This window comes from Sinomicrobium oceani (assembly GCF_900119185.1).
GTDB classification, from domain to species: Bacteria; Bacteroidota; Bacteroidia; order Flavobacteriales; family Flavobacteriaceae; genus Sinomicrobium; species Sinomicrobium oceani.
The window spans coordinates 57,672-111,634 of sequence record NZ_FPJE01000016.1 but is presented as its reverse complement, the minus strand read 5'-3'; the positions used below and the strand labels follow the sequence as shown (position 1 = coordinate 111,634).

At 45.1% G+C, this 53,963-nt stretch carries 48 protein-coding genes and 2 tRNA genes (1 of these 50 only partly in view); 32 read left to right on the top strand and 18 right to left on the bottom strand.

Annotated features, from left to right (window positions below; translation table 11 throughout):
• The 3 genes from BT112_RS21505 to mce all read right to left on the bottom strand — a co-directional run.
• Nucleotides 1-267: transposase (locus BT112_RS21505; RefSeq protein ID WP_139276232.1), on the bottom strand; the 267-nt coding region annotated here is incomplete at its 3' end.
• A gap of 75 nt (nt 268-342) precedes the next feature.
• Nucleotides 343-416 (bottom strand) — tRNA-Ile (locus tag BT112_RS14915).
• 60 nt (nt 417-476) lie between these two features.
• Nucleotides 477-920, bottom strand: a complete 444-nt coding sequence (gene mce / locus BT112_RS14910; protein ID WP_072318185.1) for a methylmalonyl-CoA epimerase — start codon at nt 918-920, stop codon at nt 477-479.
• A gap of 108 nt (nt 921-1,028) precedes the next feature.
• Between mce and rbfA the strand changes: the two genes are divergently transcribed.
• Both rbfA and BT112_RS14900 read left to right on the top strand, forming a co-directional pair.
• Nucleotides 1,029-1,421, top strand: a complete 393-nt coding sequence (rbfA, locus tag BT112_RS14905; RefSeq protein WP_072318184.1) for a 30S ribosome-binding factor RbfA — start codon at nt 1,029-1,031, stop codon at nt 1,419-1,421.
• Nucleotides 1,422-1,495: 74 nt separating this feature from the next.
• The gene (locus tag BT112_RS14900; protein ID WP_072318183.1) at nt 1,496-2,704 is read left to right on the top strand and encodes an ABC transporter permease; all 1,209 of its coding nucleotides are present in this window, start codon (nt 1,496-1,498) and stop codon (nt 2,702-2,704) included.
• An 82-nt stretch (nt 2,705-2,786) separates the two neighbouring features.
• Here the strand turns inward: BT112_RS14900 and dusB are convergent, their stop codons facing one another.
• The gene (gene dusB, locus BT112_RS14895; RefSeq protein WP_072318182.1) at nt 2,787-3,779 is read right to left on the bottom strand and encodes a tRNA dihydrouridine synthase DusB; all 993 of its coding nucleotides are present in this window, start codon (nt 3,777-3,779) and stop codon (nt 2,787-2,789) included.
• A gap of 100 nt (nt 3,780-3,879) precedes the next feature.
• Between dusB and BT112_RS14890 the strand changes: the two genes are divergently transcribed.
• The 8 genes from BT112_RS14890 to mtgA all read left to right on the top strand — a co-directional run bounded on the left by BT112_RS14890 (nt 3,880) and on the right by mtgA (nt 12,361).
• Nucleotides 3,880-4,644, top strand: a complete 765-nt coding sequence (locus BT112_RS14890) for a prolipoprotein diacylglyceryl transferase family protein (RefSeq protein WP_245777049.1) — start codon at nt 3,880-3,882, stop codon at nt 4,642-4,644.
• Nucleotides 4,616-6,001, top strand: coding sequence for a radical SAM protein (locus BT112_RS14885; protein ID WP_072318181.1), 1,386 nt, complete (start codon nt 4,616-4,618; stop codon nt 5,999-6,001). The genes BT112_RS14890 and BT112_RS14885 overlap by 29 nt, the downstream gene beginning before the upstream one ends.
• A gap of 26 nt (nt 6,002-6,027) precedes the next feature.
• The gene (locus BT112_RS14880; protein WP_072318180.1) at nt 6,028-6,231 is read left to right on the top strand and encodes a hypothetical protein; all 204 of its coding nucleotides are present in this window, start codon (nt 6,028-6,030) and stop codon (nt 6,229-6,231) included.
• A gap of 142 nt (nt 6,232-6,373) precedes the next feature.
• Nucleotides 6,374-7,807 (top strand): sulfatase family protein, encoded by a 1,434-nt coding sequence (locus BT112_RS14875; protein ID WP_072318179.1) that lies wholly within the window; start codon nt 6,374-6,376, stop codon nt 7,805-7,807.
• Nucleotides 7,808-8,343: 536 nt separating this feature from the next.
• Nucleotides 8,344-10,140, top strand: a complete 1,797-nt coding sequence (gene lepA / locus BT112_RS14870; RefSeq protein ID WP_072318178.1) for a translation elongation factor 4 — start codon at nt 8,344-8,346, stop codon at nt 10,138-10,140.
• Nucleotides 10,141-10,212: 72 nt separating this feature from the next.
• The gene (locus tag BT112_RS14865) at nt 10,213-10,392 is read left to right on the top strand and encodes a hypothetical protein (protein WP_072318177.1); all 180 of its coding nucleotides are present in this window, start codon (nt 10,213-10,215) and stop codon (nt 10,390-10,392) included.
• Between the two features lie 165 nt (nt 10,393-10,557).
• Nucleotides 10,558-11,676 carry an NAD(P)/FAD-dependent oxidoreductase gene (locus BT112_RS14860; protein ID WP_072318176.1) on the top strand — a complete coding sequence of 373 codons (1,119 nt, stop codon included), beginning with the start codon at nt 10,558-10,560 and terminating at the stop codon, nt 11,674-11,676.
• Nucleotide 11,677: 1 nt separating this feature from the next.
• Nucleotides 11,678-12,361 (top strand): monofunctional biosynthetic peptidoglycan transglycosylase, encoded by a 684-nt coding sequence (gene mtgA, locus BT112_RS14855; protein ID WP_072318175.1) that lies wholly within the window; start codon nt 11,678-11,680, stop codon nt 12,359-12,361.
• 24 nt (nt 12,362-12,385) lie between these two features.
• Here mtgA and BT112_RS14850 read toward each other — a convergent pair whose 3' ends face one another.
• The 4 genes from BT112_RS14850 to BT112_RS21885 form a co-directional block, all read right to left on the bottom strand.
• Nucleotides 12,386-12,829 carry a GNAT family N-acetyltransferase gene (locus BT112_RS14850; protein ID WP_072318174.1) on the bottom strand — a complete coding sequence of 148 codons (444 nt, stop codon included), beginning with the start codon at nt 12,827-12,829 and terminating at the stop codon, nt 12,386-12,388.
• Nucleotides 12,830-12,914: 85 nt separating this feature from the next.
• Nucleotides 12,915-13,349 (bottom strand): ribose 5-phosphate isomerase B, encoded by a 435-nt coding sequence (rpiB, locus tag BT112_RS14845; protein ID WP_072318173.1) that lies wholly within the window; start codon nt 13,347-13,349, stop codon nt 12,915-12,917.
• 786 nt (nt 13,350-14,135) lie between these two features.
• The gene (locus BT112_RS14840; RefSeq protein ID WP_072318172.1) at nt 14,136-14,378 is read right to left on the bottom strand and encodes a putative signal transducing protein; all 243 of its coding nucleotides are present in this window, start codon (nt 14,376-14,378) and stop codon (nt 14,136-14,138) included.
• 90 nt (nt 14,379-14,468) lie between these two features.
• Nucleotides 14,469-14,630, bottom strand: a complete 162-nt coding sequence (locus BT112_RS21885; protein ID WP_175545801.1) for a hypothetical protein — start codon at nt 14,628-14,630, stop codon at nt 14,469-14,471.
• Nucleotides 14,631-14,769: 139 nt separating this feature from the next.
• Here BT112_RS21885 and rnr point away from each other — a divergent pair, with 139 nt between their 5' ends.
• From rnr to BT112_RS14825, 3 genes are all read left to right on the top strand, one after another.
• On the top strand, nt 14,770-16,965 hold the full coding sequence (gene rnr, locus BT112_RS14835; protein ID WP_072318171.1) for a ribonuclease R: 2,196 nt from the start codon (nt 14,770-14,772) through the stop codon (nt 16,963-16,965).
• Nucleotides 16,966-17,034: 69 nt separating this feature from the next.
• Entirely contained in the window at nt 17,035-17,709 is a 675-nt protein-coding gene (locus BT112_RS14830; protein WP_072318170.1) for a head GIN domain-containing protein, read from the top strand.
• Between the two features lie 7 nt (nt 17,710-17,716).
• Nucleotides 17,717-18,400 (top strand): LysE family translocator, encoded by a 684-nt coding sequence (locus BT112_RS14825; protein ID WP_072318169.1) that lies wholly within the window; start codon nt 17,717-17,719, stop codon nt 18,398-18,400.
• A gap of 258 nt (nt 18,401-18,658) precedes the next feature.
• Here the strand turns inward: BT112_RS14825 and BT112_RS14820 are convergent.
• Together BT112_RS14820 and folB are read right to left on the bottom strand one after the other, a co-directional pair.
• A tRNA-Cys gene (locus tag BT112_RS14820) sits at nt 18,659-18,729 on the bottom strand.
• A 77-nt stretch (nt 18,730-18,806) separates the two neighbouring features.
• Nucleotides 18,807-19,190 (bottom strand): dihydroneopterin aldolase, encoded by a 384-nt coding sequence (gene folB, locus BT112_RS14815; RefSeq protein ID WP_072318168.1) that lies wholly within the window; start codon nt 19,188-19,190, stop codon nt 18,807-18,809.
• 142 nt (nt 19,191-19,332) lie between these two features.
• On the opposite strand from folB, the gene BT112_RS14810 reads away from it, so the two are divergent.
• Nucleotides 19,333-21,018, top strand: a complete 1,686-nt coding sequence (locus tag BT112_RS14810; RefSeq protein WP_072318167.1) for a glutamine--tRNA ligase/YqeY domain fusion protein — start codon at nt 19,333-19,335, stop codon at nt 21,016-21,018.
• A gap of 24 nt (nt 21,019-21,042) precedes the next feature.
• Here BT112_RS14810 and BT112_RS14805 read toward each other — a convergent pair whose 3' ends face one another.
• From BT112_RS14805 to gltX, 3 genes are all read right to left on the bottom strand, one after another.
• Nucleotides 21,043-21,501, bottom strand: a complete 459-nt coding sequence (locus BT112_RS14805) for a GNAT family N-acetyltransferase (protein WP_072318166.1) — start codon at nt 21,499-21,501, stop codon at nt 21,043-21,045.
• Between the two features lie 180 nt (nt 21,502-21,681).
• Complete coding sequence (locus tag BT112_RS14800) at nt 21,682-22,626, bottom strand: SPFH domain-containing protein (protein ID WP_072318165.1); 945 nt, start codon at nt 22,624-22,626, stop codon at nt 21,682-21,684.
• 106 nt (nt 22,627-22,732) lie between these two features.
• A complete protein-coding gene (gltX, locus tag BT112_RS14795) occupies nt 22,733-24,247 on the bottom strand; it encodes a glutamate--tRNA ligase (RefSeq protein ID WP_072318164.1) in 1,515 nt (504 codons plus the stop codon).
• Between the two features lie 148 nt (nt 24,248-24,395).
• Here gltX and BT112_RS14790 point away from each other — a divergent pair, with 148 nt between their 5' ends.
• From BT112_RS14790 to BT112_RS14760, 7 genes are all read left to right on the top strand, one after another.
• The gene (locus BT112_RS14790) at nt 24,396-27,716 is read left to right on the top strand and encodes a DUF4175 family protein (RefSeq protein ID WP_072318163.1); all 3,321 of its coding nucleotides are present in this window, start codon (nt 24,396-24,398) and stop codon (nt 27,714-27,716) included.
• Entirely contained in the window at nt 27,709-28,128 is a 420-nt protein-coding gene (gene ybeY / locus BT112_RS14785) for an rRNA maturation RNase YbeY (protein ID WP_072318162.1), read from the top strand. Before BT112_RS14790 ends, ybeY begins: the two co-directional genes overlap by 8 nt.
• A 96-nt stretch (nt 28,129-28,224) precedes the next feature.
• Nucleotides 28,225-30,096, top strand: coding sequence for a tRNA uridine-5-carboxymethylaminomethyl(34) synthesis enzyme MnmG (gene mnmG, locus BT112_RS14780; protein ID WP_072318161.1), 1,872 nt, complete (start codon nt 28,225-28,227; stop codon nt 30,094-30,096).
• Between the two features lie 113 nt (nt 30,097-30,209).
• The gene (locus BT112_RS14775; RefSeq protein WP_139276230.1) at nt 30,210-30,548 is read left to right on the top strand and encodes a hypothetical protein; all 339 of its coding nucleotides are present in this window, start codon (nt 30,210-30,212) and stop codon (nt 30,546-30,548) included.
• The gene (locus tag BT112_RS14770) at nt 30,548-31,414 is read left to right on the top strand and encodes a class I SAM-dependent methyltransferase (protein WP_072318159.1); all 867 of its coding nucleotides are present in this window, start codon (nt 30,548-30,550) and stop codon (nt 31,412-31,414) included. Before BT112_RS14775 ends, BT112_RS14770 begins: the two co-directional genes overlap by 1 nt.
• 271 nt (nt 31,415-31,685) lie before the next feature.
• Complete coding sequence (locus BT112_RS14765; RefSeq protein WP_072318158.1) at nt 31,686-32,201, top strand: OmpH/Skp family outer membrane protein; 516 nt, start codon at nt 31,686-31,688, stop codon at nt 32,199-32,201.
• A 378-nt stretch (nt 32,202-32,579) separates the two neighbouring features.
• Nucleotides 32,580-34,496 carry a S9 family peptidase gene (locus BT112_RS14760; RefSeq protein ID WP_072318157.1) on the top strand — a complete coding sequence of 639 codons (1,917 nt, stop codon included), beginning with the start codon at nt 32,580-32,582 and terminating at the stop codon, nt 34,494-34,496.
• A gap of 12 nt (nt 34,497-34,508) precedes the next feature.
• On the opposite strand, the gene BT112_RS14755 is transcribed toward BT112_RS14760, so the two are convergent.
• Both BT112_RS14755 and BT112_RS14750 read right to left on the bottom strand, forming a co-directional pair.
• Nucleotides 34,509-34,904 (bottom strand): DoxX family protein, encoded by a 396-nt coding sequence (locus BT112_RS14755; protein WP_072318156.1) that lies wholly within the window; start codon nt 34,902-34,904, stop codon nt 34,509-34,511.
• 21 nt (nt 34,905-34,925) lie between these two features.
• Nucleotides 34,926-36,071, bottom strand: a complete 1,146-nt coding sequence (locus BT112_RS14750) for a DNA polymerase III subunit (protein ID WP_072318190.1) — start codon at nt 36,069-36,071, stop codon at nt 34,926-34,928.
• 202 nt (nt 36,072-36,273) lie between these two features.
• Here BT112_RS14750 and BT112_RS14745 point away from each other — a divergent pair, with 202 nt between their 5' ends.
• From BT112_RS14745 to BT112_RS14730, 4 genes are all read left to right on the top strand, one after another.
• A complete protein-coding gene (locus tag BT112_RS14745) occupies nt 36,274-37,464 on the top strand; it encodes a phosphoglycerate kinase (RefSeq protein WP_072318155.1) in 1,191 nt (396 codons plus the stop codon).
• 156 nt (nt 37,465-37,620) lie between these two features.
• A complete protein-coding gene (locus BT112_RS14740) occupies nt 37,621-39,174 on the top strand; it encodes a LysM peptidoglycan-binding domain-containing protein (protein WP_072318154.1) in 1,554 nt (517 codons plus the stop codon).
• A gap of 26 nt (nt 39,175-39,200) precedes the next feature.
• A complete protein-coding gene (locus BT112_RS14735) occupies nt 39,201-40,304 on the top strand; it encodes a DUF4837 family protein (protein ID WP_245777048.1) in 1,104 nt (367 codons plus the stop codon).
• A gap of 84 nt (nt 40,305-40,388) precedes the next feature.
• Nucleotides 40,389-42,518: a Tex family protein gene (locus BT112_RS14730; protein WP_072318153.1), complete on the top strand. Its 2,130-nt coding sequence runs from the start codon at nt 40,389-40,391 to the stop codon at nt 42,516-42,518.
• Nucleotides 42,519-42,612: 94 nt separating this feature from the next.
• Here BT112_RS14730 and BT112_RS14725 read toward each other — a convergent pair whose 3' ends face one another.
• Nucleotides 42,613-42,810 (bottom strand): twin-arginine translocase TatA/TatE family subunit, encoded by a 198-nt coding sequence (locus BT112_RS14725; protein WP_072318152.1) that lies wholly within the window; start codon nt 42,808-42,810, stop codon nt 42,613-42,615.
• Nucleotides 42,811-42,920: 110 nt separating this feature from the next.
• Here BT112_RS14725 and BT112_RS14720 point away from each other — a divergent pair, with 110 nt between their 5' ends.
• From BT112_RS14720 to BT112_RS14695, 6 genes are all read left to right on the top strand, one after another.
• Nucleotides 42,921-43,802 (top strand): M23 family metallopeptidase, encoded by an 882-nt coding sequence (locus BT112_RS14720; RefSeq protein ID WP_072318151.1) that lies wholly within the window; start codon nt 42,921-42,923, stop codon nt 43,800-43,802.
• 66 nt (nt 43,803-43,868) lie between these two features.
• On the top strand, nt 43,869-45,365 hold the full coding sequence (locus BT112_RS14715) for a GH3 auxin-responsive promoter family protein (protein WP_072318150.1): 1,497 nt from the start codon (nt 43,869-43,871) through the stop codon (nt 45,363-45,365).
• Nucleotides 45,366-45,371: 6 nt separating this feature from the next.
• Nucleotides 45,372-46,022, top strand: coding sequence for a hypothetical protein (locus BT112_RS14710; protein ID WP_072318149.1), 651 nt, complete (start codon nt 45,372-45,374; stop codon nt 46,020-46,022).
• 75 nt (nt 46,023-46,097) lie between these two features.
• Nucleotides 46,098-47,819: a DUF6909 family protein gene (locus BT112_RS14705; protein ID WP_072318148.1), complete on the top strand. Its 1,722-nt coding sequence runs from the start codon at nt 46,098-46,100 to the stop codon at nt 47,817-47,819.
• A gap of 51 nt (nt 47,820-47,870) precedes the next feature.
• A complete protein-coding gene (locus tag BT112_RS14700) occupies nt 47,871-48,863 on the top strand; it encodes a hypothetical protein (protein WP_072318147.1) in 993 nt (330 codons plus the stop codon).
• A gap of 50 nt (nt 48,864-48,913) precedes the next feature.
• Nucleotides 48,914-49,891 carry a LuxE/PaaK family acyltransferase gene (locus tag BT112_RS14695; protein ID WP_072318146.1) on the top strand — a complete coding sequence of 326 codons (978 nt, stop codon included), beginning with the start codon at nt 48,914-48,916 and terminating at the stop codon, nt 49,889-49,891.
• A gap of 84 nt (nt 49,892-49,975) precedes the next feature.
• Here the strand turns inward: BT112_RS14695 and tyrS are convergent, their stop codons facing one another.
• Nucleotides 49,976-51,277 (bottom strand): tyrosine--tRNA ligase, encoded by a 1,302-nt coding sequence (gene tyrS, locus BT112_RS14690; RefSeq protein WP_072318145.1) that lies wholly within the window; start codon nt 51,275-51,277, stop codon nt 49,976-49,978.
• A gap of 127 nt (nt 51,278-51,404) precedes the next feature.
• Between tyrS and BT112_RS14685 the strand changes: the two genes are divergently transcribed.
• Nucleotides 51,405-52,427 (top strand): NAD-dependent epimerase/dehydratase family protein, encoded by a 1,023-nt coding sequence (locus BT112_RS14685; RefSeq protein ID WP_072318144.1) that lies wholly within the window; start codon nt 51,405-51,407, stop codon nt 52,425-52,427.
• Here the strand turns inward: BT112_RS14685 and ade are convergent.
• On the bottom strand, nt 52,417-53,963 hold the 3' portion of the coding sequence (gene ade, locus BT112_RS14680; RefSeq protein WP_072318143.1) for an adenine deaminase. It continues 85 nt past the right edge of the window; the window shows 1,547 of its 1,632 coding nt (coding positions 86-1,632); its start codon lies beyond the right edge, outside the window; it ends in the stop codon at nt 52,417-52,419. The two genes, BT112_RS14685 and ade, sit on opposite strands and share 11 nt — an antisense overlap.

Below are 53,963 nucleotides of genomic sequence, written 5' to 3'. Positions count from 1 at the left end.
GTTTTCATGTAGGGCCTGCTCTATTTTACGCGAAGAATACAGGTTGCGCAAATAGGCATACACTAAAATTTTTAGCAATACTTTGGGATGATAGCTCGATGTACCGCCTCCACGATAGGTCTTTTCCAGGTTGCTCAAGTCTACCGAGTCCAAAATCGTGTTGACAATACGTACAGGATGGTTCTGAGGAACTAGGTCATCATAACTGGGCGGAAGCAGGCTCAACTGCCCTTGGTCGTAGATCTTCCAGGTGACTTTTCGGCTCATGCTTAAAGTTACAAACACAAAACCTTATAACAAAAAAAAGAGGCTGCCTTTTTAGACAACCTCGATTTTTAAAGGTGGTCCCACATGGGCTCGAACCATGGACCCCCTGATTATGAGTCAGGTGCTCTAACCAGCTGAGCTATAGGACCCGCATTTTGCGGATGCAATATTACTACATATTTTGATTTGCTGCAAACTTTTTACGGTTTTTATATTACTTCATTTTTTCCCCTATCCGCTGCGGAACGCCCGTCTCCCGTATCCTGACAGAGTTCTACCAATACTCCATGAGTTCCCTTGGGATGCAGGAAAGCCACCAGTTTACCGTCAGCGCCCTGTTTGGGTTCCGGATTCAGTATTGTAAACCCTTCTGCCTGTAGTCTTTCGATCTCCATTTTGATATCATCTACATCAAAAGCAATATGGTGTATACCCTCTCCCCGTTTTTCGATAAACTTATGTATCGCACTATCCGGATCTGTCGCTTCGAGCAGTTCGATCTTGCTCTCTCCCACCCGGAAAAAAGACGTTTTTACCTTTTCGCTTTCCACCGTTTCCGTTTTATATGGCTCCACCCCCAGCAGTTTGGTGTACAAGGTGTTGGCGGTATCCATATTACGGACGGCGATGCCGATATGTTCTATTTTTTTCATGTCCTTTGCGTTTACACAAATATAACGATCACCCTGTAATTTACTGAATATGTAACGATTTATGCCTGCGATTGTCTATCACTTCCCGGTATTTCCTATTTTTGCAGTATGGAGAGTAACAGACAGAAAAAGATAGCAGGGGTAATTCAGCGCGACCTGGCCGATATTTTACAACGCGCTGCCACAGACGGAGGCCTGCACGGTGTGCTGATCTCCGTAACCAAAGTTGCCGTAACCGTAGACCTTTCCATAGCAAAAGTCTACCTCAGTATTTTTCCGAATGACAAAGCGGCAGAGCTTATAGCAGGCGTACAGAAAAGTAAAGCTCAAATAAAGCACGAACTGGCCAGACGTACCAAAAATCAGCTTCGCAGGGTTCCGGAACTGGACTTTTATGTGGATGATTCGCTCGAATACATCGATAAAATCGAAAAATCCCTGAAAGGTTCCGAAAATCCTATCGAGAATCCGGATATCCTGGACAAAAGAAAAAAGTCGTAAATACGCATCATGTGTTTTCGGCGTTTTTCTAAGGACAAATCCGTATTTTACGAAAACAGTGCAAAAGACAGAACGTGCATTTTCCTACCTACATAGCCAAACGATACCTGGTCTCCAAAAGTAGCCAGAATGCGGTGAATATTATAAACCTGGTGACCTTCCTGGTGGTGGTTATAGGGGCTGCTGCCCTGTTTATCGTGCTTTCGGGCTTTTCCGGACTTAAAACCTTTACGCTGTCTTTCAGCAATTCTTTTGATCCGGACCTCAAAATCATGAGTGACGGCGGGAAGTTTATGGAATTTACCCACGAAGCGCACGAACAGCTTCGTAACATTCCGGAGATCGCTTATTTTTCCCGGGAAATAGAAGAACAGGTACTGCTCACCCATCAGCATAAAAATCACGTGGCCCTCATTAAGGGAGTCGATACGACATATACACACGTCGTACAAACCGACAGCATCCTGTACTATGGTAATTGGTTCGACAGGGAACTGAATGAAGTCGTCACAGGAATCGGTACGGCAAGTCTGCTCGGCCTGGCACTGAACGATTATATGAATCCGTTGCGCATCCTCGTCCCAAAACCGGGGAAAGGGAGCATTACCTCCGGTTCTACACCTTATAACGAAGTGGCGGTGACGGTTTCGGGGGTATATGCAGTGACGGAAGACCTGGACAAAAAATACGTATTTGCAGACCTGGCTACCGTTCAGCGGATACTTCACAAAACTCCCGAAGAACTCACCGGTATTAATGTAAAGCTCGTTACGGGAGCCGATGTGGCAAAGGCTAAAGAACACATTGCCGAAGTGTTCCCGAATGGAATACAGATCAAAGACCGGGTAGAACAGAATGATGCCCTGTACCGCATGCTCAATACGGAAAATATGGCTACGTATCTCATATTTACCCTGGTGCTTGTCATCGCCCTGTTCAACGTAGTCGGGGCTATTATCATGATGATCCTGGACAAACGCAAAAACTTAAATACCCTGTTCAGTATGGGCGCTACCGTACGGCAGCTTCGGCATATTTTCTTCGTGCAGGGGCTTATGGTAACCCTGGTCGGCGGTGTCATCGGGATTGCCCTCGGACTGCTCCTCACCTGGTCTCAAATGATCCTGGGGTGGCTTCTCATTACTCCTACATTACCCTATCCTGTAGAAATTCACCTTGCTAACATAGGTATAGTTTTCGGGACTATTGCCGTACTCGGACTTATCGCTTCCAGGATCGCTTCCGGAAGGATCTCCGAAAAACTCATTATGGAGCAGGGCTGATACGTTGTGAGACACCCACAAGACACATGCCGAAAATGCTCAAATCCGGAAATCAGTACACAAACTGTTGTTCGCCGTACGATCAAACAAACTGATAATCTCCGAACTTTTCCAGCACTTCATCAAAAGCCGCAAAGACGTCCGCGGCATCGTCTGAAGTTACCATTTTCTGCCGGTATTCCTTGAAGTGAGGTATCCCTTTGAAATAGTTCGTATAGTGCCTCCTGGTTTCAAAAACGCCCAGCTTATCCCCTTTCCAGTCAATAGCCATACTCAGGTGTCTCCGGGCTGCATCCACCCTTTCCTCCATCGTCGGCGGGGCAGCGTGTCTTCCGGTTTCGAAAAAGTGTTTTACTTCCTTAAAGAACCACGGATACCCGATACTTGCCCGTCCTATCATGGCACCATCCAGTCCAAATGTATCGCGCATTTCCACAGCTTTTTCCGGACTGTCCACATCGCCATTCCCAAAAACCGGGATATGCATTCTGGAATTGTTCTTGACTTCTGCAATAGGCTTCCAGTCCGCTTCACCTTTGTACATCTGTACGCGGGTCCTTCCGTGTATCGATATTGCCTGTATGCCCACATCCTGAAGCCGTTCCGCGACTTCGACGATCTTTATCGACGCATTGTCCCATCCGAGGCGTGTCTTTACCGTAACCGGAAGTTTGGTACGCTTCACGATCTCTTCCGTGAGTTTTACCATCAACGGAATATCGCGCAGTATTCCCGCTCCGGCATTTTTGCACACCACCTTTTTTACGGGGCAGCCAAAATTAATATCTATGATATCCGGGTTGGATTGTTCGACGATATCAACCGCCTGTAACATGGAATCCAACTCCGCACCGAAGATCTGAATACCTACCGGACGTTCCTTTTCATAAATGTCGAGTTTCTGCATACTTTTGGCTGCATCGCGTATAAGCCCTTCGGACGAAATAAATTCCGTATACACCACATCGGCCCCCTGTTCCTTGCAAAGCGCCCGGAACGGAGGATCACTCACGTCTTCCATAGGAGCCAGCAAAAGCGGGAACGCACCCAATTCTATGTTACCGATCTTAGCCATTCTACTACATTGATTTTGTTGCAAAATTAAACTATTTATACTAAAATGCAGATTTACAAGCACCGGATGTCCTATCTTTACCCCTCAAAAAGCCTGATCCTTGCTGCAGATACCCTTTGAGCCTTATATTTTCGGCTATCGCGTCAACATACACCTCATCCTGGAATACCTGGCTTTCTTTATCGGTTTCCGGTATTATCTCTATCTCCGCAAAAATCAGAAAGACACGATTTCGACATCCAACCGGCTTTCCATAATCATAGGGGCTACCGTAGGGGCCTTTCTCGGATCGCGGATCGTGGGCATCCTGGAAAATCCCTCCCTACAGCTATCGCCCCAAAATATCCTCGTGCTCCTTAATACAAAAACCATTATGGGCGGACTCTTCGGGGGCCTGCTTGGCGTAGAGCTTTGCAAAAAGATTATCGGAGAGAAATCATCTTCCGGCGATCTGTTTACATTACCCATTATCGCCGGGATCTTTACAGGCCGGATCGGGTGCTTGCTCAGCGGAATTAATGAGTTCACCTACGGTAAAAGCACAGATTTCTTTCTGGCCATGGACCTCGGCGACCAGATACCGAGACATCCCCTGGCGCTGTACGAACTGATATTTTTATTATTTTTATTTTTTGTCTTAAAAAAGCACATCAGTGCCAGAGACCTGCCGGACGGTACGGTTTTCAGGATATTTATGATCTCCTATTTTTCGTTCCGTTTCGGTATCGAATTCCTGAAACCCAATGTGTTTTTCGTTGCCGGTCTGAGTACCATTCAGTGGCTATGCCTGGTGTGTATACTATACTATTATAAAACTGTTTTTCAACTACTGCATTATGCCGGAAAGAAAGTACACTTATTATGATTTTACACTGAGCCTTTGCCCGGAGTGCCTGAAAAGGGTCGATGCCAAGATCGTCTTCGAGGACGACATGGTATATATGCTCAAACGATGCCCCGAACACGGAGCCTCCAAAGTGCGCATTGCAGATGATATCGCCTATTACAAGAATATCCGCAATTACAACAAACCTTCCGAAATGCCCTATACTTTCAATACCAAAACGCATTACGGATGTCCTTACGACTGCGGTCTGTGCCCCGATCATGAACAACATTCCTGCCTGACTATTGTCGAGGTTACCGATCGTTGCAATCTCACCTGTCCTACCTGCTATGCCGGATCTTCCCCGCATTACGGCAGACACCGGACACTTGAAGAGATCCGTAACATGCTCGATGCTGTCGTGGCCAATGAAAAGGAGCCCGATGTCGTCCAGATCAGCGGGGGAGAACCTACCATTCACCCGCAGTTCTTTGATATTCTGGATTATGCCAAAACCTTACCCATAAGGCACCTCATGATCAATACCAATGGGATCAGGATCGCCAAAGATTTCGAATTTGCCAAACGTCTCAAAACCTACAGTCCGGATTTTGAAATCTACCTGCAGTTCGATTCGTTCGACGACCACGTACTCCGCGAAATGCGGGGGGCAGATCTCCGGGAGATCAGGCAGAAAGCCCTGGATCATCTCAACATCCTTAACCTGTCCACCACCCTTGTGGTCACCTTGCAAAAAGGGTTGAATGATCATGAAATAGGAAAAATAATCGATTTCGGATTACAACAGCGGTGCGTCCGTGGCGTCACTTTTCAGCCTACGCAGATCGCCGGAAGACTGGAAGGTTTCAATACCGATACGGACCGTATTACCCTCACGGAAGTACGCCGGAAAATACTGGAACAATCTCCCGTATTCAACGAAGACGACCTCATTCCCGTTCCCTGCAATCCCGATGCCCTCGTAATGGGATATGCCCTGAAACTCGGCGGAGAAGTATTTCCTCTGACCCGGTATATCAACCCGGCAGACCTGCTGGACAACAGCAAGAACACCATTGTTTATGAGCAGGACGAAGCCCTGCACGGCAAAATGATAGCATTGTTCAGCACGGGAAACTCCGTAACCTGTGCCGAAGAAAACCTGCAGTCCATCATGTGTTGCCTTCCACAGATCGATGCACCCGACCTCGGATACGATAATCTGTTCCGGGTTATTATCATGCAGTTTATAGACGCTTATAATTTTGATGTAAGGGCCGTTAAAAAATCCTGCGTCCATATTGTGAACAAAGATTATAAAATCATCCCCTTCGAAACCATGAACCTGTTTTACAGGGATGACAAACGAAAAATTCTGGACAACCTTATCGGTTGAAAAATAACTAATTAAAATGGAAAAAAATGATTTTTGAGAGTGCAAATATGGATTTTACAGGAGTCGTTGTATTTCTTTTCAGCCTCATGCTCGGGCCGCCGATCATTCTTTTTATCATCGGTCTGGCCATGTTCCAGAAATATCGCAAAGCCGCCAAGATACTGTTTATTCTCGGTGGGGTTTACCTGCTGATAGGCCTGGGGATATGCGGATCACTGCTCGCCTCATAATATAGTACACCTAAGAAAATAATATCCCCCATGTAACAAGGTTATAACATGTGCCGCAACGATTAAATTATCCGGTAATTTTTCGGATTATTCCCGAATAATCCTTTACTTGCCCGTTCCATAACCAAAACCAGAACAAATTATGTCAAAAGCTACACCTCCTCTTATCCTGTTGTTTTTAATTTTGTTATCGTGCACAAATAGAGAAAAGCATAAAAAGACAACTTCTGCACCACCCAATGTTATCATTATTTTTACCGATGACCAGGGTTATGAAGATGTAGGTTGTTTCGGTTCCCCGGATATTCTTACACCCAATCTCGACCAGATGGCGAAAGAGGGTATAAAACTCACTTCATTCTATGCCGCCCAGCCGGTTTGTTCGGCTTCGAGAGCAGCCTTACTTACCGGGTGTTATCCTAACCGTATCGGTATTCACAACGCTCTGATGCCACACTCCCCGATAGGCTTGAATCCCGAAGAGGTTACCCTGGCGGAAATGCTCAAAGACAAGGGGTATGCTACCGCTGTTTACGGTAAATGGCACCTCGGGGACGATCCTCTTTTTATGCCAAACAATCAGGGATTCGATGATTTTTTCGGTATTCCGTTTTCCAATGACATGTGGCCCAATCATCCGCAGCAGGGCAGTGTATTCCATTTCGATCCGCTGCCGTTATACGAAAACCAAAATGTTATAGATACCCTCAACGACCAATCCATGCTGACTACCCGTATCACCGAAAAAGCGGTGAACTTTATCACAAACAACCGCGAAAAACCGTTTTTTCTTTACGTGGCCCATCCGCAACCCCATGTACCTTTGTTTGTTTCGGATAAATTCAAAGGAAAATCGGAGAGGGGACTGTATGGCGATGTGATCATGGAAATCGACTGGTCTGTCGGAGAAATATTGCGCACGCTCCGGGAACAGGGACTGGACGACAATACCCTCGTTGTCTTTACCTCCGACAATGGTCCGTGGCTGTCTTACGGAGACCATGCAGGATCGGCATATCCTTTTCGCGAAGGCAAGGGCACATCCTGGGAAGGAGGACAACGCGAACCCTTTATTGCAAGGTTTCCCGGTAAATTACCCGAAAATAAAACCATAAGTACACCGGTCATGGCCATTGATCTTTTTCCTACGATAGCTGCACTGACAGGTGCCCGCGTGCCCGATCATAAAATCGACGGAAAAGACGTATGGGATATTTTTACCGGGGATACCGATAAAAATCCGCATGACGCTTATTATTTCTATTATAAAGTAAATGAGCTCCACGCCGTCAGGTACGGGCACTGGAAACTCTATTTTCCTCATAATTACCGTACCATGGAAGGACAGGAGCAGGGCGCAGGAGGACAACCCGGGGATTACCGATATGTAGATGTCAAAGAACCGGAACTATACAACCTGGAAACCGACTCTTCCGAAACGAAAAACGTAGCTGCCCTGCACCCGGATATTGTTGATAAAATCACAAAACTGGCCGATGCCAAACGACAGGAACTCGGAGACAATCTCCTTGACATCAAAGGCAAGGAAAACCGGGAACCCGGAAGATCGAAGTGATGTGTGCGTAGTCGGGAGGTTCGGAATTGGGTGGTAAATGATTACCTGAGAAATACAATATTCAAAGTTAATGAGTTCCTCCGTTATTAGGGTCATAGAAAAAAAATAGACCTATGAACGCTTATCGGATTAAAATCATGCCGTAACAACTGAATAACCCAACCTAACGTGAATACTGTTTATGATATGTATCCATAATCTCATTTCAACAGTTTTAAAAATATTAAGATCGTCTCCCGATATTATCGGGAGACGCTTTTCCGTTACGGCTCCGGGAAACCCCCAAATCATCACGAATAAATTACCTGTTTATCAATACTTTATATTTCATCTTATCCATTATTCATGTTAACCTAATAACTAAAAAACTACCAACTAAGAACTACAGAACCAATAAAACTCCATCCCCCTCTCACGGCCCGGAAAGCATCGTTAATAAAATCCGAAATACACAAAAATAAAATTATATTTGCAAATTGAACCTGTCCCGAAATACCGGAGGTCAGCCCGGTAATTAAGGACGTATAACGTTTGCAATGAAGCACATCCGGAATTTTTGTATTATCGCCCATATTGACCACGGTAAAAGTACCCTGGCCGACAGGCTGCTGGACCACACCGGATCGGTTACGGAGAGGGAAAAGCAAGATCAGTTACTCGACAATATGGACCTGGAGCGGGAGCGGGGTATTACCATTAAATCCCACGCCATCCAGATGGAATATGTTCACAAAGGCGAAACCTATATCCTGAATCTTATCGATACGCCCGGGCACGTGGATTTCTCTTATGAAGTATCGCGTTCCATTGCGGCCTGCGAAGGCGCACTTCTCATTGTCGATGCCGCCCAGAGTATACAGGCCCAAACGATTTCCAACCTTTACCTGGCTTTGGAAAACGACCTGGAAATCATTCCGGTACTAAACAAAATAGACCTTCCGAGTGCCAATCCCGAAGAAGTTACCGACGATATCGTAGACCTCCTCGGATGCGATCCGGAAGAAGTAATCCCTGCCAGTGGAAAAACGGGACTCGGGGTTGATAAAATACTCGAAGCCATTATCGAAAAAATTCCACCGCCCAAAGGAAACCCGGAAGAACCCCTTCAGGCTATGATCTTCGATTCGGTATACAACCCTTTCCGTGGTATTGAAGTGATCTTCCGTGTAGTCAACGGTGAGATTACCAAAGGGCAGAAAATAAAGTTCATGGCCACCGGGAAAGAATACTACGCCGACGAGATCGGTACGCTCAAACTCAGCCAGGTTCCTAAAAATGTTATTAAAACAGGAGATGTAGGTTATCTGATTTCCGGCATCAAAGAAGCCCGCGAGGTCAAAGTGGGGGATACCATTACCGATGCCAAAACTCCTACCAAAAATATGATTGCCGGTTTTGAGAACGTAAAACCAATGGTCTTTGCCGGTATTTACCCGGTAGATACCGAAGATTACGAAGAACTGCGGGCTTCTATGGAAAAGCTTCAGCTCAACGATGCTTCACTGGTATTTACCCCAGAGAGTTCGGCTGCACTCGGGTTCGGCTTCCGTTGTGGATTTCTCGGTATGCTCCACATGGAGATCATCCAGGAACGTCTGGAAAGAGAATTTGATATGACGGTAATTACGACCGTACCCAACGTATCGTACCTCGCTTACAGCAAAAAAGAACCGGATACCCCGATCATCGTCAACAACCCTTCCGATCTTCCCGATCCGTCGTCAATGGACAGGGTAGAGGAACCGTATATCAAGGCAACCATCATTACCAAATCCGATTTCGTCGGACCGGTAATGAGTCTTTGTATTGACAAGAGGGGACAAATTACCAATCAGACCTATCTCACCCCGGAGCGGGTAGAGCTCAACTTCGATATTCCGCTGGCGGAAATCGTGTTTGACTTTTACGACAGGTTGAAAACCGTTTCCAAGGGATATGCTTCATTCGATTATTCGCCTATAGGAATGCGTGCGTCCAAACTGGTTAAGGTAGATATCCTGCTCAACGCACAATCTGTCGATGCGCTTTCTGCATTGATTCATGCCGACAACGCATACAACATCGGTAAAAAGATGTGCGAAAAGCTCAAAGAACTCATTCCGCGTCAGCAATTTGATATCCCGATACAGGCCGCCATAGGCGCCAAGATCATCTCCAGAGAAACCATAAAAGCCCTGAGAAAAGACGTAACAGCCAAATGTTACGGAGGAGATATTTCCCGTAAACGAAAACTGCTTGAAAAGCAGAAAAAGGGTAAGAAACGTATGCGCCAGGTGGGTAACGTAGAAATCCCTCAGCAGGCATTTATGGCCGTACTTAAACTCAACGATTAAAATAATACCTGTATTTCATTTTTAATTATCTTTTTTATTTTGTAATTTAATAGGATAAAACATTACTATGTAATGAAATACAGGTTTCTTAAAATATCCGGGATCATCATCTTCATGTTCGGTATTATCGCTTCTACGGTCTATCATACGGCAACAGGAGAAGAGATTCTGTGGCTCGATTTTATTCTGGGTACCATCACCGGAACAGGGGTGGGACTTACCCTTGCACTGATGCCCAAAAGATCCCGTTAATACCTGCTGCTTCCGTAACCATACACTTCTTTCGGTAAGCCAGGCGTATTATTCCTTTGAATTTTATTACCTTGAACTCTCCCGTGGATATCCGGCGGCAAACCTCAAATGTTATTGCTGCAGGTACGGACAACAACATTAATAATACCCTAATAACAACTCGATATGCAATATTCCTACTGGGAAAAATCGGAGTGGCTTTCCGATATTGATTACACCATTATAGGAAGCGGTATTACCGGGCTGAACTGTGCCCTTGCACTCCGCAAAAAATATCCGGAATCCCGAATACGAATTCTCGAAAGGGGGACCATGCCACAGGGTGCAAGTACTAAAAATGCCGGATTCGCCAGTTTCGGAAGCATTTCGGAACTTCTGGACGATCTCAATCATACTTCCGAAGACGATATGGTTTCTCTCGTCGAAAAGCGCTGGAACGGCCTGCAAATGCTCCGTAAGAACATCGGTGATAAAAACATGGAATACTACCAGTTTGGCGGACAGGAAGTATTCCCCGAAGATAATCCTGCTTTCTTTGAGCGTTGCAAAGACAACCTCACACGTATCAATACCATGCTCCGCCCGGTCTTCGGTACCGATGTCTATGCGCTAAAAGATAATATCTTCGGATTTGAAAACACGGGAAAACAATATATTTTCACACCCTTCGAAGGGCAGATCAATACAGGTAAAATGATGCAGGCACTGCTCAGAAAATGTATGGAAAACGATATTCTGATACTTCCCTGTACCGAAGTGGAAGCATTCGAAGATCTCGGCGATAGCGTACAGCTACAAACCCGTAATTTCGACCTGGTCACCCGAAAGCTGTTTCTGGCCACCAACGGTTTTTCTTCACGCCTTTTCAAAGAAGATATCGTACCTGCACGGGCACAGGTTCTTATTACCAGCCCCATTAAAAACCTGCATATCAAAGGCACCTTTCACCTCGACAAAGGGTATTACTACTTTCGCAATGTCGGTGACAGGATATTGCTCGGCGGCGGAAGAAATCTCGATCCCGATCAGGAAACCACCATGGAATTCGGCGAGACCGACCGGATACAAAACCGTCTGGACCAATTGTTGAAAACCGTTATTTTGCCCGGTATTCCCTTCGAAACAGCACACCGGTGGAGTGGTATTATGGGTATGGGAAAGCAAAAAATACCCATAATCAGAGCACTGTCCGATAATGTGTACTGTGGTATACGGCTGGGGGGAATCGGTATTTCCATAGGTACGTGGACAGGAAATCAGCTCGCCGCTTTAAACAGGGAATAAAATGATAGGTAAAGTAGTAAAATTTATCGTAAAATGCATATGCTGGTTTGTTATTGCTTCTGTTTTCGTGGTCCTCGTTCTGAAGTGGTGCCCCGTTTACCTGACCCCGCTAATGCTCATCCGCAGTTTCGAACAGAAACAGGACGGAAAAAACATAGTCATGGAACACGACTGGGTCGCTATAGACCAGATATCCAGGAACCTGCAACTCGCCGTAATATGTAGCGAAGACCAGAATTTTACAGAACATAACGGCTTTGATATCGAAGCCATCGAAAAAGCCTATGAAAATAACCAGAAAGGAAAGCGCATACGAGGTGGCAGTACTATAAGTCAACAAACCGCCAAGAATGTTTTTCTGTGGCCTTCGAGAAGCTGGCTGAGAAAAGGCCTGGAAACATATTTTACCTTCCTCATAGAGCTTTTCTGGAGTAAAGAGCGCATCCTGGAAGTTTACCTCAATTCTATAGAAATGGGAGACGGTATTTACGGTGCGGAAGCAGCGGCGATCTTCTGGTTTAATACTCCTGCCGAAAATCTCAGTAAGACACAGGCTGCGGCAATCGCTGCCATACTACCCAACCCAAGAAAAATGACAGCTCATCCCGCATCGGCCTATATACAGAACAGGATCAACTGGATTACCCGACAAATGGGATATTACGGAAAATTGGAACTGAAATAAAACAATTCCATATAATTCTCCGCATTATTCCCGTATCATGGCAACATGCGGAATACCATCTTCCAGGTAGCCTTCCCCGACTTTGACAAAACCGTGTTTTTCGTAAAACCGCACCAGGTACTGCTGAGCCGATATCTTTATGGCCTGTTCTTTAAAATGAGCCGCAATAGCTTCGATCGAAGCTTTGAGAATATCATGTCCGTAACCGTATTGTCGCTCTTCCGGCCCTACAACCACACGCCCGATACTGGCTTCTTTAAAATACACCCCACCGGGAAATAAACGGGTATAGGCAACCACCTCATTATCCTTTTTACCGATGAGATGTAAGGCACGGGAGTCCTTGCCGTCGATATCCTGGTATACACAATCCTGTTCTACTATAAAAACCTGTGCACGAAGTTGTAATATGGCATACAATTCGTCCAGGCTGAGGTCGTCAAAATATTTTACCGATATGGAAAGCATAATCCGTGTTCATACGAAAAAAGTTCCCCGAAGAGAACTTTTTATATTGTGTTACTATTCTTTAATATCCAATAGACAGGTCAAATTAAGAACATACCGGGATCTTGTCGATTCTGTTCTGGTGTCTTCCGCCTTCGAATTCCGTATTCAGGAATGTTTTTACCATATCCAGCGCCTGGGGTAACGACACAAAACGTGCGGGAATACTCAGTATGTTCGCATTGTTGTGCTCCCTGGCCAGCTCGGTGATCTCTTTGGTCCAGCACAAAGCAGCACGGATACCCTGGTGTTTGTTGGCAGTCATCGAAGCACCGTTACCACTGCCACATATTATAATACCGAAATCCACCATACCTTTTTCCACATCATCAGCTACAGGATGAACAAAATCCGGATAGTCTACACTGGAACTGACATCCGTTCCGTGATTTGTTACCGTAATCCCCATACCTTCGAGGAGTTCCTTTATCGCAAATTTGTATTCCGTGCCCGCATGGTCGTTACCAATGGATATGTTCATCGTATATAGGTTTATGTATTAGAAGCATACAAAGGTACTAAATAAGCCTTTTTTAACGATATAAACAGCCTTGTTAATTCGATTTTATAATTATTTAATTTACAGTTTATTATAACTTAACAAACCATGTTGATATTTATAGATTATTATCTCACAAAATAATTTGCATATATCGGATTATATTGCAATATGGTTTTCTTTCCGTAGAAAGCAAATCATTTCTTTTAAATTTTCTTCGCTGTTTATTAATATTCCGATCGTAGTTATCAACACTTATTAACAGGGCAAATTATTAAAAAAAGACTAGTGTTTACAATTGTTGACAACTGTTAACTACATCCCCTTTTGCAGTAAAAATTAAAGCTTTAGAACCTGCATAAATTGTTAATTACCGGGTATAATTTTTAATAAACACCAAAGTCAAGTTTTCCTTCGAAAATTTACACTACAAGTTAACAGACCATAATAACACCATCAAAAAGTTTTTTTAAAAAAAGAATTAATAATAGTTATTATATCTGTTGTTAACTTCTTTTGGAAAAAGGATACGATGATAAGGGGATATACAGTATAAAAGGAACGGGAGAGATAGCAAATACGATGCGATACCAGAGGTAAAGATAAAGAGACAGAGGCAAGGGCGGAATTTTGTTTGTTAGTGGCGTAGTAATAAAAAAGCAGGTCTTTGAAAATAAATGATTTAAGCAATAGCGTGTTGAAAAGAAAGGCGGAATTCTCTGTGAAATACGGAGGTTATCAACACATGCGGTGCCCCTGAGGATAGAATCAGACGATACGCATAAACGATCTGTTATCGTCCAGGTCCTTGATAATGGCGAGGACCTTTTCGGCATCTTCGCGATGTACTTTAAGCCTGATACCTCCCAGGGCATTGGAATAGAAGGGAGTAAGGTTGATCATGGTTTCATTCTCGAAGACATGAGAGATACCTTCCTCTTCGAGAATATGCCGTAATACGGTATATTCGTGAGGATAGGTGAAAGTAGCCACTACAACGGAATCTTTCATGAAAAAGATTTTAGTTAAAACCATGGGACATACGCCCGATGAATATTATACGCTAATTGCTATAAAATTAAAAAAATAGACGGATATTTGCTAAAATATTTTGGCGTAGACTGCCGCTGTCCTGGTCGCAGTACGTACTTCTCTTTTATCCTCTTTCTGGTCCAGGGAATAATCGATGTATTTTACAAAACAAAGTATTCCCGTGATGAGGATAAGCATAAAAACAGCGGTTATGTTATAAACTTTTTTCAAGAGTACTGTGGTCTTTTGAAATATAAGACGATGATACACAGGAAATGTTACACTCTTTTTAATAAAAATTTAACTTATCCTTACCGGTGAACTACTCCAATTATTATTTGTACTTTTCAACTTTAATAGAAACGATTTTATGTCAAGAAAGAAAAAGCGTGCAGAAAAGCATAAAAAAAATGAAATAACAAAAGGCATTTTTTCTGTACTGGAAAAGAATCCTAACGAATCTTTTAACTATAAACAAATTGCTTCCAAACTCGGAATAACCGACGCCAGCGGAAGAAACCTTCTGATCAAAAAACTGGTACAACTCAAGGAAAAAAAATCTGTAGAAGAGACCGAAAGAGGAAAATACAAGGCGATTCCTTCGCGTAATTATTACAAAGGTGTCTTGGATATGACCAGCAGGGGCAATGGTTATGTGATCTGCGAAGAACTGGATCAGGATGTTTTTATACCTTCCAACATGCTCGGCAAAGCGCTGCACGGTGACGAAGTGGAAGTCTATGTCTTCCCCAATCGCGGAAGGCGCAGCAAAAAGATAGAAGGGGAGATTACCACTATTATTTCCCGTAAGAAAAGTGCCTTTGTAGGGATCGTGCAGATGCAGAAAAATTTTGCATTTGTTATACCTACCGATTTTCGTATGCACACCGATATTTTTGTCCCGAAAAACAAGATCAACGGAGCAGAAAACGGTGATAAGGTTCTGGTAGAGATCACGGACTGGCCGGAAAAGGCCGATTCGCCTTATGGTGAGATTTCTCAGGTGTTCGGAAAACCCGGTGACCACGATACGGAGATCCACGCTATCCTGGCCGAATATGGCTTGCCTTATACCTTTCCACCCGAAGTGGAACACTATGCTAATCAGCTCGATACGTCTATTACCGAAGAGGAGATCGCAAAACGCCGCGATATGCGGGATATTCTGACATTTACCATAGATCCCCGGGATGCCAAGGATTTTGACGATGCCCTGTCGTTCCGTATGCTGGAAAACGGACATTACGAAATAGGTATTCACATTGCCGATGTATCGCACTACGTTGTTCCCGGCACCCTGCTCGACGAAGAAGCCTATAACCGGGCTACTTCCGTATATCTGGTGGACAGAGTGGTACCTATGCTACCTGAAATCCTGTCCAACAATGCCTGTTCGTTGCGACCTCATGAAGAAAAATATACATTTTCGGCAGTTTTCGAGATGAACGATAAGGCCGAGGTACTCCAACAGTGGTTTGGCCGTACCGTGACCTATTCCGACAGAAGATTTGCTTATGAAGAAGCCCAGGCTATACTGGATACCGGAGGTAACGAAATTCCAGCGGAAGTATCCCTTACCGGAGAAGCTTATACCGTGGAAAAAGAAGTTGCCGATGCCGTTATTACGCTCGACAAACTTGCTAAGGTGATGCGCTCCAGGAGAATGCTTCACGGAGCGATTTCGTTTGATAAGGTCGAAGTGAAGTTTAATCTCGATGAAGATAATGTACCTACCGGCGTTTATTTTAAGGAAGCCCGGGATTCCAACAAACTGATCGAGGAATTTATGTTGCTGGCCAATCGTAAGGTAGCGGAGTTCGTAGGAAAGAAAAAACCGGAGAAGACGTTCGTCTATCGGGTACATGACGAACCCAATGAAGATAAATTAATGCAATTACAGGGCGTTATTTCCAAATTCGGATATACGATCAACATGAAGAGCAAAAAGACCATTACGAGCTCTTTGAATGGTTTACTGGCCGAAGTACAGGGAAAGAAAGAACAGAACCTGGTAGATACCCTTACCATACGCACGATGAGCAAGGCCGAATATACCACCCAGAACATAGGGCACTACGGACTTGCATTTGATTACTACACGCACTTTACATCGCCTATACGGAGGTATCCGGATGTTATGGTACACCGGTTGTTGCAACATTACCTGGACGCCGGCGAATCGGCCAAGCAGGAAGAGTACGAAGAGCGTTGCAGACATTCTTCGAGTATGGAGAGTCTTGCTGTGAATGCCGAGCGGGATTCCATCAAGTACATGCAGATCAAGTTTATGCAGGACCATAAGGACGAAGAGTTTCTCGGTGTAATTTCGGGTGTTACCGAGTGGGGGATCTACGTGGAGATCGTAGAGAACAAATGCGAAGGCATGATCCGTACCAGGGATATCAAGGACGACTACTACGTATTCGATGAAAAACAATACGCGCTCGTCGGTGAAGTCACCAAGAATATGTACCAGCTCGGCGATGAAGTAATGGTCAGGGTGAAGAACACCGATCTCGTGAAACGACATCTGGACTTCGATTTACTGGGAAAAGCCGAAGAATAGCGATACCTTTGGAATAATTATTGCCCCGGATAATTCGTAATTTTGTATTCATCAAAAAAAAACAGACTTATGAAAAGGATATTTTTTGCGTTGTTTCTTTTAACGACCATTACAGGAATCGCACAGGAAAATATAACCAAAGAGACCGGAAAATTCGATGAGGTCAAAGTATTTGACGGTATTTCGGCACAACTCATTCCTTCTTCGGAAAACAAGGTAATTATATCGGGTGAGGATGCTTCCGAAGTGAGTATTGTTAACAACAACGGTATTCTAAAGGTGAGGATGCAACTGAAAAAAGCATTCAGCGGGCACAAGACTTTCGTAGAGATACACTACAACCAGAAGCTCAGCCTTATCGATGTCAATGAAAACGCCTTTATATCCTCTCCGGAGACTTTCCAACAGATCAACCTCGAATTGAGGGCACAGGAAGGCGGAGAGATCGATATAGATATTGCTGTGGAGAAATTAAAGACCAGAGCGGTAACAGGAGGAATAATAGAAGTCAAAGGAAAGGCTAAAAATCAGGAAGTGAAGATCAATACGGGCGGACAGTTTGACGGAAAATCGCTGGATACCGAACAAACAACCGTCAATGTCAATGCTGGCGGAAGTGCCGATGTCAATGCTTCCGAATACGTAGAGGCCAAAGTAAAGGCCGGTGGTACCATAAAAATATTCGGAAATCCTAAAGTTATAGATAAACAGACTTTCCTGGGCGGAAAAATATTAGAACAATAAACCGGACGTGATGCAGGATATACTGGCTGCTATTCCGTGGGGAATATTACTTGCTTTTACCATAGGGCCTGTCTTCTTTGTACTTCTGGAAACCAGTGCTATCAAAGGGATCAGGGCCGGGGTCGTATTCGATCTCGGTGTAGTGACCAGTGATGTCGTCTTTATTCTCGTAGCTTATTTCAGTACCAATCAGATCCTGGAAAAACTCAAGGACGATCCTGCACTTTTTATTTTCGGAGGTGTATTACTGCTGTGTTACGGAGTGATTTCGTATTTGAAAATCCGTAGAGATTTTAAAAGAAATGAAGATAACCTGGAAGATTTCGTCATCCCGAAAAAAAATTACATGGCGTTGTACATAAAGGGTTTTCTTCTCAATTTTATCAATATAGGAGTACTCGGTTTCTGGTTGGGAATTATCATTGTTTTCGGGCCGAAGCTGGATATGGAACCGGACAGGATCATTACTTTTTTTGCATCCATCATCATTACCTATCTCGTGGTAGACGGTATAAAAATAGTACTGGCCAAACAACTCAAGGGAAAACTGACACCACGGCGTATTTATAAAGTAAAGCGCGTTATCAGTATAGTTCTGATGGTTTTTGGATTGGCCCTGATCATACAGGGAGTTTTCCCGCAGGAGAAGGAAAAAATCAAGGAGGCCATAGAGGATATCCGAAATAAATAACGGGTTACCGGGATGCCAGGAAATCATCTTTCCCGGAGGATGCCGGGAACTCCGTACGGACCGTCGTATGTTTTCGGAAACCTGTTTAAAGTTATGCCGGGCAGGACGTGTATCTGCTCATATCATAAGGCTGAAATTCAGCGTTTGTCCCACAGTTTTTCGTAAAGATACGTTATAGGTGAAATGCCTCAAAAAGAATTAATTTGATTGGGTAACCCAATAAAAAAACGTCTGAAATTTTTCAGACGTTTTTTGCAGAGGCACCGAGCGGATTCGAACCGCTGTACAAGGTTTTGCAGACCTCTGCCTAGCCACTCGGCCACGGTGCCATACTTTATGGACGGCAAATCTACTAATTTATTTTTTAAATCAAATACATTCTTCGGGGGAATTCCCCGTATAGCCATTACAATTCCTTTTGTATCCTGTGCCGGCTTCTTTCGAGGGTCATGGAAATGGTCACCATTTCGACATTACCACCTATGGGCGGATTGATTTTGGATACCTCTACGGTAGCTTCTTCGGTGATGGCTATTTCGTCGAAAATGCGATCGAGGATACGCCTGGCTACATGTTCGAGTAACTTGGAACGGATAGCCATTTCTTCCTTGACAATACGATTGATATGTACATAATCTACCGTGTCTGCCAGGTGATCCGAATCTGCAGAAGGTTGCAGATTGGCTTTTACGGCTACATCCACGCGATAGTCGCTGCCTATTTTTCCTTCTTCGACCAGGCATCCGTGGTAAGCATAGGCCCGGATATTGTGTAATTTTATAATTCCCATGGTTTCCTTTAAAAAGGCAAAAATAAGGCTATTCCCCGCAAACGCAAAAGGATATGGAGAGGAGGACTGTACATTTTGGGACGTACCCCCTGTCAGGTTTCAAAACTTGACGTATTTTTGCAGTAAAAGAACCGCAATTATCATGTCGGAAAAAGAAAAGTCGCTCAATTTTTTAGAGCATATCATAGAAGAAGATATCAGGAAGGGCTTCCCGAAGAAAGATCTCAGATTCCGTTTTCCGCCGGAACCCAACGGGTATCTTCATATCGGTCATGCCAGTTCCATTTGTCTTAACTTCGGATTGGGAGAAGAATATAAGGCGCCCGTAAACCTTCGTTTTGACGATACAAACCCGGAAAAGGAAGAGCAGGAATATGTAGATGCCATCAAAAAAGATGTGGAATGGCTCGGATATGAATGGGACAGGGAATGCTATGCTTCCGATTATTTCCAGCAGTTATACGATTGGGCGGTAGCGCTTATAAAGAAAGGAAAGGCTTATGTAGACAGTCAGGCTTCCGAAGCTATAGCAGCACAGAAAGGAACCCCGACAAGGGCAGGAGAAGACAGCCCTTATCGCAATCGCTCCGTAGCAGAGAACCTCGACCTTTTCGAACGTATGCGAAAAGGGGAATTCCGTTCGGGAGAGCATGTGTTACGGGCAAAGATCGACATGGCTTCATCCAACATGCTCATGCGCGATCCCATTATGTACCGTATACTGCATCGCAGCCATCACCGGACCGGGAATGACTGGCCCATTTATCCTATGTACGACTGGACGCACGGAGAAAGCGATTATATAGAACAGGTATCGCATTCGTTCTGTACGCTCGAATTTGCCATGCACAGGGAGTTGTATGAATGGTTTCTGGATAATGTATATGACAGGGAGAAAGTTAAGCCGAAACAGCGTGAATTTGCCCGGCGTAACCTGAGCCATACCATAGTGAGCAAGCGAAAGCTTCTCAAACTTGTGGAAGAGGGTGTTGTCAGTGGCTGGGACGATCCGAGAATGCCTACCATCTCCGGATTGCGAAGAAGGGGATATACGGCGGATTCCATTCGGAATTTTGCCAACACCGTAGGAATAGCAAAACGGGAAAATCTCGTGGACGTTTCCTTGCTGGAGTTCTGTATTCGCGAGGATCTCAATAAGAAAGCACCACGGGTGATGGCCGTACTTGATCCGGTAAAAGTAATTATCACCAACTATCCGGAGGGACAGGAAGAATGGCTCGATGCGGAAAATAACCCGGAAGACGAAGCTGCCGGATTTCGCAAGGTACCGTTTTCAAGAGAAATATATATCGAAAGGGAAGACTTCAGGGAAGAAGCCAACCGCAAATTTTTCCGCCTCAAACTCGGAGGTGAAGTGCGGTTGAAAAACGCGTATATCATCAAGGCCGAAGACTGCGTCAAAGATCAGGAAGGAAATATCACGGAGATCCTTTGTACGTATGACGAACTTAGTAAGAGTGGTAGCGGAACAGAAGAAAGTATGCGTAAGGTAAAAGGAACGCTGCACTGGGTATCCGTACCTCATGCCATAGAAGCCGAAGTACGCATCTATGACCGTTTGTTTACCGATCCGGAACCCGATGGTCATAAAGACAAGGATTTTATGGATTTTATCAATCCCGATTCCCTGCACGTTACCAGGGGGTATCTGGAACCATCACTGAAAGATGCCGCTCCCGAAGAGCGATACCAGTTTCAGAGACTCGGATATTTCTGTGTAGATAAGGAATCTTCGGCCGATAAGCCGGTATTCAACAAGACAGTAGGTTTACGGGATACCTGGGCGAAAATTCAGGAAAAGGATTGAGACAGCGGTAAAAAACAGAAGCGTTTACAAAGCGCCTATTTTTTCCATAATAAGTTCGGATTGCGTGGTATTACGGAATCCGAACTTTTTGTATAACAAGTGGGCATCAAGAGTTTTTAGTCCCCATTTTTCTATACTCTTCAGTTCGGGATGTTCCATGAGATTTTTGAGCAGTAGTTTTCCGAGACCGTTCTTCCGGTATTCCGGCACTACAAATACATCCATAATCCAGCCGAATACGGCATAATCGGTAACCACCCGGGCAAATCCGGCCTGTTGGCCCTTTTCCGTATATACACCAAAGCACATGGAATGGGCAATGGAGCGTTCTACGATTTCCCGGTTCCTTCCTTTAGCCCAATACGATTTGTTGCGAAGAAAGTCCGTGATGAGATCAATATCCAGGAGCGATTTGTCCGTCGAGACAAAAAAGGAATTTTCTTCGGAGGTAGGGATATTTGATGAATCTATGGTTTTGATCATCCTGATTGTAAATAATTATTATTGAGAAAAACTATATATAGAGCGTAGTGTATTATGTTCGGCAATCAAAAACGACCCTCATTATTCCGGTTTAAAAGAAGATCGTTTTTGATCCGATGAACGTTATATCCGGCACTTTAAAATGGCCTTAAAAGGCTTTATTTTAGTTTTTATCCGAAATTAGCGGGTATCACCATTGTCGGACTTTCCTTTGGTCTTAGAACTCTTTTTCATGGCTTCACCGATCTGGTTACTGGTAGCAAATGCGGCTACCATATTGTTGAGCATGTCTGTTCCGGCCTGTGGTGAATTCGGTAACAATATCAGGTTGCTGTTGGTTTCTTCTCCGATAGATTGCAGCGTGTCGTAATGTTGTGTAACCACGATCAGGGCGGAAGCTTCCTGCGAATTGATACCTACCCGGTTCAGGACTTCTACGGATTCTTCGAGACCCCTGGCAATTTCCCTTCGCTGATCGGCAATACCCTGTCCCTGTAGACGCTTGCTTTCTGCTTCTGCTTTTGCTTTTTCAACAATACGGATGCGTTCCGCATCGCCGTCGAACTGAGCCGCTATCTTCTCGCGTTCTGCGGCATTGATACGGTTCATGGCCGATTTCACCTGTGCATCCGGATCGATATCCGTAACCAGGGTTTTTATAATATCATAACCGTATTCGAGCATGGCATCCTGCAATTCGCCCTTAACCGCAATAGCGATATCGTCTTTCTTGACAAAGACATCGTCCAGTTTCATTTTCGGTACCTCGGCCCGTACCACATCAAATACATAGCTGGTGATCTGGTCATGCGGGTATTCCAGTTTGTAAAAGGCCTCATAGACCTTGTCACGGATAACCACATATTGTACCGACACTTTGAGTTTTACGAATACGTCATCGAGCGTTTTGGTTTCCACAATAACATCGAGTTGCTGTATTTTAAGGCTCACCCTTCCGGAAATGCGGTCTACCAAAGGAATTTTGAGTTGTAAGCCCGAATGGCGGATGCTTTCGAAACGTCCGAAACGTTCCACGATCACTGCTGTTTGTTGTTTTACCACAAAAAAAGCAGAAATAAAAATGATAATGGCAAAGAATATTACCGGATACAAAATAAAACTCATAGGAGTAATTTTTAATAGATTAATTATTTGTCAATATACATAAAAAAACCTCATAGCTTACATAAAACTATGAGGTTGATTTTTTGATGATGATGGTATAAAGTTATTATGCCAGGCGATCTATAGCTTTTCGGATACGGTTGAGGGTTTCCTCCTTACCGAGGATTTCGGTAATATCAAAAATATGCGGACCTTTCATTTCTCCGACGAGGGCAAGCCGTAACGGAGGCATAATTTGCCCGAAGCCGTAATTGTTGTCGGCAATCCAGCTCTTTACATTTGCTTCTGCCTTTGCGGAAGAAAAGTCGTCAAGACCTTCCAATATACCGAGGAGCTGTTGCATAAGCCCGGAAGTATCTGCTTTCCACTGTTTTTTCGAAGCTTTTGCATCATAAGCTTTCGGTGCTTCAAAGAAGAAAGAAGTCTGTTCCCAGAGGTCACTCACGAAAGTAGCTCTTTCCTTAACCAGTGAGACTATTCTGGAAAGGGGCAGGGAAGTACGGATCTGTTTTTCGATGAGTATTTCCGAAAAAGCGGCAGCCAGTTCTTCGTCATTTTTTTCCTGTAGGTAATGATGGTTGAACCATTTGATCTTTTCCGGATCGAAGCGCGCACCGGATTTATGTACCCGTTCCAGTTCGAAAGCCTGTACCAGTTCGTCCTTACTGAAAATTTCCTGTTCCGTACCCGGGTTCCATCCCAGCATGGCCAGAAAATTCAGTACGGCTTCCGGAAAATATCCGTCTTCACGGTATCCGCGGGAGATATCTCCGGTGGAAGGATCCTGCCATTGCAGGGGAAATACCGGAAAACCGAGTTTGTCCCCATCCCTTTTGCTGAGTTTTCCTTTTCCTGTAGGTTTCAGGATCAGCGGAAGATGTGCAAACCGGGGAGCTTCCCAGGAGAAGGCACGATAAAGCAATACGTGAAGGGCAAGCGATGGTAACCATTCTTCACCCCTTATCACATGAGTGATCTCCATAAGATGATCGTCGACGATATTGGCCAGGTGATAGGTGGGCATACCATCACTTTTAAAAAGCACTTTGTCGTCGAGGATGTTGGTATCAATAGTGATTTCACCACGGATGAGATCCTGGAGATGAAGCATTTCGTTTTCGGGAGATCTGAAACGAATGACAAAATCTTCGCCTGCATCCAGTTTTTTCTTCGTTTCCTCTTCGGATAGAGCCAAAGAGTTATTCAGTTTACTCCGGTTATGCCAGTTGTAAATAAAGGTCTTTCCCTCACTCTCGTGTTCACTTCGGTACGTATCGAGTTCCTCCGCCGTATCAAAGGCGTAATATGCCATACCGTTGGCAATGAGCTGATCGGCATAATCTTTATACAAGTGTTTGCGTTCGCTTTGGCGGTAGGGGCCGAAACCTTTGTCTTTTCCTATACCTTCGTCAAAAGGAATACCACACCACTGCAAAGCTTCCGTAATGTAGCTTTCCGCGCCTTCCACATAACGGTTCTGATCCGTATCTTCTATACGCAATATAAAATCTCCGCCGTGTTTTTTGGCAAAGAGATAATTGAACAAAGCAGTGCGGACACCACCTATATGTAAGGGCCCTGTAGGGCTGGGCGCAAAACGTACGCGAACTTTTTTTGTCATTTCTTACAGGTTTGAATCGCAAATTTAAGGGTTTCTCCAGAAGCCGCAAATTACAGTTGGTACTATAGAAAAAATTGTAATTTTATAGGTTATAACGAAATGATGGTCAGGCGAAGGATTTTCGCCGGGCAAAACACCGGAATGTAGTATGCAGGGATTAGAAAACATAAGATATAAACTTCAGGCCTTTATCAGGAAATACTATATAAACGAACTTATTAAAGGGCTGTTGCTGTTTACTGCAACGGGGTTACTTTACCTGATAGCTACGTTACTCGTGGAACATTTTTTGTGGTTAGGAACTTTCGGGCGAACCGTATTGTTCTGGTTGTTCGTAGGGGTAGAGCTGTTCCTGCTCTACAAATTTATCGCCATTCCCATATTGCAGCTGTTGCGTATACGTAAGGGGATAGATGATAAAGAAGCTTCAGGTATCATAGGACGATACTTCCCGGAAGTAGGGGATAAGCTGCTCAACGTATTGCAACTTTCTGACGAAAGTAAACTCCCGGGGAATAATAATGAACTGCTGCTGGCAGGTATAGCGCAAAAATCTGCCGAACTTCAGCCCTTTCCCTTCCATATTGCAGTCGATTTCCGGGGAAACCTCAGGTATGTAAAGTATGCCCTGATCCCCGTAGTGCTGATCGTTATCGTATGGGTTAGTGGTAATATTAATTGGTTTTCAGATAGTTATAAAAGAGTAGTGCATTACAGGGAAGCGTATGAACCACCAGCTCCTTTCCGTTTTTTTGTCATCAATAACCAACTGCGTGGCATAGAGGGAAAGCCTTTTGAAATCGAAGTAAAAACTTCCGGTGACGTGGTTCCGGAAGATGTTGAAATACACTTTAAGAATGAGAATTACTTTATGCGGAAGGATGCTCCCGGAAGCTTTCGTTATGAATTCAGGAGACCGGAGGAGAATACCGTCTTTTATCTTTCGGCCAATGGAGTACGATCCAGGCCTTATACCCTGGAGATCGTAGCTACCCCGGTTATGACAGCTTTTGAGATGTACCTTCGATATCCCGGATATTTACACCGGAGTCCGGATACCTTAACCGGAACAGGAAATGCGAGAGTCCCCGAGGGTACCGAAATCACCTGGAGATTGAACACGAAGAACACTGCCGGGGTGAGATGGGTATCACAGGATTCCGTTATGCATTTCCGGGAACTATCCAGAGATGCGGAAGGCATAACTTTCGATGGCTCCATGCGTATGTTCCACGATACGGATTACGAGATTACAACGGGAAATAAAGCCCTACCGGATTATGAGTCGCTCGGTTTTGGTATATCCGTTATCAAAGACGAATATCCGGAGATTGAAGTAAAGCAGATCCGGGATTCGTTAAAGACCTCCGGGCAGTATTTTGCCGGGCAGGTGTCGGACGATTACGGCTTATCCGGACTTTCCATAAACTATTATCCGGAAGGGGAAGAAGAGGCTGTGCAAACCAGTAAAATCCCTATGAATACAGCGTCTAATGTGCATAGGTTTGTGAGCGTTTTTCCGGCCGATCTCGACCTGAAGGAGGGGATCAATTATATGATATATTTCGAGGTTCGGGACAATGATGCGTTACATGGAGGGAAAGCGGTAAAGTCCGGCTTGTTTAGTTACCGCGTACGTACGGTACAGGAGTTGGAGAAGGAAAACATGGAGCAGCAGAAAAATGCAATCCGTTCGATGGAACGGTCTATGGAGGAGATGAAGGATCAGAGGCAAGAGCTGAAAGAGATTAATACGCTCAATATGGAAAAAGAGCGGAAGTCTTTTAGTGAACGGCAAAAGATAGACAACTTTCTGGAACGCCAGCTGCAACAGGAAAAGATTATGCAACGGTTCACAAAAGAATTGGAAGAACGTCTCGATGAAGCCCCTTCTGCGGAAGATGAGCAGGCCAGAAAGCTGCTTGAAGAACGGTTGGAAAGACAGCGTGAAGAATTGCAAAAGAATGAGAAGTTGCTTGAGGAATTAAAGGAAGTTGCGGATAAGATCAACCAGGAAGATATGGCGAGGCGTTTGGAGAAGTTATCAAAATCCAAACAGAACAGCAGGAAAAACCTGGAGCAGGTATTAGAGCTGACCAAACGGTATTACGTAAGCCAGAACGCAGAACGTTTGCGACAGGAATTGGAAAGGCTGGCGAAGGAACAGGACAAAGCTGCGGAAGATGAGAAAGAAGAGGAGCAGTCCGCTGAAAAAGGACAGGAGGATAAAACGGGAGCACAGGAGGAATTGAATAAAAAATTCGATGAGCACAGGAAGGAGATGGAAGAATTGGATAAGGATAATAAGGCATTAAAAAAACCTATGGATATCGGAAGAGATGAGAAGAAGGAAGAAGCGGTTTCGGACGATCAACAGAAAGCATTGGAGGACATCAAAGAAGATAAGCAGGAGGAAGCCAAAAAGAAGCAGAAAGGGGCGGCACAAAAAATGAGGCAGATGGGGGAGACGATGAAATCGAATATGCAGGGAGGTGCATCGGATAATGATATGGAGGATGCTGAAGTATTAAGGCAAATCCTGAAAAACCTCGTTTCTTTCTCCTTTGAGCAGGAGTCACTGATGAAGGTGGTAGAAGATATGAGGCCGGATCATCCTGCACTTTCGCAAAGTTTACGCAGACAACACAACCTGAAAGAGATGTTTATGCATATCGATGATAGTATTTTTGCGCTTTCTTTGCGAAGGCCCGAACTTTCGGAGCAGGTGAATAAGGAAGTTACGGAAGCGCATTTTTATCTCGATAAAAGTATAGAACAGTTGTCCGATAATGAAATTTACCGCGGAGCATCGAGTCAGCATTACACCTTTACAGCTGCCAATAACCTCGCTGCCCTGCTCAGTAAGATTCTGGATAATCTGCAACAGAATATGGGTATGGGACAGGGGTCCGGAGATAACGAGATGCAGTTACCTGACATTATCCAGGGACAGGAGGAATTGAACGAAAAAATGAAGAATGCGATGGATGGAAAAGGGTCACCTCAAGAAGGTGAGGAAGGGGAGAAAAGGGAAGGGAACGGCCAGGGAGAAGACGGAGATTCCGAAGCGCTTTTTGAAATCTATAAGGAGCAACAGATGCTTCGCGAAGCGTTGCGAAAGCAATTGGAAAAGCAGGGAGGTTCCGGAAACGGAAAGGATAAAATGCTCCGTGAGATGGAACGCGTTGAAGACGAATTGTTGAAAAAGGGGATGAACCGTGAGACGATGAAGCGCATGCAAAAATTGCAATACGAACTGTTGAAGTTAAAAGAAGGCATCAGGGAACAGGGAACCGAGGAGAGAAGGGAGAGTCGAACCAACACCAAAGAATATGCCCCGGGGCAGGAGGGAAGCATTCCCGGACTTGACGAATATTTACAGGGGATGGAAATATTAAACAGACAAGTATTACCTTTGCGGCAAATTTATAAAGAGAAAGTAAAAGCGTATTTTAAGAAGGATGATTAACTTTCATTACGAACTGGAATTTGCCCTGGAGGACGAATGCAAGTATGCCGATTGGTTAGAGCAGGTTATAATCTCTGAAGAGAAACAGCCCGGAGAGATCAGTTATATATTCTGCGATGATGAAAACCTGTTAACCCTTAACCGTAAATATCTGGATCATGATACACTGACCGATATTATAAGCTTCGATTATACGGAAGGGACCATGATACATGGCGATATATATATATCGGTAGAAAGAGTAAGGGAGAATGCGGAGGATTTCAATGTGAATTTCGCAGATGAATTAAGACGCGTAATGGTACATGGGGTATTGCATTATTGCGGTTATAAGGATAAATCTCCGGAAGAGGAGAAGCTGATGAGGGCTAAGGAAGAAGAAAAAATGAAGATGTTCCACGTGGAACAATAGAAAGAAGCGAGATATAAAGACGCTATTGTTCCACGTGGAACAAAGTGTTTCTATATAATGAAAAGAATAAGCAATAACAGTAATAAAAAACAAGGCATGTTTGATAGCACGTATGATGTAATTGTGGTAGGGGCGGGCCATGCCGGTTCGGAAGCGGCGGCAGCGGCAGCCAATATGGGATCTAAAACACTGCTCATAACCATGAATCTCCAAAACATAGCACAGATGTCCTGTAATCCGGCCATGGGTGGGATAGCCAAAGGACAGATTGTCCGGGAGATCGATGCTATAGGAGGATATAGTGGAATGGTAACCGACAAGACAGCCATTCAGTTTAAGATGCTTAACAAGTCCAAAGGTCCTGCAATGTGGAGCCCGAGGGCACAGTCGGACCGAATGCGTTTTGCTGAGGAGTGGAGGCTTATGCTCGAACAGACACCAAACCTTGATTTTTACCAGGAGATGGTCTCCGGATTATTGGTGGAAAACGGAAAAATAACGGGGGTGAAGACTTCCCTTGGTATCGAAGTAAAAGCCAAAGCTGTGGTGCTGACCAACGGGACATTTCTCAATGGCCTTATTCATATCGGCGAAAAACAGTTTGGTGGTGGCCGGGCAGGGGAGCGGGCTGCAACAGGTATCACCGAAGATCTTATCGGTCTGGGTTTTGAAGCCGGGCGCATGAAAACCGGAACCCCTCCGAGGGTAGACGGACGATCACTGGATTATTCCAGAATGCAGGAACAGCCGGGAGATGATATTCCGGACAAATTTTCGTATTCCCATACCACACGGCCGCTGGAAAAACAGCGGTCCTGTTATATGACCTATACCAGTAACGAAGTGCATGATCTGCTCCGCGAAGGGTTCGATCGCTCCCCGATGTTTAACGGAAGAATTAAAAGTATCGGACCGAGATATTGCCCTTCGATAGAAGATAAGATCAATCGTTTTGCTGATAAAGACAGGCACCAGATTTTTGTAGAACCCGAAGGGTGGGATACCGTAGAGGTTTACGTCAACGGATTCTCTACATCGCTTCCGGAGGACGTGCAATTTAAAGCTTTAAGATCGGTAGTGGGGTTCGAAAAAGTGAAGTTTTTCCGTCCGGGATATGCTATAGAATACGATTATTTTCCACCTACACAACTCCGTCATACCCTCGAGACGAAGCTGGTGGAGAACCTGTATTTTGCCGGGCAGATCAACGGAACTACCGGTTATGAAGAAGCGGCCTCGCAAGGACTCATGGCCGGGATTAATGCACATCTCAAAGTACACGATAAAGAACCTTTTATTCTCAAAAGAAGTGAAGCGTATATCGGGGTACTTATCGATGATCTTATTACCAAAGGTACCGAAGAGCCGTATCGGATGTTTACCTCAAGGGCAGAATATCGTACGCTGTTGAGACAGGATAATGCCGATTTCAGACTCACCCCAAAATCGCATGCCATAGGCTTGGCTTCGGAAGAGCGTCTGCGTAGCATGGAGAAGAAAAAAGAAAGTTCGGATGCCTTTATCCATTTCTTTAAAGAAACCAGTGTAGATCCTTCCGAGATGAATCCGGTGCTGGAAGACAAAAAATCTTCCCTGATGAAACAGTCCGATAAAATGTATAAGGTCTTTTCCCGACCCAATATTACGATGGAGGATATGATGAAAATAGGGGAGGTGCGTAATTATGTAGCAGAAAATAATCTTGATAAGGATGTCATGGAGCAAACCGAAATCCAGGTGAAATACTCCGGCTATATCGAGAAGGAAAAAAACAATGCAGATAAACTGAATCGTCTCGAAGATATTACTATTCCGGCTAATTTTGATTACGACAAATTAAAGTCGCTTTCTTTTGAAGCCCGGGAAAAACTAAAAAGTATCCGACCTGCTACACTTTCCCAGGCATCTCGTATAAGTGGAGTCTCTCCAAGTGATATCAGTGTAATGCTGGTCTATATGGGAAGATAAAAAAGACACATGAAAAACATAGGGTTCCACGTGAAACATCCTTGCCAGCTCCTTTGTTTATTGGGGTTGGTTTTTTTAATAAACGGATCAAAATCGAAGAACATATTTTTATTTTGGAGAATCCGAAGCGCAAGACACAATTCGAAAATTTTCTCGAAAAAGAATATAAACTCATTCCCTACGGATATGGTGAACGCTATGAGACTGTCCTCAATGATCATACTTTTGATATTCGGGTCAACAATTCTATATTATCCGATAATTACATTGCACTGACCGATGCTTTCGATAAGAGTGAGCGTGATCCGGATGATTCCGATAGTTATCATTATATTGCCATACGGGTTTCGGCTCCGGATGATGACGATGGCCTGGCCGTAGATTCTATGTATTACAATCAGGTACTGCTTTACTTGCAAAACCTGCGAAACGCATATTTAAGATCCCTCTGATGGATAAAAAGAAAACCTCCCTTTATTTGAAATGTAAAGACCATACCGTTAGCGGTGAAACGTTTTCATTGGTGTGGCATGAAAAATATAAAATGCTCTGTACCGATCCGGCACCCGATGTCAAAAAATTACCCGACTATTACCAGAGCGAAGATTATATCTCCCATACCGATTCCCGGCGAAGTCTTTTCGAAAAGATGTATCATATGGTTAAGCATTATGCGCTCCGGCAAAAATTGAAATATATCGTTTCCGGAAATCAGGGACACGGGAAACTGCTGGATATCGGCGCCGGTACCGGAGATTTTTTGAATGTAGCAAAAAATAACGGATGGGAAGTAGAAGGTATAGAACCCAGTGATGCAGCAAGAAGACGCTCCGAAGAAAAAGGAATTACATTGCATGAAAAAACAGATCCGCAGTTTATGGAAACATACGAATCCGGATTTGATGTAATTACCATGTGGCACGTGCTCGAACATGTGCCCGAGCTGCAGATACAAATCGGACAACTCAAAGCATTGCTCCGTCCAAACGGAACACTTTTTATTGCCGTACCCAATTTCAGGTCGTACGATGCAACTCATTACGGAAAATTCTGGGCGGCCTATGACGTGCCCCGCCACTTATGGCATTTTTCTGCGGATGCTATCAAAGCCCTATTTGCCGATAACGAAATGAAAGTGGTTCGCAGGATACCAATGAAATTCGATGCCTTTTATGTGAGTTTACTTTCTGAAAAATATAAAACCGGAAAAATGAATTTTTTAAAAGCCTTTTGGAGCGGATGGCGCTCTAATCGTAAAGCAGCGCACTCCGGAGAGTATTCTTCTATAATTTATGTAATAAAACATCAAAATTCATGAAATAAGGGCTTTTAAGAGGTTTTAGTAAAAGGCTGTAGGGATTTGAGCAGGTAAAATGAGATGTGCTCTTAGGAGCAAAATATGAAACCTGTTTTGTATAGATGTTCCTTATTATATATTATTTGCTTCATAGAAAATTATTATAAGTCTGGTTTTCATGAAAAAATCAGGTAAATGGCGTAATGGGGACGAAATGTTAAAAAATTAAACTACAGGGAAGAGGCTACTTTGAAAACTTTTCTATTTTTGCGTGTAAACAAATTTAAAACCGATGAAAAAAATTATCATAGCCGGAGTGGCTCTGTTTGGATTATTTTCCTGCCAGCAGGATAAAATCGCTTTTGTAGATAATACGACGCTTATAAACGATTACCAGGAAAAGAAAGATATAGAATCCAAATTCAAAGGTAAACTGGAAACTTTCGAGAAAAAAACCGATAGTCTTTCCAGGGCTTTACAAGCCGAAGCACAGGCTTTTCAGGCCGAAGCTTCCAAAATGTCCCAAAACAAAGCACAGGAAAAATACGAGCAGTTGATGCAGAAGCGTGGACAGATCCAGCAACAGGTACAGCAGGAAGAAATGGAATTGCAGCAGGAGAGCCAGGAACAGATAGACTCCCTGGTTAAGAAAGTAAGAGCATTTATCAAAGAATACGGAAAAGATAAAGGGTATACTTATATTCTGGGCGCCAATGAGGCCGGAAGCGTATTGTACGGAGAAGATTCCAGGGATATTACCAAAGAAGTTCTCAAAGAACTCAACGACAAGTATTCCGATAAAAAGTAAACTGTTGTTAACAACATACTATTCCAACCCGGTTAATACCCGGGTTTTTTTATGCATATCCGTTTTCTGAAACAGCCCCTTACCCGTAATCCCGGCAAGATAAAAACAGATGTTCCACATGGAACATCATAATGTAAAGTATCTCATAAGGCCGTTGTGTGTGCTTGGCCCCTTTTTTTACTCCTAATAAACCTTTTTCTTGCAACACCATATAAAATGGCATTAAGTTTATTCTGTTTAATATGCTAATAATCAGGTAATTAAATAAGTTTTTGTAATAATTTAAATTAAAATATATCATACGAATCCGGAAAAATTGTAACTTTCTTAGATATTTAATCGTCAGATACTTACACAAACCAATAAAACTTTAAAGCAATGAAAATACCGTATTTTTTAGGAGCAGCGCTGCTGCTTGTTTCCTGCAATTCGGAGCAGAAGAAAAAGGACAACGATACAGCATCGCATAAGGTCAAAACATATAGTATAACACAGTTTTACGGGAACAGTCGGATCAACGGGGGAGCTTTTTCCGGTGACGAATCGAAGCTCCTGGTGAGCGGTGATGAGTCCGGGATATTTAATCTTTACGAGATTACGATCAGTGATGGCACTTCAAAGCAGGTAACCCATTCGGATAAAGAGTCTTTTTACGCCATAGATTATGTGCCCGGAACAGGGGAGATGCTGTATTCCGCAGATAAGGGCGGAAACGAGATCAGCCATATTTACCTTCTCGATAACGAAGGTAAAAGTACCGATCTGACACCCGGAGCGCAGGCAAAATCCAGCTTTGTCGGATGGAGTACAGATAAAAAATCCATGTATTTCCTGTCCAATAAACGCGATCCCCGCTATTTTGATGTCTATAAGATGGACATGGCGGGGAGGAAGCAGAATATGCTTTATGAAAACAAGGAGGGTTACAGCTTTTCGGGGATGTCCGATGATGAGCATATACTGGCCTTGACCAAATCGGTGACAACCAGTGAAAACCGCCTTTTTCTCTATAACAGGAATACCGGAAAAACCGAGGAGGTCTCCGATCCTGATAAGCCGGGAAGCTATTCGGGTTCGGGGTTTAGTAAAGACGGGAAATACTTTTTTTACAGTACCGACGCCGACGCCGAATTTGCCTACCTGGTAAAATATGAGCTAACCACAGGGAAGAAGCATATCCTGTATAAAACCGATTGGGATGTGATGTACAGCTATACCAGTGAAAACGGGAAATACCGGGTTATAGCGATCAATGAAGACGGTAAAAACAGTCTTGTTATTCTGGATGATGCCACCGGGGAAAAAGTCGATTTTCCTGAGATCCCCGATGGCGATATTATCGCGGTGAGCATTTCCGAAAGTGAAGAAAAAATGCGCCTCACCGTAGGCACCTCAAAAGCGCCGAACAATATCTATGTCTACGATTTCAAATCGGGAGAACTTAAAAAACTTACGGAAACCCTGAACCCTGAAATTGACGGAAATGACCTGGTTTCTGCTGAAGTTGTCCGGTTCAAATCTTTTGACGGACTGGAAATCCCTGCTATTTATTACAAACCACTTTCCGCTACGGCCAGCCATAAGGTTCCCGCACTGGTCTGGGTACACGGCGGCCCGGGGGGACAGTCCAGAACCGGCTATTCCTCGCTCATACAATACCTGGTAAACAGCGGTTACGCTATTCTTGCCGTAAATAACAGGGGAAGCAGTGGTTATGGGAAGACATTTTATAAAATGGATGATAAAAATCACGGAGACAAGGATCTTAAAGATTGTATCTGGGGGAAAAAATGGCTGGAAAAGCAACCCTATATAGATGCAGACAAGATCGGGATCATAGGCGGGAGTTACGGAGGTTATATGACGATGGCTGCAATGACTTTCGAGCCTGATGCCTTTAAAGTGGGGGTAAATATCTTCGGGGTAACCAACTGGCTGCGCACCCTGCGTTCCATTCCGCCATATTGGGAATCGTTCCGCACCGCGCTGTACGAAGAACTGGGCGACCCGAATACGGCCGACTCGGTTCGGTTAAAAGCCATCTCACCATTGTTTCACGCCGAACAGATCAAAAATCCGGTCATGGTGTTGCAGGGATCCAATGATCCGCGGGTTTTGCAGGTAGAATCGGATGAAATCGTAGAAGCCATGAAGCAGAATGGGGTCCCGGTAGTGTACGTGGTTTTTCCGGATGAAGGACATGGTTTTGTCAAAAAAGAAAATGAGATCAAGGGATACGGGAAAATCCGCGAATTCCTGGATAAGTATCTTAAAGGAGAAAACACGGAAACCTGAAAAAAAACAGGTTTATTGAAGGAGATAAACCGCAAATACCGAGGGGATCAGGTATATAACAATACCCCGGGCCCCGTCGTAGTCCCTGGCTATACGCTGCCCGAAAAGCAACAATAACAAGGTGAAACTACAGAGTACTGCGCCGTAAAAGGCGCAGGCCCTGTCGTTGTATAGGGCAATATCAAAAACCCCCCATATACAAAGTACCCCCGCAATGATTTCCAGTGCCAGGATCAGGGCCACCGAAAAAGGAATGATATGCTGCATAAACGTGCCGGAAAAGTGCTCCCGGAGCCATGAAATGTTCCCTTTCCAGTCCGTTATTTTTTCCAGGCTGCTTTGTACAAAAGTTATAATAAGTAGCAGAAGGAGCAGGATCCCGGCACTGTTTTCGAGAATATTTTGCATGGTTGTCGTTTATAGGTCCGATCAGTATTTGTGCAGCAACCGGGTAAGTTTTATCGAAAGATCGGTGAGTATGATCTTGGAATTCCCGTTACGTTCTATATGATAAATGGCATCCTGAAGTTCGCGGGTGATTTCGTTGATATTATTTCCGCTTACAAAAGGAGCAAATTTTTCCAGTTTGAAATTTTCAACGCGAAATTCCATAAACACCAGCGATCCGGCATTGTAATTGAGCAAAAGAGCCTGCCGGAAAACATCCAGGCAGTAATTCAGAAACAGTTTCTGCGTTTCTCTTCCCGTCGCAGCGATTTGCTCACCCCAGGCAATCAGGTCGTGTATAGCGGCCTTATTGCCTTTGGCCCGGAATGCTGAACGAACCCATTGTACGAACCAGGTCTCGAAAGTCAGGTCGTTATTGTCCGCATCTGCCAGTACCATTGCACGGTTATAATCTCCGTTGGCCTGGTGTGCGATTTTTACCGCCTCCGTTTCGGAGAGATGTTGTTCCACGAGTTTTTCCCGGATGGCAATTTCTGCCAGTGGCGGGAAATGCAGGATCTGGCACCGCGATAAAATGGTCTGTATAATCTGTTCCTCTTCTTTGGCTATCAGAATAAACAAAGTCTTGTTCGGAGGCTCCTCGATAAGCTTAAGAAGCTTGTTCGCTGCTGAGGTATTGAGCTTTTCCGCCATCCATATAATCATCACCTTGTATCCTCCTTCATAAGGTTTCAGCGAGAGCGATTTTACAATTTCCTGGGCTTCATCCACACCAATCTGGCCCTGCTTGTTCTCAATACCCAGCATCTGGTACCATTCGAACAATGTCCCGTAAGGGCGTTCCTTTACGAACTGCCGCCATTCTTCCAGGAAGTTATTGCTTACCGGGCGTGATTTTATTTTGCTGTTTGCAGCTACCGGAAAGGCAAAGTGCAGGTCCGGGTGGCCCAGGTTTGCGAATTTGAGATTGCACGCCTGCACACCCGTATCGTTTTCTCCGCCGGTATTTTTACAGAGAATATACTGCGCATAAGCAATAGCCATGGCCAGTACGCCACTGCCTTCGGCACCGACGAACAATTGCGCATGAGGTATTCTGTCCTGTTCCGCACTGACGGTCAGATGTTTCTTTATATGTTCCTGTCCCAGGATATCTTTGAATAGCATATGGCAAATATAAAGGGTTTGGGGAAATAAAAATACCCGGCTTCGTCCCCGGTCTTCGATCGGTGTGTCCCGATTTAACATTATTCTAATAAAACCGCTATTTTTGCAAGCCAATATTTATTTACATTTGTGCTTTCGCACCGGGTTTTTTAGAGTTCCGGCCTGCGGAGAATCTTTACAAAATACGTAAACACATACTGTTATGAAGACAATAGATGATTTTGACTTTAAAGGAAAAAAAGCATTGATCCGTGTGGATTTTAACGTACCTCTGGATGCGGAATTTAACGTCACCGATACGACCCGTATAGAGGCTGCGAAGCCTACGGTGATAAAAATCCTGGAAGACGGGGGAAGTGCGGTGCTCATGAGCCACCTCGGCCGTCCGAAAGGTCAGCCTCAGGAGTCCATGTCTTTAAAGCATATCGTAAATGCAATATCCGATATACTCAGTGTCAAAGTAAATTTTGTAGAAGACTGTGTAGGCAAAAAGGCCGAAGAAGCCGTAGCTAACCTCAAAAGCGGGGAGATACTGTTGCTGGAAAACCTGAGGTTTCATGCCGAGGAAGAAAAAGGAGACGAGGCTTTTGCCGAACAACTGTCCAGATTGGGCGATATCTATGTAAACGATGCTTTTGGTACCGCGCACAGGGCACATGCCTCTACGACCATCGTAGCAAAGTTTTTCGAAGACCGCAAGTGCTTCGGGTATCTGCTGGCCAAGGAAATAGAGAGTATAGACAAGGTGATGAAAACAGGAGAAAAGCCGGTAACCGCTATTCTCGGAGGGTCTAAGGTGTCCTCAAAAATTACCATTATCGAAAATATACTCGATAAGATCGATCACCTGATCATCGGTGGAGGAATGACCTATACCTTTGTCAAGGCACAGGGAGGAAAGATCGGAGATTCTATCTGCGAGGACGACAAGCAGGAGCTCGCCATGGAGATCCTCAAAAAAGCCAGGGAGAAAGGGGTGGAGGTCCACTTGCCGGTCGATGTTATTGCTGCCGATGATTTCAGCAATGATGCCAATACAAAGGAAGTCGCCGTAGACCATATCCCCGACGGATGGCAGGGGCTGGACGCAGGTCCGGCTACGCTGGAAAATTTCAGGGAAGTTATCCTGAAGTCCAAAACCATCCTCTGGAACGGACCCGTAGGCGTTTTTGAAATGGAGAGCTTCCAGAACGGTACCAAATCCATAGGATATGCTATTGAGGAAGCGACCAAAAGAGGAGCATTCTCTCTCGTAGGGGGAGGAGACTCGGTAGCGGCAGTAAAACAGTTCGGCTTCGAAGACAAGGTGAGTTATGTTTCTACCGGAGGAGGAGCCATGCTCGAAAGCCTCGAAGGAAAAACATTACCGGGTATAGCCGCTATACTGGAATAATGTAGGTAATTACTCTGTTTTTTATACAGAATAGATCCCTGTTCCGGATATCCGCGAACGGGGATTTTTTATTTTAACACCTTTTAAAAGTCCTATGTAAATAAAAAATACGATTTTTACGGGATTTCCATGAATACAAAAAAGAGTCCAGACCAAATGAAACGTTATTTCGCTACCCTATTTTTCGCCACGATTGCAACGTGGAGTTATGCACAGGAAGTTGCAGAAATTGATGAAAATCAGCAAGAAACATCTTCGGAAAGTACAGAATTGTCCATTGAAAAAGCAGATTCGCTGGAATCTAAAATCACTATCGAGAAAGTAGATGGGAAGTTTCGTCTTCTCGACCATTCACTCGCTGCAAAAATAGATAGTCTATGGCTTAAAGAACTCTACGATAACAGCTTGTTCGACACCATTGTCGAAACCGTTACCGAACTGGATTATCAGAATGTCGAATACAAAGAACTGCCCACCGATGTGTTAAAATCGCGTTTGGCCGCACTAAATCAGAAGACACCTTTTAACGTAGAATACAATCCGGAGCTGGAAAGTGTAATCAAGAATTTCCTCAAAAACAAGAGAGGTTTCCTGGAAAGGACCATGCTGAAAAGCCAGTATTACTTCCCGATGTTCGAACAGGAACTGGATAACAGTGATATTCCGCTCGAAATGAAATACCTTGCTGTTATCGAGTCTGCCCTGAACCCGAGAGCAAAATCCTGGGTAGGAGCTACCGGGATCTGGCAGTTTATGTATGCGACCGGAAAACTGTACGGTCTGGAGGTAAATTCTTATGTCGATGAAAGAAGTGACCCTGTAAAATCTACAAAGGCGGCCTGTAAATACCTTGCCAAACTCTACCAGATATTCGGCGACTGGGACCTGGCACTCGCAGCGTATAATTCGGGGCCCGGAAATGTTTCCAAGGCGATACGCCGCTCCGGGGGTTATCAGAACTACTGGAACCTCAGACCTTTCCTGCCGAGAGAAACCGCAGGATATGTACCTTCTTTTCTGGCTATGATGTATATTTTCGAGTACGCCTCAGAACACGGACTCCATGTACAAAGACCCGAAGTCGCTTATTTCGAAACCGATACGGTACACCTGAAGCGATCGGTAAGCTTCGATCAGATCTCCGAACTTGTCAACGTAGATGTCGATCAGCTGCAGTTTCTCAACCCGGCTTACAAGCTGGATATCATCCCCTTTATCCAGGAAGAAGTTCATCCGCTCCGGTTGCCGAGCAGTGCCCTCGGTAAATTCGTTGCCAATGAAGGAGCTATTTACGCCCATATCGAATCGGAAGAAGCTAAAAAAGAAAAACCACTGCCACAGCTTTTCGAGAAAAACAGCAGGATTACCTATCGTGTAAAAAGCGGGGATTATCTCGGTAGAATAGCAAACCGTTACGGGGTACGGGTGAGTGATGTGAAAAAGTGGAACGGATTGAGAAACAATAACCTGAGAATAGGTCAACGCCTGACTATTTACCCGAAGAAATCCGGGCTGACAGCCGTGGCCAAAGCTTCATCCAAAACGCCTGCCTCTACCAAAAATAATGTGTATACCGTGAAAAAAGGAGACTCGCTCTGGACGATCTCTAAAAAATTTCATGGAATTTCTGTTAAGAATATTCGAGATTGGAACGATATTAGTGGGAATGATTTAAAACCGGGAATGAAGCTGAAGCTTTGTAACTGTTAGCAAGAACCACTAAAATCTAAAGCAAAATGACACAAGATGTACCTGCTTTTCACCGGGCAGACAGGATGTTTAAAAAGAACCGGCAAAGCCGGGAAAGAAGACAAAGTTCAGCAAAACAGCGCAATAGGGCGCTATTAACCCTGATAGCCGGTGTCCTTTTGGCTTTTACCTCCTGTAAAGAAGAGAAGAAAGATCAGAAACGCTATCTCCCCGATTCCGTCGGAGCGATAAATTCGCTCGCTGTCGTTATCGATAATGACATGTGGAACGGAGAAGTAGGTGATGAGATCCGGGAGTATTACGCGGCCCCCGTAGACGGTCTTCCATGGGACGAACCCGTTTTTACCCTGCACCAGATACCGCTACAGGTGTTTAAAGGATCTACAACAAAAAGCAGAAATATTCTTTTTGTCCGGAAGGACAGTACGACCAATTCCGGGATAAAAACCGATGCTTATGCCCACCCTCAGAAAGTAGGGGTTATCGAAGCTCCAGACAACGGGACGCTTATCGATATGATCGGTAAAACCTCAGCACAGTATATCAAGGAATTCAAAGACAACGACATTGTCGAAAACCAGAAACGGTTCCGCAGTTCCCTGAACAAAGAAACATACCTGCAGAAAAAATTCGGTATTTCGCTCACGATGCCTTATGTGTACAAGACATCAAAGCAGGAAGACAACTTTATCTGGATAGAGCGGGTTATCCCGAAAGGCTCTATGCATATTTTTGTTTATGAACTCCCCATCAACAGTATTCCGGACGATTCTACCCGGGTTGATGCTTTTATAAAAATGAACGATTCTATAGGTCAAAAATACGTCCCCGGAAGAGAGGAAGGGATGTATATGGTTACCCAGCAAGCTTATGCCCCCTATATTTTTGACATTACCCTTGCCGGAAAACCTACCATAGAAGTGAAAGGGATGTGGGAGATGAAAAATTTTGCCATGGCCGGACCGTTTGTATGCTATCTCATACGCGATGAAGAAAATGACCGGCTGCTGGTGCTGGAGGGATTGACTTTCGCGCCTTCGGAAGATAAGCGCGATTATATGTTCGAACTCGAGGCCATCTTAAAGAGTGTAAAATTTATTTCCGAGAAAACCCCGGACCAAAAACCCTGAACCCAACGGTAAAATCACAGTATAAATCATAATTATGGCGGCGTATGCCGCCATGAGCTTTTTACATAAAACCCACATCTGAGAGTGAATATTTTAAGCTATGTTTCCGGCCTTACCAACCTCCCCGAAAAGAGTATTACAAACACACTGAAGCTGCTCGATGAAGACAGTACCGTTCCTTTTATAGCTCGCTATCGTAAGGAAATGACGGGAAATCTCGATGAGGTACAGATTTCCGATATCCAAAAACTTAAAACGGCTTTTGAAGAACTCCGTAAACGCAAGGAATCGGTATTAAAATCCATAGAAGAGCAGGAGGCCCTTACCCCCGAACTGAAGCAGAACATAGAAAGGGCAACAACCCTGACCGAACTCGAAGACCTTTATCTGCCCTTTAAACGCAAGCGTAATACCAGGGCCGGAGTTGCCCGGGAAAAAGGACTGGAACCCCTGGCTAAAATACTGATGGCACCATCCGTGAACACCGATCCCGAAACGATTGCAAAGCGTTTTCTGAGCGATAAGACGGAAACCGTGGAGGACGCCTTACAGGGCGCTGTAGATATTATAGCCGAATGGATCAGCGAAAACAGTAAGGTCAGGCATATACTGCGAAAGATGTTTCAGCGGAATGCCGAAATTTCCGCAGCCGTGATCAAAGGAAAAGAAAAAGAAGAACAGGCTCAGAAATACCGGCAGTATTTCGACTGGAACGAACCTTTGTACCGTTGTCCGTCGCACCGGCTGCTGGCCATGCTCAGGGCCGAGAAAGAGGAAGTGATCCGGGTAAAGATAAGTATCGATAAAGACACCGCGCTGGATAGTGTGGAAAGAGCCGTTTTGAGAAACGGGCATGGCGCTTCGGCAGTCTATATCAGAAAAGCGGTAAAAGAGTCTTACGAGCGGCTTTTGTACCCCGCAGTGGCCAATGAAAGCCTGAAAGAAGCCCGGGAAAAAGCAGATAAGAATTCCATTCGGGTATTTTCCGAAAATCTACGTCAGCTTTTGCTCGCCCCTCCACTGGGAGCAAAGCGGATTCTCGCTATAGATCCCGGGTATAAAAGCGGTTGTAAAATTGTTTGCCTCGATGAGCGCGGAGATCTGCTACACAACGAAAATATCTATCCCCATCCGCCACAGCGCGAGAGCGCACAAGGCATCAAAAAGATCCGTTCCCTGGTCAATGCGTACCGTATTGATGCTATTGCCATTGGCAATGGTACGGCTTCCCGTGAAACCGAGACCCTGGTGAAACGCATCGCGTTCGACAGGGATCTGCAGGTTTTTGTAGTTAACGAAAGCGGAGCTTCGGTGTATTCCGCCTCCACGATTGCAAGACAGGAGTTTCCGAACTATGATGTTACGGTAAGGGGAGCTGTTTCTATAGGAAGACGACTTGCCGATCCCCTGGCAGAACTGGTAAAGATCGACCCGAAATCGATAGGGGTAGGGCAATATCAGCACGATGTGGATCGGGGCCTGCTCAAAACCGAACTCGATGCCGTAGTGATGAGCTGTGTGAACAGCGTAGGAGTCAATGTCAACACGGCAAGTCCCAGCCTGTTGAGCTATGTTTCCGGAATAGGGCCTGCACTGGCCGGAAAAATCGTGGAATATCGCAGTAAAAAGGGGGAGATCCGTTCCCGTAAAGAGCTGCTCGACGTGCCCAGACTCGGCAACAAAGCCTTTGAACAAAGTGCGGCATTCCTCCGGGTATTGCAAAGCGACGACCCGCTCGACAACTCGGCAATCCATCCCGAAAGTTATGCCGTTGTAGAAAAAATGGCAGCCGATCTCAATCTCCGTGTTTCCGATCTCATAGGCCATAAAGACAATATAGCAAAGATCCGTCCCGAGAAATACTGTACGGGAACTATAGGATTGCCCACGTTGACCGATATTCTGAAAGAGCTTGAAAAACCCGGGCTTGATCCGAGAAAAAAAGCAGCCGTATTCGAATTCAGTAAAGCGCTGAAAACCATAGAAGATGTTAAACCGGGAATGACTGTACCGGGAATAATCAATAACATTACCAACTTCGGATGTTTTGTGGATATCGGAATAAAACAGAGCGGATTGGTGCATATATCCAATCTCAGCAATGAATTTGTAAGCGATGTAAACGCCGTGGTAAAACTACATCAGCATGTCACCGTTAAAGTGATCGACGTAGATCTGGAGAGAAAGCGAATACAACTTTCCATGACGGATTAACAAAGAAATTCATCACAGTTACCGGCTGGTATAGAGCAAAAAAAACCCTTATCCCGCAAGGGATAAAGGTTTTGTTATCTTTGGCAGAATAAAACTATTCTTTGGTATTGCTGCTGCTTTCTGCAGAATGCTCGTCTTCTTTAGACGCGTCCTTAAATTCTTTTATCCCACTCCCAAGGCCTCGCATCAGTTCAGGTATTTTTTTACCTCCGAAAAGCAACAGAAGTACTACAACTACTAATACTATCTGCCATGGGCCGATCATTCCTAAAAAAATATTCAATGACATCATTTTTAATTAATTTTACTCTAACAAAGGTAATAAGAAAAGTTTAATCGAGGCGTTAATTATTATATTTTTAAGAATAGCACTGTATTTAGAACGTTATATTTGCAGGAATTATGGCAAATAATAAACCGAAAAGAAAGAAACTCGCAAAAAAGCTTTTACACAAGTATCGGTTGGTTATCCTCAATGAAGATACTTTTGAAGAGCGGTTGTCCTTCCGGCTGAACAGGCTGAATGTTTTTGTCGTGGGTACGTCATTTGCCGTGTTTCTTATCGCCATTACAACCATCCTTATCGCGTTTACACCGTTGCGGGAATACATTCCGGGATACTCGTCTACGGCGCTGAAAAGGCAGGTGGCAGATCTCACGTACAAAACGGATTCTCTGGTTTCCGTTCTGGATTATAACGACAGGTACCTGAATAATGTCAAGAGAGTCCTTACCGGGGAAGTGAGCCCGGCTGACATGGAGGCCGAAGCCCCTGCCGATTCCCTGGACAAAGAAGAACGGCCGGACCCTTCGGAGATAGATCTTTCTCCTGGCAAAGAAGACCTGGCATTGCGCGAAGAAGTTGCCATGGAAGACAAATACAATCTTGTAGGCAGTGCGATATCAAAAACCAACTTCGTGCTTTTTCCGCCGGTTTCCGGAAATATATCCAACGGATATAATCTCGAGGAAAAGCATTTTGCCGTAGATATTGCAGGAGTTTCGGGTACTCCGGTAAAGACAGTTGCCGATGGTATTGTTATATTTGCCGAGTGGACGGTAGAAACCGGTTATGTATGTATCATAGAACATTCTTTTGGTCTGATATCCGTGTATAAGCACAATGGGTCCCTGACCAAATCGCAGGGCGAACTCGTAAAGGCCGGAGAAGTTATAGCCACCATGGGCAATACCGGTGAACTTTCCACAGGGCCGCATCTTCATTTCGAATTGTGGAGCAATGGTTACCCCGTAAATCCGAAAGATTACGTAGATTTCGATTGAGGGACAAACCCCGAACCGCTTCGGCTATCGGAAGGCAAAGTATGCGGGATTTATTAAATTCAGAATATGTCTTTAAAAGCTTTTGCCGCTAAAATATTTGCCCGGATCACTTATGCAAAGATCCGGAAATGGGCCGATCACCCGATAGAAGCCCAGGACAAGGTATTCCGCGAACTCATCGCTTCTGCTTCCGGTACAACGTTCGGAAAAGACCATGGCTTCGATGAAATACGAACTCCCCGCGACTTTGCGGAGCGGGTTCCCGTCAGGGATTACGAAGCCCTGAAACCCTATGTAGAGCGGGTGGTTGCAGGAGAAGAAAATGTACTCTGGCCCGGAAAACCCGTGTACTTTGCAAAGACCTCCGGAACAACCTCCGGCGCCAAATATATTCCGATTACCTCCGAGTCTATGCCGCATCACATCCGTGCGGCGAGGAATGCCATACTCTGCTATATCCGCGAAACCGGGAATGCTTCTTTTGTAGACGGCAAAATGATATTTTTACAGGGAAGTCCCGTGCTTCAGGAAAAAAACGGGATTAAACTCGGAAGGTTATCCGGTATAGTAGCCCATTATGTGCCCGGATACCTGCAGAAAAACCGAATGCCAAGCTGGGAGACCAATTGTATAGACGATTGGGAAACCAAGGTCGATGCTATCGTGGAAGAAACCCTTCCGGAGGATATGACGGTCATCAGCGGGATCCCTTCCTGGGTACAGATGTACTTCGAGCGCTTACAGGCCCGTAGCGGAAAAAAGGTAGGAGATGTGTTCAAAAATTTCCGGCTTTTTATCTATGGAGGGGTCAATTACGAACCCTACCGGGCAAGGTTCGAAAAACTTATCGGCCGAAAGGTGGACAGCATTGAGCTTTTCCCCGCGAGCGAAGGGTTCTTCGCCTACCAGGATTCACAACGGGAAAAAGGGATGCTACTCCAACTGGATTCCGGAATTTTTTATGAGTTTATACGTGCTGACGATTTCTTTGAGGAAAATCCGGTACGGCTCACCATAAAAGAAGTGGAAACCGGGGTGAATTATGTAATGATCATATCTACCAATGCCGGTTTGTGGAGCTATAACTTGGGAGATACCATACAATTTACCACACTTAGTCCCTACAGGGTAGTGGTTTCCGGAAGGATAAAACACTTTACTTCAGCTTTCGGGGAGCATGTTATAGCAAAAGAAGTAGAAGAAGCGATGAAACAGGGAATCGAGCACTTCGGGGGAAGTATCAATGAGTTTACCGTAGCCCCCCAGACCGATCCGGAAGAAGGACAGCTTCCTTATCACGAATGGCTGGTAGAATTCGGAGAAGAGCCCGATGATATGCCTGGCTTTGTGCAAACCCTGGATAAAACCCTGCAAAAGCAGAACAGTTATTATTACGATCTTATCTCGGGGAACGTACTGCAACCCCTGAAGATTACCCGGATCAGGAAAGACGGTTTTGCCAGCTACATGAAGTATATGGGAAAGCTTGGGGGGCAGAACAAGGTGCAACGACTATCCAACGATCGCAAACTCGCAGAAGCATTGTATAAATACAAACTATAGCAACCTATGAAACACACCACGACATTTTTCGGATTCATTATTTTTTCGGTGCTTACCGTATTTTTAGCTGTCGGCTGTGCTTCCGGGCATATCGATGACTATGAGGTAAAGCCGCCTCAGAAAATCTACGATAAAGTGGCCTTGGTACATATAAATTCCAGGGAGGATATTGATGGGCTCGATGCCGATGTCTATGACGAATCCTTTCGGAAGGATTTCAATAACCTCGACGAGGCCAAATACCGGAAACAACTGGAAAAAACCTTCGGCAGGAACATGGTTCCCACGCAGGTAGTCGCAGCGGGAAGCCTTTTTGAGATCAACAAAGATTACGACTATGAGACCTTTACCGACAAGATCAATGCTTCCGGTGCCGAAGCCCTGCTTGTGATCAAGCAAACTTCCTGGGAACGTCGACAGGAAGTCAGCGGTATAAGAGGAAATGTATCGACCAGCTACGAACCCGAAGCGAGGTTCCATGTGTACCTTATAGATCTCGGTTCCGGCGAAAACGTGTGGATGGCGACCTCGGCAGTCTCCGGCGATCTGTATGCCGGATATGAAACCATAAATAATAACCTGGCCAGGAAAGTTGTACGGAAATTACGACAGCGTCATTATATTGCCGGTAAAGGTCTTAAAAAAGCGATGCGCTAACTACAGATCCATACCTTGCGAGAATACTGATGCAGATAACATAAAAATCCCGTATTTTTGTGCGGAAAATTAGATATGAGTAAGATCAAAGGAAGAACAAGGGCCCAGGAATCCACCAACGCTATCGAACGGATGTACATCACCATGAGACATTTGTTCAACCGCGGATTCTATAAACCCATGGGCATTTCCGGGGAAACATTACGGCAATCGTTATTGCAGTTGCGCCCCGAAATATATGGCTCTATCGCAGAAGACAAGGTAGAACTGAACGGACTGATGTACATTCTGGACAGGCTTCCCGTAGGGATAGAAGAATGCCGTTATGTAAACCTCACTTCCGATGAAGGGTATAAGAAATCTCATTTTCAACCCATCATTCCGCCCAAGCGAAGAAGAAACTGTTACCGGGTAGACGAAGAGCAGATGAGTATCGAGATTACTCGGGGGCGCTCCGATATTTACGATATCCTTACTCACCTTACCTTTCTGTATGTAGAATCGCAAAAAATATGCAGGCGTGTGTATGCGGACGATACCGGAGAGATCAACAGGGACTGGTTTAAGCTGGAAAATGCCGTTCGAAAAGGGAAACTCACACGTGCCGAAAGAGAAATCGCCCTGATCCATGTGGCCAACATTATCGGAAGGACATTCGAAGAAGCGCTGGATGCACACCGGGCTTTTGCCACGAAGCAGATGCCCGAAAGGTTTCTGCACATCGTCTACTGGATGGGAAAACTGGCCATAGAGGAGGAGCGGGATAACGACAAGCGGACCATTACGTTCAGCCCTATACTACGGGAACGGCTGGGACACCATATTCACGGAGAGGCCTGGGCCAATACGATTAAAAAAACATTGCAGAAGAACAAGCTGCTGCATCGTCCCATACATATCATCAGCGCCAATATGCACAGCGTCATGAATTCCGTTTATGCTTCCGAGGCCCTTAAAAAAGAGGCTTCCGGAAAAGAGCGGCTGGAACTTTACGAAGCCCTCAGTATGCCCGGAAACGGTACTATGCGAGACAAGGTAAAGGCCTTCGCCCACAAAAACGGTATGATCTCTATAGACGATACCTCCGGAACCAACATCGATGTACAGGTATTCGATACGGCAAAGATAAATTTCAGCCATTCCGATTACGATCTGGATTCCGCCATCCCGGACGAAGAAAAACCCGTACTTTTTGTAATGGACTACGCCTTCGGGGAACAGGCTTATGAGACTATAGACGAGCTGTTAAAACCCTATAAGGACAAGAATAAAACCGTAAAGGAAACAGAGAAAAAAGATAAACTCCATTTTTTGAATGTCGTATCCGTGTCCATCATGGGAAAAGCAGGGATACTCGAAGGAGGAAAAGGAGACCTGATGATTCCTTCCGCACATATTTTTGAAGGAACGGCAGATAATTATCCCTTTAAGAACGAATTGTGCAAGGCCGATTTCGAAGGTCACGGACTGAAAGTTTTCGAAGGGACCATGATCACCGTACTCGGTACCTCTTTACAGAATAAGGACCTTCTGAAGTTTTTCCACGATTCTACCTGGAACGTCGTAGGTCTCGAAATGGAAGGAGCACATTACCAGAAGGCCATACAATCCGCATCGAGGATCCGGAAGAGCATAGCAGAAGATGTTAAGGTCCGTTATGCCTATTACGCTTCCGATAACCCGTTGGAAACCGGAAGTACCCTGGCTTCGGGAGGATTAGGAACGACGGGGGTTAAACCCACCTACCTGATAACCCGGAGGATACTCGAACAAATCCTGAATAAAGCTCAGAATTAATTCTGTCCACATAATACATAGTAAAAGATTATCAAAAAGCAATACCATTACATGATGAATGAGCATACACAAAAGCATGATAATACCTCCGATGAAATAGACCTTGGGGTGCTGCTCCAGAAGATCAGGGATTTCTTCAAGTGGATTATCAGGGGGATATACAGCATTTTTCTGTTTTACAGGAAATTTGCCATACTATTGCTTATTCTCCTGCTTGCAGCTTTTGCCGCCGGATATTTTATGGATGGTTCGAACTCCAAGACCTATAAGAACGAAGTGATCGTGGTTCCCAATTTCGGAAGTGTCGATTACCTCTATACCAGTATCAACGAAATTGAAGCCAAGCGCGAAATCGGAGATATCAGTTTTTTTAAGGATATGGGAATAGATTCGGTCAGCTATTTTTCCGGAATCGAAATAGAACCCATAGTGGATATTTACAGCTTTCTCGGAGAAAAGCAGGCAAATCTGGAGGCTTTCAAGGCCCTGAAAGGTGATGCGTCTACGGTAAGTGCGATGGAAACGGCCAAAAATTATAAATACCACAGAATAACGATTTATACCAAAACCCGGAGGAATTCCCTGAAGGTCGTTACGAAAATCCTCGATTTTCTGAATAACAACGATTATTACAATACTGTGAGGCTGAGCCTTAGTGAAAACCTATTGTCCAGGATACAAACCAATAAAGAAGCCGTACAGTATATCAATGAAATCCTGAAAGCTCAGGGAAGTACAAAGCCGGAAGGACTCAAACCGGAGGATAATATGTTTTTCTTCAGGTCCGAACCACAGATCGGCTCCATGGGAGGCCTGGTCAATTCCCAGCAGAACCTGTTTGATGACATTGATAAACTCACCGTAAAGGCGAGTGACGGGGATAAAGTTATCAAGGATGTTTCCGTAAAGATCAACATCCCCAGGAAAGGACTGGCTTCTTCCAAAAAGTGGTTATTCCCCCTGCTCGTATTTATCGGGTTTACCGGGCTGTTCCTGTTGATGTTCCTCTTTAAAAAGATGAAGGAAATAGCAACGGAGGAATAAGCCGTTGGGATTTTCCGGCAAACGGGCAAAGAAATAAGGAATGTTGTACGATGAACGCTAATGCTGTTTTTGACATCACCGATGATTCGGATTTCACAGCGGTTGCACTGAAAGTATTCCGGCATCAATACCGGAATAATGAGGTGTACCGTGAATTTTGCGATCTTCTGGGGCGAACTCCCGCAAAGGTGGGTACCGTAGAAGAGATTCCTTTTTTACCGATATCTTTTTTTAAAAGCCACAAAATAACCACATCCGGGGCTCCTCCGGAAGAACTCTTTACCAGTAGTGGTACCACCGGTATGAGTACCAGTAAACATTATGTCGCAGACAGAACGATATACGAGCGCAGTTTTTCAGACGCTTTTCAGCGCTTCTACGGTAATATCAGCGATTATGTGGTCCTTGCCCTGTTGCCTTCCTATCTGGAGCGGCAGGGGTCTTCCCTGATCTATATGGTAGACGACCTTATCAGAAGATCTGCCGACCCGTACAGCGGCTTTTACCTGGACGACCTGGAATCTTTGGGGCATACCCTGGAGACTCTCGATCAGAAAGGAAAAAAGATACTCCTTATCGGGGTTTCATTTGCCCTACTGGACCTGGTAGAGACCCACCGGTTTCAGCTCGAAAATACCATTGTCATGGAAACAGGGGGGATGAAAGGGCGCAGAAAAGAACTTATCCGCGAAGAATTGCACCAGCTACTGGAAAAAGGGTTCGGAGTTTCCGAAATACACAGCGAATATGGAATGACAGAGCTGCTGTCACAGGCCTATTCTCCCGGAAACGGAAATTTCCACTGTCCGCCCTGGATGAAAATCATCATCCGTGATCCGGAAGATGCCCTTTCGCTCCAGCCTACCGGAAAAACCGGGGGGATCAATGTGATCGACCTGGCCAACATACATTCTTGTTCCTTTATTGCGACCCAGGACCTTGGCAAGACACACCCCGATGGGAGTTTCGAAGTTCTTGGAAGGTTCGACCATTCCGATATACGCGGATGCAACCTCATGGTGATGTAAGGCATTTTGTTCCGCACAGACCAATAAAAAACGGGAACTTTCGAAGTCCCCGTTCTCTGTATGGTAATATTCCGGTTTTCAGGATCAGGCCTTCACCAGTACGAAATAGTTTTTCTTTCCGCGTTGCAGTAAAACAAATTTGTCGTTAATAAGGTCCGAGGCAGTTACCATATATCCCTCGTTTACTTTTTCCTTGTTCACGGAGATCGAATTCTCTTTGAGCGCACGTCTCGCCTCACCGTTGGATTTCAGGAAGCCCGATTTTTCACTCAGTGCCGCTATGATATCCAGGCCTTCATGGATCAGTCCGGCAGTTATTTCGGACTGGGGCACTCCGTCAAAGACATCGAGAAAAGTTTTTTCGTCCAGCGCTTTCAGGTCATCTGACGAGCTTTTTCCGAAAAGGATTTGAGAGGCTTTAATCGCTTTTTCCAGCTCTTCTTTACCGTGCACAAAGGTTGTGATCTCTTCGGCCAGCCTGTGCTGTAAAACACGTGTGTGCGGAGCCTCCTGGTGTGCCGCAATAAGATCTTCTATGGTTTTTCTGTCCAGAAATGTAAATATCCTGATGTATTTTTCGGCATCCTCATCAGAGGTATTCAGCCAGAACTGATAGAATTTGTAGGGAGAGGTCTTCTCCGGGTCAAGCCAGATGTTCCCGCCTTCGGTCTTTCCGAATTTAGAACCGTCCGCCTTGGTGATCAGCGGACAGGTAAGGGCATAAGCCTTGGCACTGTCATCACTCATCCGCCGGATCAGTTCCGTACCCGTAGTGATGTTACCCCATTGGTCCGAACCTCCCATCTGCAGGAGACAGTTATGAGTTTTGTACAGGTGGTAAAAATCGTATCCCTGTATCAGTTGGTAGGTAAATTCGGTAAAAGACATTCCAGAGCCCGAATCCGAACTCAACCGTTTTTTAACCGAATCTTTGGCCATCATGTAATTTACGGTAATACGCTTGCCGACATCGCGGGCAAAACCGATAAAAGAAAAATCTTTCATCCAGTCGTAATTGTTTACCAGAACGGCAGCATTGGAGGTATCCGAGCTAAAGTCGAGCAATCGGGACAGCTGGACTTTAATACCTGCTATATTGTGTTGCAGCGTTTCCTCATCGAGAAGGTTGCGTTCCTCCGATTTCATAGAAGGGTCTCCGATCATCCCGGTTGCACCGCCTACGAGAACTACGGGTCTGTGGCCTGAAAGCTGGAAATGACGGAGCATCATCACCCCCACAAGGTGCCCGATATGCAGGGAGTCGGCCGTAGGGTCTATACCTACATAAGCCGAGGTCGGTTCCTTGCTGAGTTGTTCTTCCGTTCCCGGCATGATATCGTGGATCATTCCTCTCCAACGCAGTTCTTCTACAAAATTTTTGACCATGGTCTTCGTACTTTTTTGGTAAAACAAGCGCAAATTTACAATAAATAGATCATAGAGGAGTCTGTTGAAGGCTATTTTATAAGGGCATGGCAGGATCAGGTCTCCGTAAAATACATATCTTTGGACTATGATTTTAGTCACCGGAGGTACAGGACTTGTCGGGTCCCATTTGCTGTATGCACTGGCCCGTAACGAAGATAAAATACGTGCTATTTACAGAAAAGGCAGTGATGTCAGTGCCGTGGCATCTATGTTTTCCGGTTCGACGGAAGACCGGGTGAGATTTGATGCGATAGAATGGGTCGAAGCCGATATTACGGAGGTTCCGGCACTTTCCGATGCATTCCGGGACGTTACCCGCGTCTATCATGCGGCAGCACTTATTTCCTTTGATCCTTCCGATTATAATCTGCTTAAAAAAATAAACTCCGAGGGGACGGCCAATGTGGTTAACCAATGCCTGGTCCACGACGTGGAAAAACTGTGCTATGTGAGTTCCGTAGCTACCCTCGGAAGCAGTATCAAAGGAGCTCTTATTACCGAGGATACCCATTGGAATACGGAGTCGGAAAACAACGTATATGCCATCACCAAATACGGTGCGGAAATGGAAGTATGGCGCGGGAGCCAGGAAGGCCTGGAGGTGGTTATCGTCAATCCCGGTATCGTACTCGGAATACCCCCGGGAAAGAAAGGGTGGATGCAGGGGAGCGGGAGGATTTTTAGAGAAGCGTACGGGGGCATCCGGTATTATACCTATGGTGTTACCGGTTATGTAGCTGTGAATGATGTTGTCGCCGCTATGATAGCCCTGATGAAAAGTGATGTAAAAAATGAAAGGTTTATCCTTGTGGGGGATAACCTGAGTTTTAAGGAAGTTCTTACCATGGCATCGGTTTCCGTAGGCAGGGGGGTTCCGGAAAAAGAAGCCCCGGAATGGGTGTTCGCCTGGCTGTGGAGACTCGATTGGCTGCGGAGCAAACTCACCGGAAAAAAGCGTAAACTGAGTAAGCTGATGGCCGCGTCCGCAACGGTGAAAAGCCCCTATAGCAATACAAAAATAAAAGAAGAACTGGGTGTGGAATTCCGCCCGGTAGCCGAAACCATAGCGGTAACAGGAAAAGCTTTTCTCGCTACCGTTACGAAATAAACAATCCGGTAAATTCGAATTTTCTCCCGTCAAACAACCCCTTATCACTTAGTTTCAGGTCGGGGATCACCAGTAAAGCCATAAAACTCAGGGTCATAAAAGGAGACTGCAACGTAGCGCCCATCGCTTTAGCCATAGCATCCACCGCAGTATAGGCTTTTGCGACTTCATACCCGTCTTCTGCAGACATGATACCGCCTACGGGCAGTGGAAGTAGAGCATGCTCTTCGTCGTGTACTGCACACACTCCGCCTTTGCTCTCCATGATGAGGTTTACCGCTTTTGCCAGGGAAACATCGTCCGTACCAACAGCGATGATGTTATGAGAATCGTGGGCGACCGAAGAAGCAATAGCCCCTTGCTGCAGCCCGAAATTTTTTACGAAGGCCACTTGTGGAGCCGCGTTCCCGTACCGGTTGACAACGGCGATCTTCAATATGTCTTTTTCGGTATCCGCAACGGCATATCCCTGTTTCTCACTAACAGGTACTACCGTTTCCGAAGTGATGAGTTCGCCGTCTTTTGCTTCGATAACGCGAATGCGCTGCCCTTTGGCTTCGAGCAAAAAGTCGGCCGGAGTTTTTACGGAAGTTGTGAAGTTGTTGATTATGTGGTGTTCCTGCCGGGCGATCATGGCTTTCCCGTGCTGTGCAACACGTTCTCCGTCGATATAGGTTTCGAGGACTTCAAATCTTTTCAGATCTTTGACGACAATAAAATCGGCAGGGTCGTCTTCCCTCAGGTGCCCCACCCGGAGCCCGTAGTGATCTATAGGGTTCAGACAGGCGGCACGAAGCACGTCAAACAGGTCTTTTCCCCGGGCCACGGCACGGGCCACGAGCTGGTCTATATGTCCTTCCACGAGATTGTCGGGGTGCTTGTCGTCCGAGCAGAACATGATATGTGCGGCATGACCGTCGATAAGGTCTATGAGCGCGTCGAAATTCCTTGCGGCGCTGCCTTCGCGGATGATGATCTTCATACCGTGTTTCAGTTTGTCCAGTGCTTCGCCGGCAGTAAAACATTCATGATCGGTAGAAATCCCGGCAGCGATATACTGCCTGGCAAGTTCTCCTTTCAGTCCCGGGGCATGGCCGTCTACCGGCTTGTGATATTTTTGTGCCACAGCTATTTTTTCCATGACGTCCGGATCGCGGTGTACTACCCCCGGCCAGTTCATCATTTCCGCGAGATAGACGATATCTTCCCGCGAGAGTAAGGAGTCGATCTCTTTTGCCGTGATTTCTGCTCCCGCCGTTTCGAAGGGGGTAGCAGGAACACATGAAGGGGCACCGAAGTAGAATTTAAACGGTACTTTTTCTCCGTTGGCTATCATATACCGGATTCCTTCCATACCACAGACATTGGCAATCTCATGCGGATCGGAGACGGTGGCTACCGTACCGTGTGTAACGGCTATACGGGCAAATTCTGCAGGGATCAGCATCGACGATTCGATATGTACGTGGGCATCGATAAAGCCCGGGAGGATATAAACCTCCGGGGCATGTGTTGTTCTGCTTACCGAAATGATCT

Bases quoted from the DNA above. Each gene is read 5' to 3' on its own strand.
- BT112_RS14770 (WP_072318159.1), top strand. From the start codon at position 30,548: ATGGATAAAAAGAAAACCTCCCTTTATTTGAAATGTAAAGACCATACC.
- mce (WP_072318185.1), bottom strand. From the start codon at position 920: ATGAAAAAAATAGAACATATCGGCATCGCCGTCCGTAATATGGATACC.
- BT112_RS14710 (WP_072318149.1), top strand. From the start codon at position 45,372: ATGAAACACACCACGACATTTTTCGGATTCATTATTTTTTCGGTGCTT.
- dusB (WP_072318182.1), bottom strand. From the start codon at position 3,779: ATGGCTAAGATCGGTAACATAGAATTGGGTGCGTTCCCGCTTTTGCTG.
- BT112_RS14695 (WP_072318146.1), top strand. From the start codon at position 48,914: ATGAACGCTAATGCTGTTTTTGACATCACCGATGATTCGGATTTCACA.
- BT112_RS14700 (WP_072318147.1), top strand. From the start codon at position 47,871: ATGATGAATGAGCATACACAAAAGCATGATAATACCTCCGATGAAATA.
- BT112_RS14830 (WP_072318170.1), top strand. From the start codon at position 17,035: ATGAAAAGGATATTTTTTGCGTTGTTTCTTTTAACGACCATTACAGGA.
- tyrS (WP_072318145.1), bottom strand. From the start codon at position 51,277: ATGGTCAAAAATTTTGTAGAAGAACTGCGTTGGAGAGGAATGATCCAC.
- BT112_RS14765 (WP_072318158.1), top strand. From the start codon at position 31,686: ATGAAAAAAATTATCATAGCCGGAGTGGCTCTGTTTGGATTATTTTCC.
- rpiB (WP_072318173.1), bottom strand. From the start codon at position 13,349: ATGAACATATCCATTGGTAACGACCATGCGGGCACGGAATACAAATTT.
- BT112_RS14685 (WP_072318144.1), top strand. From the start codon at position 51,405: ATGATTTTAGTCACCGGAGGTACAGGACTTGTCGGGTCCCATTTGCTG.
- folB (WP_072318168.1), bottom strand. From the start codon at position 19,190: ATGGGAATTATAAAATTACACAATATCCGGGCCTATGCTTACCACGGA.
- BT112_RS14715 (WP_072318150.1), top strand. From the start codon at position 43,869: ATGTCTTTAAAAGCTTTTGCCGCTAAAATATTTGCCCGGATCACTTAT.
- BT112_RS14880 (WP_072318180.1), top strand. From the start codon at position 6,028: ATGATTTTTGAGAGTGCAAATATGGATTTTACAGGAGTCGTTGTATTT.
- mtgA (WP_072318175.1), top strand. From the start codon at position 11,678: ATGATAGGTAAAGTAGTAAAATTTATCGTAAAATGCATATGCTGGTTT.
- BT112_RS14720 (WP_072318151.1), top strand. From the start codon at position 42,921: ATGGCAAATAATAAACCGAAAAGAAAGAAACTCGCAAAAAAGCTTTTA.
- BT112_RS14705 (WP_072318148.1), top strand. From the start codon at position 46,098: ATGAGTAAGATCAAAGGAAGAACAAGGGCCCAGGAATCCACCAACGCT.
- lepA (WP_072318178.1), top strand. From the start codon at position 8,344: ATGAAGCACATCCGGAATTTTTGTATTATCGCCCATATTGACCACGGT.
- BT112_RS14760 (WP_072318157.1), top strand. From the start codon at position 32,580: ATGAAAATACCGTATTTTTTAGGAGCAGCGCTGCTGCTTGTTTCCTGC.
- rbfA (WP_072318184.1), top strand. From the start codon at position 1,029: ATGGAGAGTAACAGACAGAAAAAGATAGCAGGGGTAATTCAGCGCGAC.
- mnmG (WP_072318161.1), top strand. From the start codon at position 28,225: ATGTTTGATAGCACGTATGATGTAATTGTGGTAGGGGCGGGCCATGCC.
- BT112_RS14860 (WP_072318176.1), top strand. From the start codon at position 10,558: ATGCAATATTCCTACTGGGAAAAATCGGAGTGGCTTTCCGATATTGAT.
- BT112_RS14840 (WP_072318172.1), bottom strand. From the start codon at position 14,378: ATGAAAGATTCCGTTGTAGTGGCTACTTTCACCTATCCTCACGAATAT.
- rnr (WP_072318171.1), top strand. From the start codon at position 14,770: ATGTCAAGAAAGAAAAAGCGTGCAGAAAAGCATAAAAAAAATGAAATA.
- BT112_RS14865 (WP_072318177.1), top strand. From the start codon at position 10,213: ATGAAATACAGGTTTCTTAAAATATCCGGGATCATCATCTTCATGTTC.
- BT112_RS14735 (WP_245777048.1), top strand. From the start codon at position 39,201: ATGACACAAGATGTACCTGCTTTTCACCGGGCAGACAGGATGTTTAAA.
- BT112_RS14755 (WP_072318156.1), bottom strand. From the start codon at position 34,904: ATGCAAAATATTCTCGAAAACAGTGCCGGGATCCTGCTCCTTCTGCTA.
- BT112_RS14800 (WP_072318165.1), bottom strand. From the start codon at position 22,626: ATGAGTTTTATTTTGTATCCGGTAATATTCTTTGCCATTATCATTTTT.
- ybeY (WP_072318162.1), top strand. From the start codon at position 27,709: ATGATTAACTTTCATTACGAACTGGAATTTGCCCTGGAGGACGAATGC.
- gltX (WP_072318164.1), bottom strand. From the start codon at position 24,247: ATGACAAAAAAAGTTCGCGTACGTTTTGCGCCCAGCCCTACAGGGCCC.
- BT112_RS14725 (WP_072318152.1), bottom strand. From the start codon at position 42,810: ATGATGTCATTGAATATTTTTTTAGGAATGATCGGCCCATGGCAGATA.
- BT112_RS14790 (WP_072318163.1), top strand. From the start codon at position 24,396: ATGCAGGGATTAGAAAACATAAGATATAAACTTCAGGCCTTTATCAGG.
- BT112_RS14850 (WP_072318174.1), bottom strand. From the start codon at position 12,829: ATGCTTTCCATATCGGTAAAATATTTTGACGACCTCAGCCTGGACGAA.
- BT112_RS14875 (WP_072318179.1), top strand. From the start codon at position 6,374: ATGTCAAAAGCTACACCTCCTCTTATCCTGTTGTTTTTAATTTTGTTA.
- BT112_RS14740 (WP_072318154.1), top strand. From the start codon at position 37,621: ATGAAACGTTATTTCGCTACCCTATTTTTCGCCACGATTGCAACGTGG.
- BT112_RS14745 (WP_072318155.1), top strand. From the start codon at position 36,274: ATGAAGACAATAGATGATTTTGACTTTAAAGGAAAAAAAGCATTGATC.
- BT112_RS14805 (WP_072318166.1), bottom strand. From the start codon at position 21,501: ATGATCAAAACCATAGATTCATCAAATATCCCTACCTCCGAAGAAAAT.
- BT112_RS14885 (WP_072318181.1), top strand. From the start codon at position 4,616: ATGCCGGAAAGAAAGTACACTTATTATGATTTTACACTGAGCCTTTGC.
- BT112_RS14750 (WP_072318190.1), bottom strand. From the start codon at position 36,071: ATGCTATTCAAAGATATCCTGGGACAGGAACATATAAAGAAACATCTG.
- BT112_RS14810 (WP_072318167.1), top strand. From the start codon at position 19,333: ATGTCGGAAAAAGAAAAGTCGCTCAATTTTTTAGAGCATATCATAGAA.